The sequence below is a fragment of the Salinigranum sp. genome (assembly GCF_041641895.1).
Lineage (GTDB): Archaea > Halobacteriota > Halobacteria > Halobacteriales > Haloferacaceae > Salinigranum.
In genome coordinates, this window is record NZ_JBEPXO010000025.1 from 1 (window position 1) to 42,516 (window position 42,516).

General features: G+C 69.5%; 40 protein-coding genes and 1 pseudogene. 17 read left to right on the forward strand and 24 right to left on the reverse strand.

The features are described 5' to 3' along the window. A pseudogene (locus ACESK5_RS07280) lies at nt 1-207 on the forward strand (NAD/FAD-dependent oxidoreductase); the annotation flags it as partial. 25 nt (nt 208-232) lie between these two features. On the opposite strand, the gene ACESK5_RS07285 reads toward ACESK5_RS07280, so the two are convergent. Beyond that, the gene (locus ACESK5_RS07285; protein WP_372910891.1) at nt 233-1,984 is read right to left on the reverse strand and encodes a Rieske 2Fe-2S domain-containing protein; all 1,752 of its coding nucleotides are present in this window, start codon (nt 1,982-1,984) and stop codon (nt 233-235) included. Between the two features lie 112 nt (nt 1,985-2,096). Between ACESK5_RS07285 and ACESK5_RS07290 the strand changes: the two genes are divergently transcribed. Next, a complete protein-coding gene (locus ACESK5_RS07290; RefSeq protein WP_372910892.1) occupies nt 2,097-2,870 on the forward strand; it encodes a CehA/McbA family metallohydrolase in 774 nt (257 codons plus the stop codon). Nucleotides 2,871-3,093: 223 nt separating this feature from the next. On the opposite strand, the gene ACESK5_RS07295 is transcribed toward ACESK5_RS07290, so the two are convergent. After that, a complete protein-coding gene (locus tag ACESK5_RS07295) occupies nt 3,094-4,203 on the reverse strand; it encodes an Lrp/AsnC family transcriptional regulator (protein ID WP_372910893.1) in 1,110 nt (369 codons plus the stop codon). Between the two features lie 151 nt (nt 4,204-4,354). On the opposite strand from ACESK5_RS07295, the gene ACESK5_RS07300 reads away from it, so the two are divergent. From ACESK5_RS07300 to ACESK5_RS07315, 4 genes are all read left to right on the forward strand, one after another. Then, complete coding sequence (locus tag ACESK5_RS07300; RefSeq protein ID WP_372910894.1) at nt 4,355-5,386, forward strand: S49 family peptidase; 1,032 nt, start codon at nt 4,355-4,357, stop codon at nt 5,384-5,386. Next, nucleotides 5,383-6,549: a DUF4350 domain-containing protein gene (locus ACESK5_RS07305; protein ID WP_372910895.1), complete on the forward strand. Its 1,167-nt coding sequence runs from the start codon at nt 5,383-5,385 to the stop codon at nt 6,547-6,549. The genes ACESK5_RS07300 and ACESK5_RS07305 overlap by 4 nt, the downstream gene beginning before the upstream one ends. A 93-nt stretch (nt 6,550-6,642) precedes the next feature. Next, complete coding sequence (locus ACESK5_RS07310; RefSeq protein ID WP_372910896.1) at nt 6,643-7,719, forward strand: anthranilate phosphoribosyltransferase; 1,077 nt, start codon at nt 6,643-6,645, stop codon at nt 7,717-7,719. Between the two features lie 21 nt (nt 7,720-7,740). After that, nucleotides 7,741-8,718 (forward strand): DUF5995 family protein, encoded by a 978-nt coding sequence (locus tag ACESK5_RS07315; protein WP_372910897.1) that lies wholly within the window; start codon nt 7,741-7,743, stop codon nt 8,716-8,718. A 93-nt stretch (nt 8,719-8,811) separates the two neighbouring features. Here the strand turns inward: ACESK5_RS07315 and ACESK5_RS07320 are convergent, their stop codons facing one another. Both ACESK5_RS07320 and ACESK5_RS07325 read right to left on the reverse strand, forming a co-directional pair. Continuing rightward, nucleotides 8,812-9,813, reverse strand: coding sequence for a succinylglutamate desuccinylase/aspartoacylase family protein (locus tag ACESK5_RS07320; RefSeq protein ID WP_372910898.1), 1,002 nt, complete (start codon nt 9,811-9,813; stop codon nt 8,812-8,814). A gap of 49 nt (nt 9,814-9,862) precedes the next feature. Beyond that, the gene (locus ACESK5_RS07325; protein WP_372910899.1) at nt 9,863-10,123 is read right to left on the reverse strand and encodes a DUF2892 domain-containing protein; all 261 of its coding nucleotides are present in this window, start codon (nt 10,121-10,123) and stop codon (nt 9,863-9,865) included. A gap of 119 nt (nt 10,124-10,242) precedes the next feature. Between ACESK5_RS07325 and ACESK5_RS07330 the strand changes: the two genes are divergently transcribed. Together ACESK5_RS07330 and ACESK5_RS07335 are read left to right on the forward strand one after the other, a co-directional pair. Beyond that, entirely contained in the window at nt 10,243-11,220 is a 978-nt protein-coding gene (locus ACESK5_RS07330) for a zinc-binding dehydrogenase (RefSeq protein WP_372910900.1), read from the forward strand. A gap of 57 nt (nt 11,221-11,277) precedes the next feature. Next, on the forward strand, nt 11,278-12,300 hold the full coding sequence (locus ACESK5_RS07335; RefSeq protein ID WP_372910901.1) for an NOG1 family protein: 1,023 nt from the start codon (nt 11,278-11,280) through the stop codon (nt 12,298-12,300). Here ACESK5_RS07335 and ACESK5_RS07340 read toward each other — a convergent pair. The 5 genes from ACESK5_RS07340 to ACESK5_RS07360 form a co-directional block, all read right to left on the reverse strand. Continuing rightward, nucleotides 12,297-13,049, reverse strand: a complete 753-nt coding sequence (locus ACESK5_RS07340; protein WP_372910902.1) for an SIMPL domain-containing protein — start codon at nt 13,047-13,049, stop codon at nt 12,297-12,299. The two genes, ACESK5_RS07335 and ACESK5_RS07340, sit on opposite strands and share 4 nt — an antisense overlap. Before the next feature lie 235 nt (nt 13,050-13,284). Then, nucleotides 13,285-14,013, reverse strand: a complete 729-nt coding sequence (locus ACESK5_RS07345; protein ID WP_372910903.1) for an SIMPL domain-containing protein — start codon at nt 14,011-14,013, stop codon at nt 13,285-13,287. Nucleotides 14,014-14,035: 22 nt separating this feature from the next. After that, entirely contained in the window at nt 14,036-15,475 is a 1,440-nt protein-coding gene (locus ACESK5_RS07350; protein WP_372910904.1) for a TIGR00341 family protein, read from the reverse strand. Between the two features lie 142 nt (nt 15,476-15,617). After that, complete coding sequence (locus ACESK5_RS07355; RefSeq protein WP_372910905.1) at nt 15,618-16,334, reverse strand: 5-formyltetrahydrofolate cyclo-ligase; 717 nt, start codon at nt 16,332-16,334, stop codon at nt 15,618-15,620. A gap of 197 nt (nt 16,335-16,531) precedes the next feature. Beyond that, on the reverse strand, nt 16,532-17,419 hold the full coding sequence (locus ACESK5_RS07360; protein ID WP_372910926.1) for a universal stress protein: 888 nt from the start codon (nt 17,417-17,419) through the stop codon (nt 16,532-16,534). 93 nt (nt 17,420-17,512) lie between these two features. Here ACESK5_RS07360 and ACESK5_RS07365 point away from each other — a divergent pair, with 93 nt between their 5' ends. Continuing rightward, on the forward strand, nt 17,513-18,043 hold the full coding sequence (locus ACESK5_RS07365; RefSeq protein ID WP_372910906.1) for a Rieske (2Fe-2S) protein: 531 nt from the start codon (nt 17,513-17,515) through the stop codon (nt 18,041-18,043). Here the strand turns inward: ACESK5_RS07365 and ACESK5_RS07370 are convergent. Continuing rightward, a complete protein-coding gene (locus ACESK5_RS07370) occupies nt 18,026-18,808 on the reverse strand; it encodes a hypothetical protein (RefSeq protein WP_372910907.1) in 783 nt (260 codons plus the stop codon). The two genes, ACESK5_RS07365 and ACESK5_RS07370, sit on opposite strands and share 18 nt — an antisense overlap. A gap of 153 nt (nt 18,809-18,961) precedes the next feature. Here ACESK5_RS07370 and engB point away from each other — a divergent pair, with 153 nt between their 5' ends. Next, the gene (engB, locus tag ACESK5_RS07375) at nt 18,962-19,582 is read left to right on the forward strand and encodes a GTP-binding protein EngB (protein WP_372910908.1); all 621 of its coding nucleotides are present in this window, start codon (nt 18,962-18,964) and stop codon (nt 19,580-19,582) included. A gap of 35 nt (nt 19,583-19,617) precedes the next feature. On the opposite strand, the gene ddh is transcribed toward engB, so the two are convergent. The 3 genes from ddh to ACESK5_RS07390 all read right to left on the reverse strand — a co-directional run bounded on the left by ddh (nt 19,618) and on the right by ACESK5_RS07390 (nt 22,352). Beyond that, nucleotides 19,618-20,541, reverse strand: coding sequence for a D-2-hydroxyacid dehydrogenase (ddh, locus tag ACESK5_RS07380; protein WP_372910909.1), 924 nt, complete (start codon nt 20,539-20,541; stop codon nt 19,618-19,620). Between the two features lie 46 nt (nt 20,542-20,587). Beyond that, nucleotides 20,588-21,406 (reverse strand): halorhodopsin, encoded by an 819-nt coding sequence (hop, locus tag ACESK5_RS07385; protein WP_372910927.1) that lies wholly within the window; start codon nt 21,404-21,406, stop codon nt 20,588-20,590. Between the two features lie 79 nt (nt 21,407-21,485). Further along, the gene (locus ACESK5_RS07390) at nt 21,486-22,352 is read right to left on the reverse strand and encodes a DUF3179 domain-containing (seleno)protein (protein WP_372910910.1); all 867 of its coding nucleotides are present in this window, start codon (nt 22,350-22,352) and stop codon (nt 21,486-21,488) included. A gap of 287 nt (nt 22,353-22,639) precedes the next feature. Here ACESK5_RS07390 and ACESK5_RS07395 point away from each other — a divergent pair, with 287 nt between their 5' ends. Then, nucleotides 22,640-24,754, forward strand: a complete 2,115-nt coding sequence (locus ACESK5_RS07395) for an acetate--CoA ligase family protein (RefSeq protein ID WP_372910911.1) — start codon at nt 22,640-22,642, stop codon at nt 24,752-24,754. A gap of 33 nt (nt 24,755-24,787) precedes the next feature. Here ACESK5_RS07395 and ACESK5_RS07400 read toward each other — a convergent pair whose 3' ends face one another. From ACESK5_RS07400 to ACESK5_RS07420, 5 genes are read right to left on the reverse strand one after another with little or no spacing between them, the layout of a single operon-like run. Next, nucleotides 24,788-25,633: a CoA ester lyase gene (locus ACESK5_RS07400; RefSeq protein ID WP_372910912.1), complete on the reverse strand. Its 846-nt coding sequence runs from the start codon at nt 25,631-25,633 to the stop codon at nt 24,788-24,790. Beyond that, a complete protein-coding gene (locus tag ACESK5_RS07405) occupies nt 25,634-27,685 on the reverse strand; it encodes a dipeptide ABC transporter ATP-binding protein (RefSeq protein WP_372910913.1) in 2,052 nt (683 codons plus the stop codon). Nucleotide 27,686: 1 nt separating this feature from the next. Then, on the reverse strand, nt 27,687-28,607 hold the full coding sequence (locus tag ACESK5_RS07410; protein WP_372910928.1) for an ABC transporter permease: 921 nt from the start codon (nt 28,605-28,607) through the stop codon (nt 27,687-27,689). A gap of 8 nt (nt 28,608-28,615) precedes the next feature. Next, nucleotides 28,616-29,599, reverse strand: a complete 984-nt coding sequence (locus ACESK5_RS07415) for an ABC transporter permease (protein WP_372910914.1) — start codon at nt 29,597-29,599, stop codon at nt 28,616-28,618. Between the two features lie 29 nt (nt 29,600-29,628). Next, nucleotides 29,629-31,551 (reverse strand): ABC transporter substrate-binding protein, encoded by a 1,923-nt coding sequence (locus tag ACESK5_RS07420; RefSeq protein WP_372910929.1) that lies wholly within the window; start codon nt 31,549-31,551, stop codon nt 29,629-29,631. 275 nt (nt 31,552-31,826) lie between these two features. Between ACESK5_RS07420 and ACESK5_RS07425 the strand changes: the two genes are divergently transcribed. Continuing rightward, on the forward strand, nt 31,827-32,330 hold the full coding sequence (locus ACESK5_RS07425) for a metallophosphoesterase family protein (protein WP_372910915.1): 504 nt from the start codon (nt 31,827-31,829) through the stop codon (nt 32,328-32,330). Between the two features lie 51 nt (nt 32,331-32,381). Beyond that, complete coding sequence (locus ACESK5_RS07430) at nt 32,382-33,137, forward strand: coenzyme F420-0:L-glutamate ligase (protein ID WP_372910916.1); 756 nt, start codon at nt 32,382-32,384, stop codon at nt 33,135-33,137. Nucleotides 33,138-33,237: 100 nt separating this feature from the next. Here the strand turns inward: ACESK5_RS07430 and ACESK5_RS07435 are convergent, their stop codons facing one another. After that, a complete protein-coding gene (locus tag ACESK5_RS07435; RefSeq protein WP_372910917.1) occupies nt 33,238-33,417 on the reverse strand; it encodes a hypothetical protein in 180 nt (59 codons plus the stop codon). A gap of 20 nt (nt 33,418-33,437) precedes the next feature. Further along, the gene (locus ACESK5_RS07440; RefSeq protein ID WP_372910930.1) at nt 33,438-33,881 is read right to left on the reverse strand and encodes a DUF2243 domain-containing protein; all 444 of its coding nucleotides are present in this window, start codon (nt 33,879-33,881) and stop codon (nt 33,438-33,440) included. Between the two features lie 404 nt (nt 33,882-34,285). Here ACESK5_RS07440 and ACESK5_RS07445 point away from each other — a divergent pair, with 404 nt between their 5' ends. After that, nucleotides 34,286-35,257 (forward strand): 5,10-methylenetetrahydromethanopterin reductase, encoded by a 972-nt coding sequence (locus tag ACESK5_RS07445; protein WP_372910918.1) that lies wholly within the window; start codon nt 34,286-34,288, stop codon nt 35,255-35,257. On the opposite strand, the gene ACESK5_RS07450 is transcribed toward ACESK5_RS07445, so the two are convergent. The 3 genes from ACESK5_RS07450 to ACESK5_RS07460 all read right to left on the reverse strand — a co-directional run bounded on the left by ACESK5_RS07450 (nt 35,226) and on the right by ACESK5_RS07460 (nt 37,482). Further along, a complete protein-coding gene (locus ACESK5_RS07450; protein WP_372910919.1) occupies nt 35,226-35,480 on the reverse strand; it encodes a hypothetical protein in 255 nt (84 codons plus the stop codon). The two genes, ACESK5_RS07445 and ACESK5_RS07450, sit on opposite strands and share 32 nt — an antisense overlap. 171 nt (nt 35,481-35,651) lie before the next feature. Beyond that, nucleotides 35,652-36,689, reverse strand: coding sequence for a phosphoribosylaminoimidazolesuccinocarboxamide synthase (locus ACESK5_RS07455; RefSeq protein ID WP_372910920.1), 1,038 nt, complete (start codon nt 36,687-36,689; stop codon nt 35,652-35,654). A gap of 34 nt (nt 36,690-36,723) precedes the next feature. Continuing rightward, nucleotides 36,724-37,482 carry a hypothetical protein gene (locus ACESK5_RS07460; protein WP_372910921.1) on the reverse strand — a complete coding sequence of 253 codons (759 nt, stop codon included), beginning with the start codon at nt 37,480-37,482 and terminating at the stop codon, nt 36,724-36,726. Nucleotides 37,483-37,572: 90 nt separating this feature from the next. Between ACESK5_RS07460 and ACESK5_RS07465 the strand changes: the two genes are divergently transcribed. Beyond that, the gene (locus ACESK5_RS07465) at nt 37,573-38,352 is read left to right on the forward strand and encodes a Sir2 family NAD-dependent protein deacetylase (protein WP_372910922.1); all 780 of its coding nucleotides are present in this window, start codon (nt 37,573-37,575) and stop codon (nt 38,350-38,352) included. A gap of 21 nt (nt 38,353-38,373) precedes the next feature. Here ACESK5_RS07465 and ACESK5_RS07470 read toward each other — a convergent pair whose 3' ends face one another. Continuing rightward, nucleotides 38,374-39,591: an alpha-hydroxy-acid oxidizing protein gene (locus tag ACESK5_RS07470; protein ID WP_372910923.1), complete on the reverse strand. Its 1,218-nt coding sequence runs from the start codon at nt 39,589-39,591 to the stop codon at nt 38,374-38,376. A gap of 96 nt (nt 39,592-39,687) precedes the next feature. Here ACESK5_RS07470 and cofH point away from each other — a divergent pair, with 96 nt between their 5' ends. After that, complete coding sequence (gene cofH / locus ACESK5_RS07475) at nt 39,688-41,076, forward strand: 7,8-didemethyl-8-hydroxy-5-deazariboflavin synthase subunit CofH (protein ID WP_372910924.1); 1,389 nt, start codon at nt 39,688-39,690, stop codon at nt 41,074-41,076. A 54-nt stretch (nt 41,077-41,130) separates the two neighbouring features. Continuing rightward, the coding region (locus ACESK5_RS07480; RefSeq protein WP_372910925.1) for a PAS domain-containing protein at nt 41,131-42,516 on the forward strand (1,386 nt) is incomplete at its 3' end.

Sequence of the window (42,516 nt, forward strand, 5' to 3'; positions counted from 1 at the left end):
GCGGAGCCGGACTGGTACGACGACCAGGGCTGGCGGTACGCCCTCACCGACGAGGGGGTCTCGGACGTCGTCCACGAAGCCGAGGACGAGGGGCTGTTCTTCGCGGGCGACTGGGTCGCCGGCGAGGCACGGGTCCACGCGGCGCTGTGGAACGGCATCGAGCAGGGAGAGCGAATCGGCGAGTATCTCGCCACCTCCCGGCTGTAGTCGCGTTCCGACGACCGGGGAGCGGTCACTCCTCGTGGATGGTCTCGCCGCGGTGGAGGCGCGCGGCGATGGTGAACGTCTGTTCGCGCTCGCGGCGGGTGGGCGCGTGCGCGGCGAGGTAGCGCGCGACGGCGACGAGACAGGTCCGGCGCGCCGGACCGGTCCGCCGGTCGGCCTGTGCGAACCCGGCTTCGAGCGCCTGGAACGTGTGGAAGCCCGCGTCCTCGCGGACGAGTGCGGCCCCGAGTCGGCGCTTCAGTCGCGCGGGGTCACCGTCCGCGGCGAGGACGCGAGCGGCGAGTCGGCCCGCCTCGTCGACGCTCCCCTCCCGGTGCATGGTCTCGTCCAACGCGTCGAGCAGGCCGTCGACGTCCTCGTCCGCCCCGACTGTGGGGTCCGGAGCCGCGGCCGGCGGACTGTTGAGGAACCGGTCGAGGTAGACGTTGACCGCGCCGTCGAAGACGGCTCTGTACCCCGCGTGGTCGGCGTCGGAGACACGTTCCGTGAGCGCATGGACCGCGTTCGAGTAGGTGAACGTGTGGTGGACCGTGTCCCAGTCGGAGAACTCGTTCGCCGTCGAGAACTGCGCGACGCGGGTCGCGGCGGCCATCGCCACCGCGTCGGCGAGGTCGGTCGGCGACGCGCCCGCGGCGATGGCGTCTTCCAGTCCGCCGACGACCTGTTCGTGGTCGTCGGCCAGCAGTGTCTCGACGAACCCGTCGGGCTCGGACCACTCCCGTCCGTCGCCCCGTTCGATTAGCGCGTCGAGACGGTCGAACGTCTCGGTCAGTCGCGTCGCGAGGTCGACCGGCTGTCGCCACGAGGAGAGTTCCTCGCTCCGCGTCGCCTCGGTCAGACTCGTCACCAGCGCGGGGAGCACCTCGTCGGCGTCGTCCCAGCCGACGTGGTCGAGGGCTTCGCACGCTTTGTTGACGAAGTCCATCGTGTGGCCCCCGTCGAGGTAGCGGTGGTCGGTGGCGGCGGTGAGCAGGAGACCGGCGAGCGCGTCGTCGTCGTACCCGGCCGCGATGGCCGTCCGGAGACAGCGCTCGGCGCCGTCGCTGTCGCGGACCTCGACGGTGTCTCGGAGCCAGGTGGTGAGTCGGTCCCGGGAGAGGTCACGGTCGGCGAAGGCGTCCTGGTCGAACCGTGGTGGTTCGCCGGCACAGTCCCCGGCGACTTCGACGAGACCCTGGTAGAGCGCGCGCTTGCGGTCCTCGGACGAGAGGGCGGGCAGGACGTTCGCCATGGCGGTGAGAATCGTGAGACCGGGGCCCCAGCCGTCGGCGCGGTACCGCGTGCCGAAGCGGACGCCGCTGGTCACAGGGTCGGTGGGGGCGACGCCGGCGTCGAGGAGCCCGATGACCGCCTTCGCGACGACGAGACGGAGGTTCCGTTCGAGGCCGTCGTCGAGTCGCTCCCCCCACCGCTCGGCCGGCGGTCGCTCCGCCGCCGGGTGAGGGTCGACGTAGACGACGCCGTCCTCGACGGTCACCGGGTAGGAGGGGACGTCGTCCGCCCACGGGTCGAAGGTGTCGCCACAGGACAGTGCGAAGCGGGCGTGGTGCCAGTGGCAGGTGAGGACGCCGTCGTCGACCGTCCCGCGGGCTAACGGGAAGCCCATGTGCGGACAGCGGTTGTCGACCGCGAACACCTCGCCGTCGTGGTGGACGACGAGGATGGCGCGACCGTCGGCGCGAACGACGGTGTGGCCAGCCTCGCGGAGTTCGTCGAGCGTGCCGACTTCGTGTCTGTGGGCTGGAGGACTCGCACTCATGGAAATCGATAGCACGCCACACGACCAAAGCGTTCTGGTGGCGTCGAAGGCTGTTCGCGAGAGAAAGACACACAGACAGGAGGCTTATGCCGGAGGACGCCAACTGTAGGACGTGTCACTCACCGTCCGCATCGACCCGCACGTCCACTCCGAGGCCTCCTACGACGGGCACGACCCCGTCGACCTCATCCTCGAGCACGCGGCGGACATCGGGCTGGACGCGGTCGTCATCACCGACCACGACGTCATTCACGCGTCGCTGGAGGCCGCAGAACGCGCGGCGGAGTACGGCCTCGTGGGGATTCCGGGCGTCGAGGTGTCGACGAAGCACGGACACCTGCTCGCGCTCGGCGTCACCGAACTCCCACCCCGACGACGACCGCTCGACGAGACGGTCGAGTGGGTTCGCGCTCACGGGGGTGTCGCGGTCGTCCCCCACCCCTTCCAGCGCTCCAGACACGGCGTCCGCAAGCGGAACTTCACCGACGCGGACGCCGTCGAGGTGTACAACTCCTGGCTGTTTACGGGCTACAAGAACCGTCGGGCACGACGGTTCGCCAACAAGCAGGGGTACCCCCGTGTCGCCGGGAGCGACGCCCACCACGTCGGGTTCGTCGGCCGCGCGTACACCGAAATCGGCCTCGACGGTCTGACGCGGGAGGAACTCACCGCCGACCACGTCCTCGACGCCATCAGGGACGGCGCGACACGCGTCGAGGGACGGCGGACCCCCGTCCGGGTGAGTACCAAGCATTACACCATCGCCGCCGGCCGGAAGAGCGGCTACTACGCGAAACGCGGCGCTGTCGCCGGCGGTCGGACCGCCGCCCGCGGCGCGCTCGCGGGGGCGAGACTCCTCTACCGACTGTCGCCGCTGTCGCGGTGAGCGGTCCGGGGTCCGGGGACCAGGGCCCGCCGTCCGTCGTCGGAGACGACCCGACGCGAACGTCTGAGCGGAGGTTTTCCAGAACCCGAGTGTTCATATACGGGGACGCGGCCACCGTCCTCGTGGCCTGAGGTGGGCGTGGCGCGGTGAGCGGAGTGCGACACGACGCGTCACGAACGGGAGTGTCGCCGGTTCGCCCAGACTCGTCGAGTCGAGAGCGCGTTCAGTCGTCAGCCTCGGCGGACGCCACCAGTTCGTCGTAGCGCGCGCCCGTCTGCTTCAGCGTCTCGGTGGAGTAGAGCCGTTCGTGCGTGAACGGGAGGTGGTCGGCCGCGAGTTCGTCTATCTTCTCGTCCACGGCGGCGGGGTCGCGTCCGTGGATCATCGTGAAGAGGTTGTACGGCCACTCCTGTTCGGGGCGGCGCGGACGGTGGTAACAGAGGGTGACGTACGGGAGGCTCCCGACTGCGGTTCCGCACCCGTCGAGTTCCTCGTCCGGGACGTCCCAGACGACCATGCAGTTGGCGTCGAAGCCGGTGACGATGTGGTTGACGACACAGCCGATGCGCTTGATACAGCCGTCGGCGAGGAGACGGTCGACGGCGCCGATGACCTCGTCGACGGGCGCGTCGATGGCGTCTGCGACGTCGCGGTAGGGGGTCAGAGAGAGCGGGAACCCGTCCTGGATTTCGACGAGAAGCGCCGCCTCGAGCGGGGTGAGGTCGCCGGTTGCGTCCTCGGAGATTCGCGTCGCGGACACCTCGGTCTCGGCGAGCGACTCCCGCGCTCGCGGCTCCGCCGCTCGCTCCTCCGGAGACGCGCCAGCCGGTTGCGTCTCCCGCGCGAAGCGGTCGTCGTTCACCACCGGGAACTCCAGGTCGATGTAGTAGTCGGTGAGCATCGGGAGCACGAGCACCTCACACCCCGTCCGGGCTTCGATGTCGGCGAGGATGTCGTCGCGTTTCTCGCGCGAACCGGCGGTGACGACGAACCACATGTTCCACGGGTGGTCCCGCCGGTAGTTGTGGTTCACCTGGCGGTAGCCGTTGATCACGTCGGCCACCTCGTCGAACCGGTCTTCGGGTGCCTGAACCGCGGCGAGCGTCGACGACCCGATGACCGGCGGGTTGAGCACGGCCCCGAACCGGCGGAAGACGCCGCGCTCGCGGAGGGCGCTGACGCGCTCGAGCGCCTCGTCCTCGCTCACACCGAGGGCGTCGGCGACGGCTCGGAACGGCCGTTCTTCGACTGGGAAGTCGCTCTGGTACTCGTCGATGAGCGTCGCGTCGACACCGTCGAGACCGGCACGCCAGTCGTCGTCCAGCGTACTCATTGTCTCGGCTTAGGAGGCGGGTATCCTATCCCTTTCGCTCCGGTGGTGCCGCGCGCTCGCCCCCGTCACGTCACTGGAATGGATGGGCAACGCCGACACCCCACAACCCATTGACTTTAGTACCGTGGAACACAGTCACACACGAGAATCGATGCTCGACTCGATATGGTCCGCCCTCCGTCGAATCGCGACGTCCTACGTACTGTTCGTCGTGATCGGTGTGGTGGTCGGACTCACGGTAGCGCCGCTGGCATACAACGCCGCGACAGCGTCCGACGGTACCGTCGCAATCGTCCCCATCGACGGGGGAATCGACGGGAACACCGCGAGCGCGTACACCGACATGATGCAACAGGCACGGCAGAACCCCGACATCGAGGCCGTCGTAGTGGTCTCCAACAGCGGTGGGGGGTCGGCGTCGGCCTCCGAGACGATGTACCTCCAGACGAAGCGGACGGCACAGCGGATGCCAGTCGTCGCCAGCGTCGACGGGGCTGCCGCCTCGGGTGCGTACTACACCATCGCGCCGGCCCGGGTCATCTACGCGAAGCCGGCCTCTGTCGTCGGGAGCGTCGGCGTACTCGGGACGCTCCCACAGGACCTCGAACCGAACGACATCGTCGGGACGACCGGCCCGAACAAGCTCTCCGGCGGTGACAACCGCGAGTTCTTCTCCGTGCTGGAGTCGCTCAGGCGCGCGTTCGTCGGGGCCGTCTACGAGAGTCGCGGCGACCGCATCCAGTTGACGCGTGCGGAACTGTCGCAGGCACAGATATACTCCGGCTCGCAGGGCGTCGAGAACGGCCTCGTCGACGAAATCGGTGACCGGCAGGCGGCAATCGAGCGAGCGGCCGACGAGGCGAACCTCGAGTCGTACGAGGTTCGCACCCTCCGACCGGACGGCCAGACGTTCCGCTTCGTCTCGCGGAACAACTACCTCGCGTCGGACGCCCCGAACAAGGAGATGGTCGACTTCGAGTACTTCGCCGGTGAGCCCGGGACCGGTCCGACGTTCCTCATGATGCCCGGGTCGTATGTGAGTTCGTCGTGGGACCTCACCACCTCGGGGACCGTCGACACCGACGCGACGGCCGAAGAGTCGGTCGACGCCAGTGCCGGCACGCTCCGCGAGGCCACCACCGGACCGCCGGTACGGGCCGCACGGGCTGGAGGGCGACCATGACGTCGGACAGCCTGGCCGCCGCGCTGGCGAAGCGTCTGGCGGTCGCAGCTCTCGTCGTCGTCCTCATCGTCGCGGTGGCCTTCGCGATTCCCGCCGCGACGGACCAGCCAGCCGAACGGGAACCGCTCGACACGCCGGAGTACGACACGTCGGAACTGGCGACCACGCCGGTGCCCGCGGAGGGTGAAATCGAGGCCGACGGGAGCCTCGGCAACCGGAACGGGGTCGTCGTCATCGACGACGCGCACTCGAACCGCTTCGACCGGTCCGACATCGAACCGCTCGTCCGGGAGCTGACCTCGCTCGGATACGGCGTCCGGTTCCACGAGGGCGACCAGACGCTCGACCAGGTCCTCTCGAACGCCAACGCCTACGTCGTCATCGACCCCGGCGAGGAGTACGAGTCCAACGAGGTTTCCTCGGTCCGCACCTACACGCGCGAGGGAGGGCACCTCCTCCTCGTCGGCGAGCCGAGTCGGAAGCGCGTCTCGGCGAGCCTCTTCGGGACGTCCATCTCGAACCAGGAGAGCGCGCTCACCAGCCTCGCAGGCCGCTACGACATGAGCCTCGGGACGTCGTACCTCTACAACCTCGAGACGAACGGCGGGAACTACAAACACGTCGTCGCGTCACCGACGCCCGAGTCGGGTCTCGAACTCGACACCGTCACCATGTACACCGCCGCGCCCGTCCACTCGCGCGGCGGGACGGTCCTCCTGCGGTCGGCCAGCAACACCCACGAGGCGGGAATCGACGGCACGGACCGTCACGCGGTGGCCGTCCACAAGGAGAACGACAACGTCATCCTCCTCGGCGACAAGTCGTTCCTCCGCTCGGACCGGTTCAACGTCGGTGACAACGAGGAGTTCGCCGCCTACCTCGTCGAGTTCCTCATCACCGGCGAACGGGTTCCCGACTCGGCCGACGACGAGGAGACAGAGACCGACGAGGAGACCGACGACGAGGGGGCCGACGACGAGACTGACGACGAGGAGACGGTCGAACTCAACAACACGACGACGCCCGACCCCACGACGCCGGCAGCGTCGCTCCGCGTCCCCGTCACCGCAGCGGAGTCGACCGTCCCGGTCGAAGGAGCGTCACCCGCACCCGTACTGGCCCGCGTCGGCGAGCGAGTCGACCGGGTCGGAGCGGTCGGCTGAAGCCGGGGCGGCGGCCGTCTCGGCCGGTGGCGATTCCCCCGACTCGTCGACGAAGACGAACTCCTTTTGCCGAACGCGCCCGAACGCGCGCACATGGCACAAGCCCCGGAACACGAGCGCGAGTTCGGTGCGTGGCCCCTCAAGCGTCTGATGACCGAAGTCGTCGGGACGGGCGTCAAATCCGCCGAGGACATGAGCCGCGGGCAGGCGACAGAGGCGATGCAGCGCATCCTCGCGGGTGAACCGGACCCCACCACGCTGGGGGCGTTCTGGCTGGCGAACCGCTGGAAGCACAACAACGCGGAGGAACTCGCGGCGTACACCGACGTCATGTGCGAGGGCGTCGAGTACGCCGCGCCGACGGCGGACCCGGTCGACTGCGGCGCCAACTACGACGGCAAGGGTGAGACGGCGATTCTCGGCGTGGCCGCGGGCCTCGTCGCCGCGGCGGCCGGGACGCCCGTCGTGGTCCACTCCGGGGACCGCGTCCCCACGCAGAAACAGGACGCGTACAAGCACGTCCTCGACGCCCTCGACGTCCGGACCGAACTCTCGCCGGCGGAGTCGGCGGAGATGGTCGACGAGACAGGCTTCGGCTTCTACTACCAGCCGGCGTTCAACCCCGGCGTTCACGACCTGTTCGCCCGGCGCGACCAGATGGGAGTCCGGACCTTCGTGAACACCATCGAGACGCTCGCGAACCCCGCCGAGGCCGACGTCCACCTCGGGTCGTTCTACCACCTCGCGTTCGCGAAGAAAATCGTCGAGACGTTCGAGCGGTCCGAACACCACGACGTCTCGCGCGTCATCATGTTCCAGGGGATGGAGGGGTACGACGACATCCGTCCCGGCTACACCAAGGTGGCCGAGTGGCGGGACGGGGAGTTCACCGACTACGAGATCGAGACCGCCGAGTACGGGATGGACTTCGAGTACGACGACCTGGGGGTCGACCCCGACGACGTCGCCGGGGGCTCCGCGGCGATTACCCGCGAAGTCGTCGCCGGGGAACGCGACGGCGACTTCGCCGACGCAGTCGCACTGAACGCCGCGTTCCGCATCTACGCCCGCGACGACGTCGACTCCCTGGACGCGGGGCTCGAACGCGCCCGTGACGTCATCGAGGCCGGCGACGCAGTCGGTGTCCTCGAGGACCTGCAGGCGTTCTGAGCGGAGTCGAACGGAGAGAACATGGGGAACACGACGCCGACCGAACGCGAGTCGAACGGAGAGAACATGGGGACCACGACGCCGACCGAACGCGAGTCGGGACCGAGTCTCGCCGACGAACTCCGCGCGGTCTTCGACCGGTACCGGGGGTGGCTGAGCGTCGACATCGCCGCCTCGCCGACCCGCCCGGACCCCGACCTGTCGGCGCTCATCGCGGAGCCGTTCACCGACGTCGACGACGTATACGACCGCCTCGTGGCCGCGGAGACACACCTCAGAGGGCGCGACGACAGGCGGGCCGTCTTCCTCACGGTGTACGCCGCGATGACCGCGCGCGTCCGGGCCGGCCTCGAGGGCGATAGCTTCGACGACCCCGCGTGGGTGCGGCGGTACCTCGTCACGTTCGCCGAGTACTACCGCGAGGTGCTCGTCGCCTTCGAGCGGGGCGAACGGGTCCCGCCGGCGTGGCGCGTCGCGTTCGGGGCCTCGCTGGGGGGCGAGACGCTCGTCGTCCAGGACGCACTCCTCGGCATCAACGCCCACATCGTCAACGACCTGACGTTCGCGCTGGACCACGTCGGCGTCGGCACCGGCGAGGAACGCGAGCGACGGCACCGCGACCACCTCACCATCAACGCGGTGTTGAAATCGCTCGCGGACGTGATCCAGACGACGCTGGCCGAGGTGTACGCCGCGGCGGGACTCGAAGCGGCGGACGAACTCCTGGGGCGGTTCGACGAACGGGCGACGCTCGTCGGCCTCCGGGCGGCGCGCGCGTTCGCGTGGGAGAACGCCGTCTCCCTGACGGACTGGCCGCGCCTCGCTCCCCTCGTACGCTGGCGCGTTCGCACCGTCTCGGCGGGCGCAGCGTACGCCCTCCTGGCGCCGGGGCTGGACCGGACCGTGCAGGCGGAACTCGCCGACATCGAGCGCGGCGAACCGGTGCTGGCGGCACTATCGGACGCGCTCCACCACGACGACACCCGCCCCCCCGCGTGAGACGCACGCGTGCTCCGTCCGGAACGCAGCCGCTGCGGCCGGAAAGAGTGCGACGCCGACCAGTCGTGGTGAGCGTGACGCCGGCCCGTGGCGTCAGCGGTGGCCGTCGTCCGTGCCGTCCGTCTCCGTCTCGCCGTCGTCGAGTGGGAGTGCGACGCCGGCGAGCGTCGCCCCGGCCGTCACCGTCGCCTCGCGCGTGACGGAGTAGAGCAGTCCCTCGTGACCGGCCTCGACCCGCTGGAGCGTCTCGTACGTCGTCGGGTGGGTGACGTGGCCGAGTAGCGTCCCCTCCTCGACCCACTGACCGACCCGCACCGCCGGGGCGGGACGGAACATCCCCGAGGCCGTCGCCTTCACCCGTCCGAGGTGGTTGCGGGCGAGTCGCTGGTCGGCCGGGGTGTCGGGCGCACCGGACCTGAGTCCGAGGTGTCGGAGGACGTTGAAGACGCCGCGGACGCCCGTCTCGATGGCGGGTTCGACCAGTTCCCGGTTGTGCGCGAGTTCGGGGGTGATGGAGGGGATGCCCTCGCCGGAGGCGGCGACGCGGAGCTTGCCGTCGAAGTCCTGTTCGGCCCACTCGTCGTCGGCGTCCTCGTCGGCCGCCTCGGCCAGACAGACCTCCGTCCCGAACGCGAGCGCGAGCGCCTTCGACGCCGGGTCGCCGCGGCGGTAGACCGTGTGGGTGAACGTCTCCCGACTCCCCGTGTGGAGGTCGACGATGGCGTCGGCCTCCCGGACGAACTCCCACAGTCGCGCCGCCATCCGCTGGTGGACGGTGCCCTCTGCGTCGCCCGGCCACACCCGGTTCATGTTCGCGTTCGAGGCGTCGAGCGACGGCGGCGTCGTGTACGAGACGCGGTCGAAGGTCAGCGGGTCCGCGACGGGAACTGCCACGAGAGTCCCGTCGAGTTCCTCCTCGGCGGCCAGGAGTTCCTCGTGGACCCGGCGGAGTACCTCCACGCCGTTCACCTCACGGCCGTGCTGGGCGGCCTGGACGTAGACGGTCGGGTCACCGGAGCCGTAGGTGTGGAGCGTCGTCTCGACGGCCATCCCTGAGGGGAGGCGCGCGAGCGTGACGCGTTCGGCAGCGTGCATACCGGGGGGATGGTCGCGGGCGTCTTGGGAGTTCGGGCTGTCGGGAGCGTCACCCGGCCCGTCCAGAGACGAAGTGGCTGTCGAGTCCAGCGAGGCGGTAGAGCGGACACGTCCGGACGGCTCCCGTGGCGGCCAGGAGAACCCCGGACGCCAGCGCGCCGGCGACGGTGACGGCCGGGAGCGTGACGATCCCCAGCAGGCTGGCGAGGGCCACGACGAGGAGCGCCGGGCCGACGAAGAGTCGGACCGTCCGGTCGAGCGTCCCGACGTTTCCCCCTCCGGTCGGTCGGTCAGTGTCGTTCGGATTCATCGGCGTTCGTGGTTGGACTGACGGGCCGCGGTGGGATAACTCGCGAACCTGGTCGTCAGCACGCGAGAACGACCGGGTCGTACGCGAACGCTTTTCGGGTCGTCCGGCGTGCGGACGCCATGCGTGCTATCAGATACCACGAGTTCGGCGGGCCGGAGGTACTCGCCGTCGAGTCCATCCCGACGCTCGACCCCGACCCCGACGAGGTTCGCGTCCGGGTCGTCGCCGCCGGCGTCAACCCCTGCGACGCGCTCCGCCGCGAGGGGCTGTGGGACGACCCGCTCCCGCTGATTCCGGGGTCCGACGTCGCGGGAGAGGTCACGGCCGTCGGTGCGCACGCGGCGTACGAGGTCGGTGACCGCGTCTTCGGGACCGTCCCGATGCTGAACGTGAGTGGGAGTCGCGGCGACCGACAGGGAACCTACGCGGAGGAGGTGGTGGTCCGGACTGACCGTCTCGCGCCGCTCGACGACGACGTCTCGTTCGCGGAGGGAGCCGCCGTCGGCCTCGTCGGCTGTACCGCCTGGCGCGGTCTCGTCGAGTTCGGCCGCCTCCGACCGGGCGGCACGTGTCTGATTCACGGCGGGACCGGCGGCGTGGGACACGTCGCCGTCCAGTTGGCGGCGGCGATGGGTGCGACAGTCGTCTCGACGGCGCATCCGGACCGGCTCGGCGTCCTCTCCGAACTGGGTGCTGACCACGCCGTCGACTACACGGACGACGACGTGCTCGTCGCCGCCGTCGACGCGCTCGACCACCCGCCGGATGTCGTGTTCGACCACATGTTCGGGGCGCACGCGGGGCTCGACGTCGACGTGGTCGCGCCGGGCGGGAGCGTCGTCGTCATCGGCGGCAACCACGACCAGCCGCGACTCCCGGACCTCACGGCCGCCATCGGGAAGGACGTCACCATCCAGCCGTTCGACGTGTTCAACCTCGCGGACATCGACCGCGTGCTCGGCCACCTCGCCGTCCTCATGCGGGACGGGGGCCTGTCGGTGCGGGTGGCGCGGCGCTACGACCTCGACGAGGCCGCGGCGGCACACCGAGCGGTCGCGGCGGGGGGGTACGTCGGGAAAGTCGTCGTCGAACCCTGACGGGCCGACAGCCGCGAACGGACGGGCTTTTGCGTGCGGGCGGTCAAGAGTCGTGAAATGATATTCGAGAGCCTCCCGACGACCCCGCGCGCGGAGGAACTCCTCGACAAGGCGTTCTCGCGCGCGGCCCGTTCCGGGCGGTCGAAATCCGGACACGAGGCACAGGAGTCGATGCTCGTCACGGCGTCGAACATCGTCTCCGACAACCTCGAGAACGTCGTGACTGCCTGGCCCGACTTCGACACCGTCGACCCGTTCTATCGCGAACTCGCCGACGCCGTCCTCCGGCAGTCGACGTTCTCCCGAGAGACGCCCGACGGCGACACCGCGGGAATCGACGCGCTCCGCGGGAGCCTGTCGGAAGTGACGTGGGCCTCCCGGCAGATCCGTGAGATTCGCTCGGAGTACCAGACCAAACTCCGCAACGCAGACCCCGAGACGGCCCGCAAACATCGCAAGCAGGCGTTCGCCCGCATCGCGGACATCCTCGACGAAATCGAAGACGACCTCCTGCGGGTCGGCGCGGCCCGCGACGCGCTGAAAGACCTCCCCGATGTCCGCCCGGACGAACCGGCCATCGTCGTCGCTGGCTACCCGAACGTCGGCAAGTCGTCGTTCGTCAACCGCGTCACTCGGGCGTCGAACGAAATCGCCTCCTACCCGTTCACGACGAAGGGCGTCCAGCTCGGCCACTTCGAGCGCGACCGACTCCGGTACCAGATCATCGACACGCCCGGCCTGCTGGACCGCCCCGAGTCGGAGCGGAACGACATCGAACAGCAGGCCATCTCGGCGCTGGAGCATCTCGCGGACGCCGTCGTCTTCCTCGTCGACCCGAGCGGCGACTGCGGCTACCCCCTCGACTCCCAGCTGGAACTCCGCGACGCCGTGCGGGACCGCTTCGCCACGCGCGGCGTCCCCGTCCTCACGGTCTGCAACAAGAGCGACCGCTCCCGCGACGTCGACGCCGACGCGTACATGAGCGTCACCGAGGGGGAGGGCGTCGAGGAGGTGCTCGACCTCGCGGTCGGTGCTGTCGACTACGACCCGGACATCCCCCCGTCGCGCCTCGACTCCTAGCGGCTGGCGTTGTACGCCACGACGACCCGCACCTGTACGGCTCGCGGACCACCGGCGATGTCGGTCGGAGCGCGCCCACCGCCGCCGCCAGTGGTGAACGAGCGAGTCTCGAACGTCTCGGGCGCGGACGCGCCGCCGGTCCGCACCTGGTGGACACCGGTCAGTCGGAGCCCCTCGGACGCCGCCGTCGCCGACGCCTGGTCGCGGGCCGCGTCCATCGCGTCCTCCAACGCTCGCTCCTTCAGCGTGCGGTACCGTTCCCGGGAGAAGCCGAACCTGACGCCGTCTATCTGTGCGTCGCCGCGGATGGCCGCGGCGTCGATGACGCGTCCGGCCCGGTCGCTGTTCGGCGTCGTGACGAGGAACTCGTGGACGGCGCGGTAGGGGCCGTCGGCACCCACCTCGGGGTCACGGTCGTACCGGATGTCGTAGCGCACCGTCGTGACGTTCTCCTCGGGGACGTCGACGCTGTCGAGCGCCTCGCGGAGGTGCGAGCTGTTCTCGGCGAGTTGCCGCCGCGCGCGGGCGGCCGTCTCCGCCGTCTCCGTGACCGTCACGCGGATCATGACGCGGTTCGGCTCGGCCTCGGCGGACCCCGTGGCGGCCACCTCGACGGTGCGGGTCCCGCCCGCGTCGACGCCGCTCACACCGTCGTCCATGACGGCGCTCGCGCTCGCGAAGCCGGCGAGGCAGCCGGCGACCAGCAGCAGGAGGGCGACGAGGACCGTCCCTCGTTCGGAAACCTTCATGTCCCGAACTACAGGTCGGACGACAAAACCCTGGGGGACGGTCCGCTGCCGTGGGCGGGTCGTGTGGCGGAGGCAGGAGAGGGACGGGAGGGGAGAGGAAGGAAGGGAGGAGAGAGGAAGCAAGCAGCACGAGGCGGGGAAGGGAACGGGGAGAAGGAGAGTGGGGGCGAGGGAAGAGGACGGGAGGGTGAGTCGGAAGGAGAGTGGGGGCGAGGGAAGGGAACGACAGAGCGTGTCAGGCGGCGCGGTAGGTCACCTGGACGGTCACCGAGACGCTGACGGGACCGGGTTCGAACGTCGTGCGAGCGCCGTCGGCGGCCGACTCCGCGACGTCGAACCGCTCGACGGGGACGAACCCGCCGGTGGTCGACATCGTCTCGACCCCCGTGACGGAGAGGCCGGACGCCGACGCCATCGCGTCCGCGTCGGCTCTGGCGGCGGTCACGGCGCGCTCGATGGCCTGCGTCCGGAGGTTCGCGCGGGTCTCGTCGGAGAGGGTGAAGCTCACGCCCTGCACCTCGCTCGCGCCGTTACCGACGGCGACGTCGACCACGTCGCCAGCGCGGGCCGGGTCGGTCTCGATACGGTACGCGTGGACCGCGCGGAAGCCGCGCTCGGTGCGCTCCCCGTCACGGTAGTCGTACTCGGGGGAGACCGCGAACGACGCCGTCGTGACCGCGTCGTCGGGGACGCCGGCCTCGCGGAGCGCCGTCCGCATCCGTTCGGCGTCCGCCGCGACCTGTCCGCGGGCGGCGTCGGCCGAGTCGGCCGTCGCGACGACGGCGACGGCGACGACGGCGAGGTCCGCCTCGGCGTCGAGCGACCCGGTGCCGGTCGTCGAGAGGGTGGTGCCCTCGGCGTCGGTCGCCGTGGCCGATGGAGTCGTCTGGAGCGGGCCGAGACAGCCGGCCAGCACCACGAGCAGGCCGAGCGCGAGGGTGACTGTGAGTCGCGAGTGTCGCATACCAGTCAGTACGGCGGCTCGACTATTCAACTCGCGCTAGAGACAAGTGCGCGTTTGACTCACCCCCCGTCCCGACCCTCGTCCCGACGACCGGCGGGTCGCGGCTCTCCGCCTCGTCCACCGGCTCTGCCCCCTGCGGCGAGTCGTCGGACGCGACGTACCGCACGGTGACGGTGACCTCCGAGTTCGCCTGGAACGGCGGGCTCCAGACGAGCGGCTGGTCCACGGTCCGGAGCACCCGCTCTCGGAGCCGGGTGGCGAGCGGCGGCGGGTCCTCCGCCAGGGGGTGACCGACGGTGACGGTGATGCGCGTCGGCTCCCGAGCGGGGAGCGGTTCGTTCTCGACCTCCATCGAGAGCAACTCCAGGGACGGGTCGGCCCGTTCGAGTTCGGCCGTTATCGCCTGCCGTGCGTCGGACTCGAACGCCGTGGTCTGGTACGTCGAGTAGGTGACCCCGACGAGGAACACGGAGAGAACGAGGAGTGCGACCCCGAAGAGGGCGATTCGTTTCACCGTCGCCGACCGGGCGTCGTCGTACTCGAACCACCGCTGCGGCCGGTAGCCCTGCTGCCAGAGGACGGCCAGCGCGGCGAAGTTCACCGCGATGAAGTTCACCAGCACGAGGACGAACGAGCCGACGATTTCGGCCGGCGCCCCCCAGGCGATGCCGATACCCACGACGGCAATCGGCGGGACGAGCGCCGCCGCGATCATGACGCCGACGAGCGCCGCCGAGACACCGCTCGAGACGGACAGCGCCCCCGCGACGCCCGCGCCGAGCGCCACGGCGAGCGAGAGGATGTCCGGCGCCAGCCGTTCGCGTATCTCACCGATTTCGAACACGCTCGTCGCGCTGAGCGGGACAGCACCCGTCCATCGCAACGAGAAGGCGAAGACGGCCGCGCTGGCGATTGCGAGGACGGCACCGAAGAACTGGAGTCGGACGCTCCGGACGAACAGTTCGTCGTCGTCGACGACGGTGCCGACGTTGGCCGCCATCAGGGGACCGATGAGCGGGGCGATGACCATCGACCCCACGACGACTGCGGGCGAGTCGAGGAGGAGCCCCGCCGTCCCGACGATGGCGCTCATCGCCGTCATCACGGCGTAGACGTACGTCGAGGGAGTCATGTCCCGCGCCCGCGCGACGAGTTCGTCCCGTGAGATACGGTTCCCGTTGTCGGTGTTCTCCTCGTACTCCTCCTGGAGTTCGCTGAACCGCTGGGAGATCACCGTCTCGGCGTCGACCACGACGGTGAACGCGTCCCGTTCGAGCCCCGCCTCGCGGAGGTCGTCGAGGACTGGTTCGACCGCCGTCGCCGGGAGGGGGAACGAGACGATAGCGGTGTACTCTCTCCCGCTCGTCTCGTCGGTGACGACGTAGTCGACACCGTTGTCGTCGAGGGCCGACGTCACCGTGTCGCGCTTGCCCGCGGGGACCGTGACCTGAACGAGTCGCACGCTTCCCCTCTCGGGCGTCCGGGGCTTATATCCTCACCTGGCAGGAGGCGGTGCGTTCGGGGCGGTGAGTGCACCGGCCGTGAGGGGGCCAATAGGTCTCACGACCCGGGGCCGTACGCCGAACCCCGCCTCCGACGACGACTCACTCCTCGGGAGCCAGCCGTTCCAAGAGCGGAATCTCCTCGACTCGTTCGCTCGCGAGCGTCCAATCGAGGCCCGTCGGCTTCCCCCGCGCGCCCGTCTCGACGACTCGCTCGGGCGTCACGACGTGGTCCATCGGTACGTCGTGGGCCTCGGGGGCCGGCGCCTCCGCCTCGCTCACGACCTGCCGTTCGTGGACCGTCGTCACGACCGGCGTCGACGCGTCGACGCGCCCGAGTTCGGAGAGGACGGCCCACTCGAGGTCGGAGTACCCCTCGCCCTTCCCGACGCGCCACCCCGACTCGGTGACGGCGACGCTGCCGCTCACGACGAGGTCCACGTCGGGAAGTGGGTCGGGGCCGACCTGCACGGCGTAGTCGTCGACGTGTGAGAGCGTCGCGGCAGCGTCTCTGTCCGCCGGCGCGATACGCTCGGGGTCGAGTTCGAGGAATGGCTTCGCGTCTCGCAGGCGGGGGACGGCTATGTACACCCGCTTGCCAGCGTGGAGCGCGGCGCGTCGGACCGGAAGCTGTGGGGCGTCGGGGTTCGCCTTCACCACCTCGGCGTCCCGCCACACTTCTCGTTCGGCGAGTCGGTCGGCCGCCGCCGACGCCCCGGCGAAGTTCGGAATCCGGCCGTGGGGCGGGAACGGGAAGCGCGCCTCCCCGCTCGCTTCGAGGTCGTCCCAGACGCGCTCGCGGAGTGTCTGTTTGTCCATGGGCATGGACACAGTACTGCAGTCCCGTACTATAGTAGACTTTGAAACGCTTCGCAGCCGATTGCGTCGTTCTGGCCGTTCCAGCGGGTTCGCGAGAAGCCGGGATGTCGAGTGAGTGGGCTCTCTCAGGCTACGACAAGAATCCCGTTCGGTCACACGCGCGCCGGCGTCGCGCTCGACGCCGCCCGCACGCCCGGCTACGCGTCGACGTCCGACGGTACCGTCAGCACCGGCACCGTCGAGTTCCGCACCACGCGCTCTGCGACGCTCCCGAGGAGGTAGTGAGCGAGTCCGGTCCGGCCGTGGCTGGCGATGACGACGAGGTCAGCACCCGACTCCTCGGCGTGTGCACAGATGCTGCGGGAGGGGATACCGTCGACGACAGTCGTCGTCACCTCGACGTCGGCCGCGTGTGCCCGGGCCTCGACGCGGTCGGTCGCCGTCTGGGCCATCGTCTCCAGCCCACCGACCATCTCCTCCAGCGCCGTCTCGACGGTGTAGACGCTCGACTTGGTCCGCTCGTCGACGATGGAGAGCCCCTCGACGACGGCGTCGAACCGTTCTGCGAGGTCGAACGCGTACGGGAGTGCCTGGAAGGAGGCGTCGCTCCCGTCGGTCGGGACCAGGATGCGTTCGACCCGCTCCGCCGGGGGGGCCGCGTCGGAGTGACGGACCGTCAGGACGGGCACCGTGGCGTGTCTGACCACCCGCTCAGCGACGCTCCCGATGAGGAACCGTTCGACCCCGGTTCGTCCGTGGGTCCCCATCACGACGAGGTCGACGTCCGCCTCGGAGACGTACGCGAGAATCGCTTCCGAGGGGACGCCGACGGTCACCCGGGTCACGACGTCGTCGGTGTCGAACAGGGCGGCGGCGGCGTCGACGGCCTCGTGGGCGGTCTGTTCCGCGGCGGTCCGCCCGGCGTCGGGCTCTTCGTCACCGGCGACGCCGTCGAAGTCACGTTCGTCGACGACGCTCAGGAGGTGTACCGTTGCTCCGTACGCCGCCGTGAGTACTCGGCCGTATCGGGCCGCCCGCTCGGCCGACTCGCTCCCGTCCGTCGGAACCAGAACCTCGTCGAACATCGTCACTGGGCTGACAGTACGACGGTCCGGGAGATAACCGTTGGGTCGGTCGGCCGCGGCAGGCTTACCCCGTCGGCGCTCGACGGCGTCCCTGTGACACGAACGCGACTCACGACGGTGGAGGAGGTGCCCGAGAACGGGTCGTTCCTGTTCACCGTCCGAGAGCGGGACGGTCCCGAAGAGGAGGTCATCCTCGTGCGGTGTTCGCCCGCGGCCGGCGACGACGCCGACTGCGCTACGGGTGACGACGCCGAGGCGGACGACGACGCCGAACCGCACGCCGACGCGAGCGGCGGTACGGACGACGGCAGGGAGTGGACGGTCCGCGCGTGGCGGAACTTCTGCCAGCACGAGACCGACCAGCGCCTCGACAGGGGGTCCGGCGCCGCGGTCAGAGACGGCGAGGTGGTCTGTCCGAAACACGGCTCGATGTTCGACACCTGCACGGGCTACTGCGACAGCGGCGAGGCGGCCGACTCGTACCTCTCCGACGTCGAGGTCACAGTCGACGACGGCGTCGTCTACCTCACCGACGCGGCGGTGGAGTTCTCCCACACGGGCGGCGTCGAGGAGGGAGACGACGACGACGGCGGGCCGAGTTCGACCTCACACCTGACGTTCTGAGCCGTCTTCGACCGCCAGCACCTCGCTCACGACGCGCGTCGACCCCCGGTCGGGGACGAGTGCCGCGACATCGTCGGCGAGGCCGTCGCCCGCGTCGAGTTCGATGGCGACGAACGCCGGGGCGGGGCGCCGACCCAGGCGAACCACGCCCGCGTCGAGCGTGCCGAACCAGCCGTGGTACGAGAAGCGCTCGCCGGGGTCGTCGACCCGACAGGCCACGTAGACCGCACCGCCGTTCAGTGGACGCCACGGCTGGACGGCCACCGTGACCGGCCGGGTCCACGACGAGAGGGTGAACGCACGGGGGTCGGCCCACTCGGCCGCGTCGCCCGGTTTCGGGTGGCGCGTGGGCGTGTCGAGCGACGTGGCCTCTGCCCGGGGGACAGAGGGTCGGAGGTCGGGCGTCGCCCTCGCGAGGAACTCGGTCGCGGGACCGACCTCGACGACCGGTCGCCACCGCCGGCCGGCGGGGGTGCCCTCCCCGAGGAGTACCCGTTCTCGTTCCCGGTCGAAGACGCCGAAGTGGCCGCCGCAGTCGTCGACTCTCCAGGCGACGTACGTCGCGGCGGCACCACGGGGGGTCCACGGCTGGAGCGTGAGGACGGGCGGCGTGTCGCCCGCCCGCCGGTGGTCACACTCGCGCCGGTGGAGTCGACAGACCACCGTCGGGCCGACCACGTCGGCGTCGGGCGGGGCGGGCGACTCGGGGTCGGCCACGGGTGGGGCGTCGGCGAGCGAGCGCGAGCCACCGTCGGGACGCTCCATACCCGACCTTCATCGGGTGACGTGAAAAGCTCCCGGCTCTCCGTCTCGATGCCGGCGTCGGGGACGCCGGACCAGAGAGTGGGAGAGACGGTTCCGCAGGAGTCGGAGCAGCCGACTCGTGGGTGTTATCCCTCTCTCCCGTCTACCGACGGTATGTTCGAGAACCGACCCGACCGCGACGAGGTGGTCCTCGTGGGACGGTCGAACGTGGGGAAGTCGACGCTGATGCGGGAACTGACGGGACACGCCGTGCAGACGGGGAAGAAGCCGGGCGTCACCCGCCAGCCGAACTACTTCGACTGGGCCTCCGAGAAGTTCATGTTCACCGACCTGCCCGGCTTCGGGTTCATGTCCGGCGTGAGCGAAGCGCGAAGAGAGCAGATCAAGACCGACGTCGTCCGCTACGTCGAAGACCACGCCGACCGCATCCTCGTCGGCGTCGTCGTCGTCGACGGCAAGGCCGTCGTCGACATCATCGACCGCCACGCCGAGGCGGGCGAGATACCGCACGACGTCGAACTGTTCCACTTCCTCCAGGAGCTGGAGATTCCGACCGTCGTCGCCGTCAACAAGATGGACAAGGTCGACGACCGTGACGAGCGCCTGGACGACCTCTGTGACCGACTCGGCCTCTACCCGCCGTGGCAGCAGTGGCGCGAGACGATCGCCCCCATCAGCGCCAAGCGCGGGAGCGTCGAACCGCTCCTCGAAGCGCTCCGCACCCACTTCCACGACCAGAAGCGCGACGACCTGCTGAAGTTCGTCACCGCCTGACCGGACCGACACGCCCCACACGACCCGGCGGTCACCTACACGACGCGGTTGGTCAGGTCATCGCCCGCGCGAATCCGGCGGACGTTCGTCCGGACGAGTGTCGCGACGTCCTCGTGGTACCGGCGGCTGAGACCGCTCGTGTGTGGCGTCACGACCACGTCGTCGTCGGCCCATAGCGGCGACTCCTCGGGGAGCGGTTCCCGCTCGAAGACGTCGAGCGCCGCACCCGCGATGGCCCCGTCGTCGAGGGCTGCCACGAGCGCCGCTTGGTCGACGACGCCCCCACGGGCGACGTTGACCAGGTAGCTCTCGTCGTCCATCGCCTCGAACGTCGCGTGCGAGACGAGCCCCTCGGTCTCCGCGGTCAGCGGGAGGGCGAGGACGACGAACCGCGCGCCCGAGACGGCCGCCGACAGCGCGTCGGGCGTGTAGACGCGTCGAGCGTGCTCGTGCGACGCACCCGACTGTCGGACGCCGACGACGTCCATCCCGAGCGCCGCAGCCCGTTCGGCCACGCCGCTCCCGAGCGTCCCGAGGCCGACGACACAGACCCGTTCACCGTCGAGCGTGAACAGCGTCCCGTACGGTTCTCGCTCCCACTCGCGCGCCCGCTGGCGGTCACGGTAGGTGTGCAGTCCCCGCGCGAACGACAGCATGTAGCCGAGGACAGTCTCGCCGATGGCCGTGCCGTGGATGCCCGTGCTGTTCGTGAGCACGACGCCCGCATCGGCGTACTCGTCGATGGGGAACTCGTCGTAGCCGGCCCGGATGCAGTGGACCCACGAGGCGTCGAGGAACGAGGGACGCGGGCCGAACGCGACGACTGCGTCGCCGGGGCCGAGCGTGGGGTTCTCGGGCGACTCGACGGGAACGGGGAGGTCGGAGAGCGCCTCGACGAGGACGCCTGGGTCGAAGACGATGTCGACTGAGTCGTGGACGACGACGCGTTCGAGTTCCATGGTCGGGTCTCACACTCGGCGTACAAGTTCGTACGGATTCCGGGAGTCAGTCATCGGCCGACGTCGCGGCCCCGACGCCCGCACCGGTCGTGACCGTCTCGACGACCCGCTCGTTCGCCGCGACCCACCGCAGCAGGAGGAACGCGAAGACGTACTTCGCGCCGATGTCGAGCAGCGAGTAGCCCCACGAGGTGGTCGCGACGCCGAGCAGGGCGAACCCCTCACTCCCGAGCGCCCACAGGATGGGGTAACCGAGCCACAGCACGACCGTCAGCAGTTTCAGCGTCCCGAATATCTCGCTCGTTCCGGCAGCCGCCGCGTCCTGTGGCCACTCGACGAGGAGGACGTACAACACCGCGAGGAAGAACGCGCAGCTGATTCCGTAAAAGACCCACCGGAGCAGGTACGACGAGGTGATGAGCGCCGCGGCGAGCCCCGTCACACACATGCCGATGTCCATCGTGATGGCCGTGAACAGCTTCGACCGGTCGGTACCGGCCAGGAGGCCGAGCGCGAGGATGATCATCGGCGTCGAGAGAGTCCAGGTGAGGTACCGACCCCACGGCGAGAGCACCTCCTGTCCGGCGAGAGCGTGACCCGCGGGCATCGTCAACAGACCGACGGTCAGTCCCGACGCGAGTCCGGCGTAACTCGAGATGGAGACGAGCGGGACGAGCAGCGTCGCCACCCAGATGAGGCGTGCCCGCGTCGACTCGACCCGGCGACCCATCCAGACGAACAGGAGGATAGAGAGCCCCGCGAGGGCGATGTTGACCCACAGCGAGGCGTTGAGCGAGGCGTTCTCCTGAATCATCCGGAGCACCTCCGTCTGTGTCGCCTGGAGCGGGACGGTCGGTGCTGTCATCAGCTGACTGGTAGGTGTCATCGGAGCCGCTTAGGACCGGGGGTAAATAACCTATCCGGCCGTCAGAGACGCGAGAAATTCACATAACGGTCGAGTGCGGCGGGGGAAGGAGAACGTCCGTCTCAGGGTGGTCGGCGCGCCACGCCCCCCAGGTCGCCACCGTCGAAGGGACGATGGTGAGACGGTCTCCCTCGCGTTCGCCGCAGATGGCCTGTGCGAGTATCTGGCTCCAGAAGCTCTCGGTGGGTTCGTCGAACAGGACGAGGTTGCCCGAGTTGCGCACCTCCGCCGCGCCGTCTGTCGCGCTCGCGCCGAACACACGACCGTCTGTCTCTGCCGTTTCGGCGTAGATACGCGGCGCTTGCCAGAGCTGTCCCGACACGCCGAACGTCGCTGCCTCGCCCGCGACCAGCCGCTCTGCGACCATCCCCGACTGGCAGATGGGACAGAACGTGACCAAGAGCGGGCGGTCGAGGACGTCGTTGACGATTTCGTGCCACCACACCACCGGGAGGGGGTACGCGCGGGCCCGCGTGCCGTCCGCGCTCGTGACGCCGATGACGAACGTCTCGTCGGAGAGCCCGTCGCCGGCGAACCCCGTCTCGTACTTCTCGTCGACGCTGAGTCCGGACCAGTCGTCGTCGTACACGGGCTCGACGATGGCTCGGATGTCGGTGTCCTCGATGATATCGGCCTCGCAGATGGTCGTCGGCAGCCCCCACTCGCCGAGCTGGTCACGTTCTTCGACGGGAATCGGCGTCCCGTCGTCGACGCCGGCGAACTCGCTGCGCTGCCGGTCGGGGGTCCGTGTCGGGGCCTCGGTCGGTCGAGGCGTCGACGTGCGTCCATCCGTCCCGCCACCCGAGCAGCCGGCGAGTGCACCGAGTCCGCCGGTCGTGAGCGCCGCGAGCAGGGCACGGCGGCTCGTCGGCACCGGACGTCTCATACCGTCTCGTCGACGGGCAGACGGTTAACGGACGCGGGGCTGTGTACCTCCGGCACACGGCTCTCGCTCCACACGCACCCGTACGGTCAGTCGCAGAACGGTGGCTCGGGAGAAGGCCTCGTCACACGGGGCTCGGAGGGGGTAACTGTCGTCACTGCCACCACCCGACGGTAGTCGCTCGCGCGTGAAAACTCGCTCGTTCCGACGGTCGACGGACACGACACGCGAGTGACCGGAACCATCATCATCTATCAAATGTTTTCACGGCCGACCGAGCAGTTCACACGATGTCCGTCGACGCCCCAGAACTCACACCGCTGTTCGACCCCGACTCCGTCGCCGTCGTCGGTGCGAGCCCAGACTCGTTCTACGCCGGCAACCTCATCGACAACCTCCTCGACTACGGCTTCGAGGGATCGCTCTACCCGGTCAACCCGAAGCGCGACGAGGTGTGGGGACGGACCTGCTACGACGACGTCGACGACGTGCCCGAGACCGTCGACCTCGTCGTCGTCAGCGTCCCCCGCGAGTACGTCGTCGGCGTGGTTCGCGCGGCCGGCGAACGCGGCGTCGCCGTCGCGCTCGTCGTCGCCGCCGGCTTCTCCGAGGCGGACGACGAGGGCGCGGCGCTGGAGGCCGACCTCGCCGCCGCCGCACGGGAGGCCGGCATCCGCGTGGTCGGGCCGAACTGCATCGGCGTCATGTCGGCGCGCGGCGCGACGCTGACCGCGACGTGCTCGCGCGAGCCACAGCCGGGCGCGATCGGCCTCGTCAGCCAGTCCGGCGCGCTCGCGTTCACCACGTTCTTCGAGCGGGCCGCCGACGCCGACGTCCACTTCAGCCACATCGTCTCGACCGGTAACGAGGCTGACCTCACCACGAGCGACTACGTCGCGTATCTGGCCGCCGAGGAGACAGTCGACGTCATCTGCGCGTACGTCGAGGGGCTGACCGACCCCGAGCGGTTCATGCGCGTCGCCGAGGCCGCGACGCGTGCCGGGACGCCGGTCCTCACCGTCAAGATCGGACAGAGCGACGTCGCCGAGGCCGCGACGCTGTCGCACACGGGCTCGCTCACCGGTGACGACGACGCCTGGGCGGCCGCGTTCAGGCAGACCGGCGTCCAGCGAGTCGCGGACATCCCCGACCTGCTCTCGCAGGCGAGCGGTCACGCGGCGTACGACGCGCCCGACGGCAACCGCGTCGCGATCGCCTCCACGAGCGGCGGACTCGCGAGCCTCCTCGCGGACCTGGCCGACGAGCGCGGCCTCTCGCTCCCGGACATCGACGGCGAGACGGAACGGACCCTGCTCGACATGGACGAACTGCTGACGTTCGGCGCCTTCCACAACCCGGCGGACATCCGCGGCTACGGGGCGGAGGTCCTCCCCGAAATCGCAGACACGCTTTTCGCGGACGACGCCTTCGACGCGTACGTCTTCGCCATCGGTCTCTCTGCGGTCGACGACCGCGCCGCGCGCGTCGCCGCCGACCTCGAGGCCATCGTCGAGCGGGCCGACGACCCGGTGTTCGTCCTCTGGACCGGACGGAAGGTCCCCGACGACCCGACCGAGACTCCGCCGTATCAACGACTCAGAGGCTCGGTCCCGGTGTACGAGGACCCCGGCCGGTGTCTAGACGCCGTCGCCTCGCTCGTCGACGCGGTGGCCGACCGCGACCGACTCGCCGCACGACCCGGGCGCGCCGAATTCGCCGAGGGACTCACCGCCCCGCCGGTCGACATCCCGCGCGGCCGCGTCCTCACGTGGGCGGAGAGCGAGCGGTTGCTCTCGGCGTTCGACGTTCCCGTCGTCGAGACGCGGCTGGTGACGACGCCCGAGGAGGCCGCGGCCGCCGCGGTGGACCTCGGTTTCCCGGTCGTCCTCAAGGTCGACTCGCCGGCGCTCCCCCACCGGACCGACGTCGGGGCCGTTCACGTCGGCGTCGACTCCGCCGACGCGGCCCGCGAGTCGTTCGACGCGATTATGCAGGCCGCACGGGCGAACGCCCCCGACGAGGACGTTGAGGGCGTCCTCGTCCAGCCGATGGTCGACGACGGCGTCGAGGCCATCGTCGGCGTCTCGCCGGACAAAGTGTTCGGGTCGCTCGTCACCGTCGGGGCCGGCGGGGTGCTCGTCGAAGCCGTCGACGACGCCACGGTGCTGGTGCCGCCGTTCTCGCGGGCCGACGCGCGCGAGGCGGTCGAGGCCACGGCGCTCGCCGACCTCCTCGAGAACCGCCGTGGCGGCGATGCGCTCTCCGTCGACGGACTCGTCGACGTCGTCGTGTCGGTCGGGAACCTGGCCGCGTCGACCGACGTCGCGGAACTCGACCTCAACCCGGTGCTCGTCACCGAAGAGGGGCCGGTCGCCGTCGACGCGCTCGTCCGGACGCGCGAATAAGACGGAGCGGGTCGGAGAAGGAGACGACGGGCTCTACTCGGGCGCGCGTTCGAGCAACCGACGGTAGCGGTCGACGGTCGCCGTGTCGAGGAAGACGCCCTCGACTTCGAGGGAGTCCCGGTCGGAGGCGTCGAACGCCTCGACCAGCCGTCTCGCCTGTGCCACCTCGTCCTCGGGCGGCGTGAACGCCTCGTTGATGACGCCGACCTGTGCCGGGTGGATGGCGGTCATCCCGACGAACCCCGTGGCGCGGGCCCGCTCGGCGACCCGACGGAGCCCGTCCTCGTCGCCGATGTCGAGGTGGACGGACGCGACGGGGTCGACGCCGGCCATCGCGGCGTACTCGACGGTGAGCAGTTCGAGCCGTTTTCTGACCCGGTCCGGCGTCCCGGGCGACCCGATGGCCTTGCAGTAGTCCGCGAAGCCGAACGCGAGGCTCTCGACGCCCGTCTCGCGACAGGCCGCGGCGATCTCCGAACCGGCGTGCATCCCCGTCGGCGTCTCCACGGTCACACGGAGCGGCGGCGGGTCGTCGGTGAGTGCCGCGAGCGCCGCCCACGCCTCGCGGACGTCGCGGCCGGATTCGACCATCGGGAGCGCCACCGCGTCGGCTCCGGCCTCGACGGCCGTCGCGAGGTCGTCCGGGAAGTCGTCGGTGCCCCGACCGTTGACCCGGACGGCGACTTCGCGGTCCACGTCGAGGTCGGGGAGGAACGCCCGCAGGTTCTCGCGGGCCGCCTCCCGACGCGAGGGGTGGACGGCGTCCTCGAGGTCGAAGATGAACGCGTCGGCGTCGGTCCCGACCGCCTTCCGAAGCATCTCGACGTCGTCGGCGGGGGTGAACAGCGCGGACCGGCGCGGGCGAGTGGTGTCCGCCATCTACTCGTACTCCGCGAGCAGTTCGCGCTCGATGCGTTCGACGGGGTGGTAACAGGCGGCCTCGTGGTCGCCGTCCTGGTAGGTCGTTCGCTCGGGCTCGGCGCTCCGACACTCGTCGGTGGCCTTCGGACAGCGCGGCGCGAAGTTACACCCTGTCGGGAGGTTCACCGGGTTCGGCGGCTCGCCCGGGAGCAACACCCGCTGTCGCTTCTCGGTCGGGTCGGCGTTCGGCGACGCCGACAGGAGCGACGCGGCGTACGGATGCTTCGGGTTCTGGACGATCTCTTCGGTCCGCCCGAGTTCGACGATGCGCCCGAGATACATCACGGCGAGTCGGTCGCTGATCTGTGAGAGGCTCGCCAGGTCGTGGGAGATGTAGACGATGCCGATGTCGCGCTCGTCGGCCATCTGGCGCAGGATGTTGAGGATGCTGGCCTTCAGCGAGACGTCGAGCATCGACGCCGGTTCGTCGCAGATGAGCAGTTCGGGGTCGAGGACGAGCGCGCGCGCGATGGCGACGCGCTGTCGCTCCCCGCCCGACAGCTGGTGTGGGTAGTCGTCGAGGTACTTCTCCGGCGGGTTGAGCCCGACGTCGGAGACCGTCTTTCGGACCGTCTCCTCGATGTTGTCGCGCTCGCGCCCCTGAATCTTCAGCGGTTCCGCCACCGCGGCACGGACGGTCTGTCTGGGGTTCAGCGAGTCGAACGGGTCCTGGAAGATGAACTGCACCTTCGAGCGGAACTCCTTCGTCCCGCCGTCGAGGTACTCGTCGACGCTGGTCCCGCGGAAGCTGATGCTCCCGGCCGTCCGGGGCTGGAGGACGGAGATGACCTCCCCGAGCGTCGACTTGCCGCAGCCGGACTCGCCGGCGACCCCGACCACCTCGTTCTCGCGGACGTCCATGTCCACCTCGTTGACCGCCTTGACGTAGTTGGGGTCCCGCCCCCGGAGCTGGTCGATGATTCCCTGTGTCTGTGTGAACCACTTCGAGAGGTCGTCGGTCTCGAGGACGGTGTCGCCGGCGTGGCGACCCTCGCCGCGTTCGACGAACTCGAGTCCCCACGTCTCGGGTTCGGTCGCCTCGGCGCGGAACCGTTCGACGCGGTCGGTGTGGTAGCAGGCCGACCGCTGGTCCTCGACGGGCTCGATGGGCGGGTGTCCGTTCTCGCACTCGTCGGTCGCGAAGGGACACCGGTTCCGGAACACGCAGCCGGTCGGCTCCTCCGTGAGGTCGGGGAGCGACCCCGGGATGGAGATGGCCTGGTGGTCGAAGTCGTCGATGTCCGGGAACGAGTTCTTCAGCCCCATCGTGTAGGGGTTGGTCGGGTGCTTCAGGACGTGTCGGGTCGCCCCCTGCTCCATCACCTTCCCGCCGTACAGGACGGAGACGTCGTCACAGGTCTCGGCCACGACGCCGATGTCGTGGGTGATCAACAGCAACGAACTGTCGATTTCCTCTTGGATCTCCATCAGTTTGTGGATGATCTTGTCCTGGACGATGACGTCCAATCCCGTGGTGGGTTCGTCGGCGATGATGAGGTCCGGGTCGAGGACGAGCGCCATGGCGATGGTGACGCGCTGGCGCATCCCGCCGGAGAACTGGTGGGGGTAGTCCGTCGTCCGCTCGGGGTCGAGGCCGACGATTTCGAACACCTCGGCCACGCGCTCGCGGGCCTCGGCCTTCGAGACGTCACGATGGGTCGTGATGGCCTGTCTGATCTGCTTCCCCACAGTCATGACGGGGTCGAGCGAGTCCATCGCGCTCTGCGGGATGTACGAGATTCGTTGCCAGCGGACGTCTCGCCACTCCTTCTCGGAGAGGTCGAGGAGGTCCTGGCCGTCGAACCGCACGGTGCCGGAGTCGATGCGGGCGTTGTCGTCGAGCAGCCCGAGGATCGAGTGAGCGATGGTCGACTTGCCACACCCGGACTCGCCGACGAGTCCGTAGTTGTCGCCGCCGTCGACCGAGAAGGAGACGCCGTTGACCGCGTGGACGTCGTCCTCGGACGTCTTGTACCTGATTCGTAGGTCTTCGACTTCGAGTAGACTCATACTAGTCTTCACTCCGTAGTTCGGGGTTGACGACCTCCTCGAACGCGCGGCCGACGAGGAACACCGACGTCGTCACCGCCGCGATACCGATGGCCGGTGGGAGCACCCACCACCACGCCTCGCGCATCCCGCCCGACTCGAACACCTGCTGGAGCATCCGGCCCCAGGAGGTGGCCGTCGGGTCGCCGAAGCCGAGGAAGGCGAGCGACGCCTGGCCCGCGATGGCCCAGGAGACGGCGTAGGCGGTGTAGAGGAAGCCGACGCCGATGACGTTCGGCGCGACGTGTAAGAACATCGTTCGACCGTGCCCCGCACCGGCGGCACGGGCGGACTTCACGAACGTCCGCTCGCGGACGGTCATCACCTCCGACCGGATGACCCGCGCGGGCATCTTCCAGAAGAACGCGACGATGACCGCCGTGATGAGGACGATATTCGGCTGGACGAACGTCAGGACCAGAAGCGCCATCGGCAGGAACGGCAGCGCGAACGTCAGGTCGGTCAGGCGCATCAGCACCTCGTCGACCCGCCCGCCGAAGTAGCCGCTCGTCAGTCCCACGAGGAAGCCGACGACCCCCGTGCCGACGCCGCCGAAGAAGCCGACGATGAACGTCGGGCGCGCGCCGGCGAGGAACTGGCTCAACACGTCCTTGCCGAACGTCGTCGTGCCGAGCGGTGCCGCGCTGTTGGGCGGGACCATCCGCATCATCTGTCCGTCCTCGTTCTCCATCGTGTGCTCGATGGGCTCGTGTGGGGCCAGCGCCGGCCCGAACAGCCCGAGGAACAGGAAGGCGGCGAGGACGACGATGCCGACCTTCGCGGCGTCGTCCTCGAGCACGACGGCCATGACGTTCTTCGCCCGCGTGAGGTTCTCCGAGGCCCGCTCTTTCAGTTCGCTCCGGTCGACCGAGACGACCGACAGCAGCGACATCAGACGTCACCTCCCTCGACCGTCGGGTCGACTTTCGCGTACAGCACGTCCGCGAGGAGGTTCATCACGATGACCGCGAACGCCATGATGAAGATGGCGGCCTGGACCGTCGGGTAGTCCTTCTGGTTGATGGCCAGCACGAGCGCGCGGCCGATGCCCGGCCACGCGAACACCACCTCGAGCGTGATGACGCCCTGGAACATCATGCCCAGCCGGAGCGCGAAGTAGGTCAACAGCGGGAGCATCGAGTTCCGGCCGGCCCGGGCGAGCTGTCCCATCTCCGAGAGCCCCTTCGCGCGGTGGAGCGTGAGGAACGCCGACCCCTTCCGCTCGACGACCGAGTTGCGTGCGAGCATCAGGAAGTCACCGCTGTAGTAGAGAACGGTCGCGAGGAACGGCAGGAAGTAGTGCATCGCGAAGTCCGGGTGGAGATACGTCTCGACGAACCCCTCGGGGTTCGCGACCGGACTCCGCATCCCGAACGCGGGGAGGAGGTCGAGCTGGTACGAGAAGATGATGAGGAAGAAGATGCCCGTGACGAACACCGGCGTCGACCGGAAAAAGGTCGTGACGACGATGCTCAGCTGCTCGAACGACGACCCGCGGTTCCAGCCCGCGTACGAGCCGAGCGCCGAACTGACGATGGCCGTCACGATGAGCGCCGGCACCAGGAGGATCATCGTGTTGAGCAGTCGCGGGAAGATGATCTCGCTCACCGGGCGACTCTGTGCGATAGAGAACCCGAAGTTGAGCGTCAGGAGGCTCTGGACGTACTTGATGTACTGGACGTAGATGGGTTCGTCGAGGCCGTACTGGACGCGCAACGCCTGGACCTGCTCCTGGGTGAGCCCTCCGGAGGCGATGAGCGAACTGAACGGGTCCCCCGGGAGCAGCCGGAGCGTGAGGAAGATGATGGAGACGGAGACCAGCGTCAGGGCTATCGAGATGGCGACCCGTTTGACGAGGAAGCGTCTGAAACTCATGTGGTACTGAAAGTCGGTTCTCTACTCGTTCAGGAGAAGTCGGGCTGGTCCAGGTCGGACCGGTCCGCGTGCCCGTCCTCGACCCGGGCGGCGAACGCGTCCCAGGCGTCACCCGACGGCGCCACGAGCGTGTCGCCGTCGAAGGTGTATCCGGCCTGCTGGAGCCGCTGTTTGCCCTGCTCGGGGTTGTACTCGTACGTCGGGATGTCGCCGGTGTAGAACGGGCTCATCATCGGTGAGATGAGGTTCTGTCCCTCGATGACCGTCGCGCGGCCGCCGAGGACGCCCTGGACGAACCCTTCCTTGTCGACCGAGTGGCTCAGCGCCTTGCGGAACTCCTTGTCCCGGATGAGCGGATTGATGTGGTTGATGTGGACGTCCAGCGGCGCGTAGTTCTTCGACACCTGCTTCTCGACGCCGCTCGTCGACGCGGCGCGGTCGGCCTGGTCGTTCGAGAGCGTCGTCCCGATGGCGTCGATGTCGCCGCTCTGCATCGCCCCGATGAGCGCGTCGACGTTGCCGACGTTGGCCCAGACGATGCCGTCGATGCCGTCCCCCGACGTGAAGTACTCGCCCAGCAGCTCCTCGCGGACGGACTCGTCCCACATCCAGTGGTCCGGGTTCTTCTCGACGGCGAAGCGGGTCCCCTGCTCCCAGCTGGAGAACTGGAACGGCCCCGTGCCGACGGGGTTCTCCGGGTTGTGCTGGGCCGGGTTGTCGACGTTCTCCCACTTGTGCTTCGGGAGGATGACGCTGCGGACCATCCGCTGGGTCAGGAAGGCGGCGTCGGGCCGCTTCAGGTTGAACCGGACCGCACCGCCACCGCTCTCGGAGATGACCTCCACGCTCTCGATGGGCTCGTAGAACGGCCCCATCTCGGGGGAGTTGTACTCTTTGAACAGTTCGACGCTGAACTTGACGTCGTCGGGCCCGAACGCCTCGCCGTCGTGCCACTGGACGCCCTCGCGGAGCTGAACCTCGACGGTCGTCTCGTCGGCGACGGTGGCGTCCGTCGCCAGCGCCGGGACGATTTCCAGCTGCGGCGAGGCGTCGAACAGCCCGTCGTAGAGGTTCGTGAGGCGCTTCGCCTCGGGGCCACCGCCGGCCCACGCGATGTTCAGGCCGCCCATCGACGCCAGGACGCCTTTGACCCACGTGCTCGAGTCGCCGGTGGGCTGGAGGTTCACCTGCGTCCAGATGAACGAGTCGCGGTTGGTCCCGTTGCCGGGCATTGGGACGTACCCCTCCCAGTTGGCGGTGTTGCCCGCCATGATGACGTCGGTGAACGCGATGGAGAGGATGTAGGCGTCCTCGCTCGCCTTCCGCTGAATCTCGTGACACAGCTCGACGCGACGCTCCTGGTCCTGAATCTCGGTCGCCTGCTGCTCGAGCAGTTCCGTGATTTCGGGGTTGTTGTAGTTGTAGTAGTTCCCTCCCGTCCGCGGATGCATCCGCATCAGGAACGGGTTGGGGTCGAGTCCACGCTGGGGGTCCGGCCCGTGGGTGTTCATCGACACCGAGACGGTGTGCCCCGTGTCGGCCGCCCAGTACTCGTCGTACATGACGTTCGTCGGGACGTCGTCGAGCGCCACCGGGACGCCGACGTCGGTGAACGCGCGCTGGATCATCAGCGCGTGTTCGCGCATCCACGGCTCCTCGTCCGACGCGAAGTTGACCGTAATCTCGGGGACTGCCGCGCCCTCGGTCACCGTGTACTCGAACGGGATGTTGTCGTTGTTCTTCGTCTCGATAGGCCACTCCCCGCGGAACATCGTCTGGACGTTCCGGCCGTCGCCGCCGCCACCGCTGCTTCCGCTTCCACCGCCACCGTTACCACTGCCGCCACCGTCGCCGCTCCCGCCGTCGCCGCCACTGCCGCCACCGCCGCCACCGTTTTGCCCACCGCAGCCAGCGAGACCAGCCGCGCCCAGTGCTGCCGTCGTCACCAACATCCGTCGGCGCGAGAGCCCCGACCCATGCCTGTTATTATCATTCTGCATCGTACGTAACCCCCCGAACCACTAGGCACATATAAACGTTTTTAAAAATAGTGAACAATAACCGGAGTAAACATTCATTTATCTCGCCCACTCGCGGAGCGGAATCTACCTGACGAGCGCCGAAACCCCCACGAAACGACCGATTCGTGCTCGTCAATCGAAGAGACGTTCGCGTTGACGGCCCTGCGGGACCACCACTTTTGCGACACGCGCACCACGCCCGGCCCATGGCCACCGACATCGCCGTCGTCAGCGACACCCACGTCCCGGGTCGGGAAGCCGAGGTACCCGCGTGGGTCCGCGAGCGCGTCCGCAGCGCCGACCACACCATCCACGCCGGAGACTTCGACGCCCCCGAGACTGCCAGCCTCGTCGAGGACCTCGCACGGGACCTGACCGCCGTCGCGGGCAACGTCGACCCGCCGTCGGTCGACCGTCCGGACGTCACCACCTGCCGGATAGAGGCGGTGACGTTCGTCGTCGCCCACGGCACCGGACCGCACGCCTCGTGGCCCGAACGGGTTCGGGGGGTCGTCGGGGAGACGGTCGACTCGGTCGAGAACGTCGTCGGCGTCGCCGGCCACACCCACACGCCCACCGACGTCGTGGTCGACGGCGTGCGACTGCTCAACCCGGGGAGCGCGACGGGCGCACGCCCGGCGACGCGGACGACGATGCTCACCGTCACCGTCGACGGCGACACCGTCGACGTCACGGTGCACGAGGAGTGACGCCGCACGCATCACGCGCCGCTTTTTAGCCCCGCCCCGAATCGAACCAGTATGGAACTGTTCGCCGTCCCCGACCTCCCCGAGGTGACGCCGGGCGACGACCTCGCCGACCTCGTGGGTGCGCGGATCGACCTCGCACCCGACGACGTCGTCTGTGTCGCCTCGACGGTCGTCTCGAAGGCCGAGGGTCGCGTCCGGTCGCTCGACGACTTCCCCGCGGGGCCGCGAGCGCGAGAGGTCGCCGCCCGCCTCGAGTCGGCCACGGGCGAGGAGAAGGACCCGCGGTTCGCTCAGGCGGTCTTGGAGGAGTCGACGGACCTCCTGATAGAGGCGCCGTTCCTCCTCACCGAGACGCGGTTCGGCCACGTCAGCGTCAACGCCGGCATCGACCGCTCGAACGTCCCCGGCGGGGACCTCCTCCTCCTGCCGAAGCGGCCCACGGCGTCGGCCGAGCGCCTCCGGGCGGGCCTCGCCGCCGACCGCGTCGTCGTCACCGACACCTGCGGGCGACCGTTCCGGCACGGACAGCGCGGCGTCGCCGTCGGCTGGGCCGGCCTCCCCGCCTCCCGGGACTGGCGCGGCGAGCGTGACCGCGAGGGCCGCGAACTCACCGCGACGGTCGAGAGCGTCGTCGACGAACTCGCCGCCGCGTCGAACCTCGTCGCCGGGGAGGGAGCGGGCGGGACGCCTGTGGTCGTGGTCCGCGACTTCGACTTCGGCGACCACGCGGGGAGCGACGAACTCTTCCGCGACGTCGACGGCGACTACGTGCGACAGGCGCTCCGCGAGTGGCGCTACGAGGGGTAGCCCAACCTGGCTCGTCGTGACCGCCGACGCGCGAGACGAGCCTCGTGCCGGGGGGGTGTGCGCGGCGAGGACCCAGCGGAGAGGCGGGCTCGGCAGGTGGTCAGTCCGACTCGAGCAGCCGGTCGACGACGAGCACCGTCCCGCCGACGAGGAGCCAGAGGGACGGGACGGCGACCAGCAGGACGACCCAGTGGGGAACCGGCGTCGACGGGACGGTACCGTGCAGTAAGACCGGTCGGAGGAGCAGTCCGACGAACGGTGGGACGGACGGGGTCAGCATGGAGCGTTCGGGCGTCGGACTCAGGTGTGCTCCGCCGTCCCCGCGTTCCCGTCCGCGAGTCCCGTGCGGTAGACGTAGTACCCTGCGGCGACGAGCAGCAGGCTGACCACCAGCCAGTGCGGGTTGTACTGGCCACCGGCACTCAGAGGCTGGTGGAGGCCCAGGAGCATGTGGTCGACGACGACGTCGTACACGTCGAAGGCGCCGAGGCCGATGAGGGCCGCGCCGGCCAGTGGACGTATCGACAGCGGAGCGGCGGTCCGCCGTTCCGACTGCCAGAGGAGTCCCGCACCGACGCACGTGACGACGAGCATGCCGAGCGAGAAGAGCCCGTCCGCGAGGACGTTCGTTTGGAGTCCGGCGAGCGTGTCCATCGGGTACAACCCGGAGACGAGGTGGTGCCACTGGAGGACCTGGTGCAGGACGAGGACGTCGACCAGTCCGCTGAACCCGAACCCGAACACGCCCGCTGCCAGGAGGGCTCGTCGAGTCACCGTTGTCGACCCGGAGGACGGCTGTTCGTTCATTGTCACGACGTACGGGCCGAAACCGGTGGTGCTGCTGCTTGCGCTCGCAAGAGTTCGTGGAGAGCGCCCGTCTCGGTCGCGTCGGGCGGGACGCGTCTCCGGTCGCTGTCGGTCCGCCCCCTCGCCGTCGTCGGTGTGGACGTGCACAGCCGGCGGCCGGTTCGGCGCGGGAGCCGTCTTCCGGGGGGACGTCACCCGGGGCGGCGTGGCGGGGAATCGACGGGCCGGTTTCGAGAGCGGGCACCCTTGCCGGTATGTCGAGCGTTCAAACCCGGCGCGTCCTGAGGACCGCGTATGCAACGAGACACGCGACGGGCGGCGGCCGACGGAGGCGACGTGTGATGTTCGGCATCGAACTCACCCCCGAACACCCCGTGGACGACGTCGTCGACCTCGGCGTACAGGCCGAATCGGAGGGGTACGACACCGTCTTCGTCTCCGCTCACTACAACAACCGCGACCCGTTCGCCGTCCTGGCGCGGCTGGCGAACGAGACGGACACAGTGCGCCTGGGACCGGGCGTCGTGAACCCGTACGAGCGTCACCCGGTGACGCTCGCCTCGCAGGCGGCGACGGTCGACGAGGCGTCCGGAGGGCGGGCCGTCTTCGGCATCGGACCGGGCGACCCCTCGACGCTGACGAACCTCGGACTCGCCGAGGAACGCGGCCTGCGCTCGGTCCTGGAGGCGTTCAAGGTCGCCCAGCGGCTCTGGGACGGCGAGCGCGTCTCCCACGACGGGACGTTCACCTGCGAGGACGCCGGACTGAACTTCGACGTCTCCGGCGAGATTCCCGTCTACGTCGGCGGTGAGGGACCACACATGTGCCGGATGGCGGGGAAACACGCCGACGGACTGCTGTTCAACGGCTCACATCCCGACGACCTCGCGTGGGCACGGGAACAGGTCGAGCGGGGGATGGCGGACCGCCCCGCCGAGCGCGGCGAGTTCGACCTCGCGGCGTACGCCAGCGTCTCCGTCGCGGAGGACCGCGACGCCGCACGGGAGGCCGCACGTCCACCCGTGGCGTTCATCGCTGCCGGCGCAGCCCCACCGGTGCTGGACAGACACGGCGTCGACCACGACGTCGCAGAAGCCATCGGTGAGCGGATCAGCGCCGGCGAGTTCTCCGCGGCGTTCGACCGCGTCACGCCGGCGATGGTCGACGCGTTCTGTATGGCCGGAACGGTCGACGAGGTAGCGGACCGGATGGCTCGGGTGAGAGAACACGCGGACAGTCTGGTGGTCGGGTCGCCGCTCGGGCCGCAGGTCGAAGAAGCGATTACTCTCGCCGCTGCGGCGCACGACCGATAGCGCCGCTGTCACCGCCGCCTCCGAGCCCACCGCCGACGGCGTCGACGAGCGCCCCGAGCGCGAGGTAGCCGAGGGCGGCGATGGCGAACGTCGTCAGCGCGCCGCCGATGAGGAAGGAGACGAACGCCAGCGGGTCCGACAGCGCGACCCGCGTGATGAAGATGACGACGAGTTCGAAGACGCTCCCGATGAGTCGGGCGAGGAAGTCCACGAGTGTGACCATAGTCGGGCGTTGGCACGGGGGGTACTTGTGTGTTCAGGTCCCGCACTCGGCGACGGAGAGTCGCGTGAGGGGCGGCCGTGAGACTCGGGTAGGCGGCGGCCGCGAGGGGGACTGAGTTCGCGAGCAGTGACACGGTCGACCGCCGGTCGACGGGCAGGCTGGAACCGGGACTCAGAGGGCCTGCACGGCCGTGACGACGTCGTCGAGCGAGGGAGCGTCGAACCAGTCGAAGTCGGTGTAGCCGTTCGTCCCGGCGGTGTAGACGTCCGAGACGGTCTCGACCACCGCGGCCGGGAGCGGGTCCGGCGACTCCTCACACAGGCCCCGCCAGTCGGCGACGCCCTGCTCCCGTGCCTCGGCCTTGGCCGCGCTCACGGCGTCGACCCAGTCGGGGTCCGTCCGCCTGTAGTACTGTCTGACGACCTCCTTCGAGAGTTCCTGGCCGCCGTAGGAGAAGCGGTTCTCGTCGAACGTGCCGACCACGTCGGCGACTTTCAGGGTACCGTCGTCGTACACCACCTCGATCTTGCCGTCCTCGTGGGTGAAGCCGGTCTGTTCGGCGCGCATCGTCACGACGGCGTTCACGCTCAGCGCCAGTTCTTCGAGGCGGTCGAGGTCCGCCTGCCCCGCGACGGCGTCCGCCTCCGCCCACGAGAGGTAGCGGTCCTGCTCCTCGTACTTCGTCGAGAACTCGACGATGGGGTCGGGGAGGTCCACCGTCTCGTCGGGCCACTCCTCGACGTCGAGACCGAACTCGCTCGGCGAGCGCCGACGCCGGAGCGACGACCCCTCGGGCACGGTGTTGCGGAAGACGATCTCGAGCGGGACGACGTAGCCGTCGCCTGCCGCGGCGTGGTACGCCTCGTAGTCGTAGGCCTCACCGTCGCGGGGCAGGTCCGGCACCCGGGCGAGGTCGATGGCCATCGTCCGCGGCGGCGTCCGACACTCGCCGAGGTCCCTCGGCTCCGTCTCGGCCGGGTCGTCGCCCGCCTCGTACACGCCCCGGTAGTGGGTCGGGACGTGGTTCACGTCGAGGAGTTCGAAGTTGGCCGCACCCATCGTACAGAGCGCCGCACCCTTCTCGGGGATCTGGTCGGGCATCCGCCCCCAGTCGAAGACCGAGTAGTCGTCGGTGAAGTAGAAGCGCCCCCGGCCGAGTTCGCCGTCGTGCGGTTCCCTGTCGACGTGTATCTCCTTGACGCTGGTCATACCCGTGTGCGGGCGGGCCGCCGGGAAGTATCTTTCAATTTCGCGCGTCTCGACTGTGTTCCGTCGCCGTCAGCGTCTCCACCTCGACTCGTTCGACGTGGAGGGTGTCGGCGAAGAGGTCGCCGTAGACGACCGTGATTCGGTAGGTCCCGTTCGGGGCGCGGACGTACTCGAACCGGTCGAACTCCTGGGGGAGCGAGGACCACTTCCCGGCCGGGACGCCGTACGAACCGTTCTCGATGGCCCACTCGACTGGGTTTCTGACCTCCGTCGAGAGGTCCTTCAGCGCCACGACGGACGCGTCGTCCGGTGGCTCTCCCTCTGTCGCCCGAATCCCGTACGTCGCCAGCCCGTATCCACCACTCTCCTCGTACGAGACGCGGTAGTAGGTGTCGTTCTTCCGAACGTAGTCGTGTGTGCGGAACGGGTCGGCCGCGTCCCGGTCGACGTACTCGTCGCCGACGTACGGCGACTCCAGAGCGGAGTCGTCGACGAACTGAACCGTCCCGTCGAGTGCGCGGTCGAACGCGCGCTTTTGCGTCGACGACAGCGCTGTGTAGTCGACAGTGTCGTTCGCGGTCGGAGCGCCCGAGCGGGCCGTCGTGGTCGTCTCGGGTGAGGTCGGCGATGACGTCGACGTCGCGGTGGGAGTCGGAGACGGCGACGGCTGTCCGGCCGTCGTGGGCGCGGGGGGAGTCGTCGGAGCGGGCGAGCTGCCGCCGGGGGCGCCGCTGCACCCGGCGGCCACGACGGAGGTGACCACGAGGAGGGCGAGGAACGGGCGGCGGGCCATGTCGACCCGTCCCGAGCAGGGCGGCATATGTCTTCTGTGGTCGTCAGGGGAGACGGACGGCTTTTGGCCGGCGCGCGTCTGTGTCACAGTATGGACGGCGCGCGCGACGAGAACCGGACGGAGACCGACGCCGCACTCGCCGACGTCGCCGACGCCCTCGTCGAAGGCCGCGGCGCGGTGGCGCTCACGGGCGCCGGGGTGTCGACGGCGTCGGGCGTCCCCAGTTTCCGGGGCGAGGGCGGCATCTGGGAGACGGCGTTCGACCCGAACGACTTCCACTACTCCCGGTTCCTCCGCGATCCCGCGGGGTTCTGGGAGGAGCGACTCAGGCTGCAGGAGACGATGTTCCCCGGCGAGATCGAACCGAACCCCGCTCACCACGCGCTGGTCGCGCTGGAGGAACGCGGCGTCCTCGACGGCGTCGTGACGCAGAACACCGACGGCCTCCACCGCGTGGCGGGCCAGCAAACCCTCGCCGAGATTCACGGCAACGCCGCACGCGTCGAGTGTCAGTCCTGTGGGGCGACCGACGATGCAGACCCCGCCTTCGACCGGGTGCGCGACGGCGACACTCCCCCGCGGTGTGACTGTGGCGGCGTCTACAAGCCGGACGTGGTCCTCTTCGGCGAGAACCTCGACCCCGAGACGCTCGGCCGCGCGGAGGACCTCGCGATGGGAGCCGAGACGATTCTCGCCGTCGGCACCTCCCTGCAGGTGAACCCGGCCGCGTCGCTCGCCGGCCTGGGCGACCGACTCGTCGTCGTCAACTTCGACGAGACGGCCTACTCCGCCCGTGCGGACTACGACCTCCGCGCGGACGTGACGGACGTCCTTCCCCGACTCGTCGGCCTCGTCGACGAGCGGCTCTGAGCCGACCGGCCGTCCCGCGTCTCAGCCGTCGACGCGGACGACCGCCCCGCCGTCGAGGCCGTCGGCCGCCGCGTAGCCCGAGAGTTCGAGCGTCAGGTCGAACGCCGCCCGAAGGTTCTGGAGCACGTCCGCGACGCCCGTCTCACCGGCGAGCGTGAGCCCGTAACAGTACGGCCGTCCGACGAGGACGGCGTCGGCCCCGAGCGCGAGGGCCCGGAAGACGTCCGCGCCGGTTCGGACCCCGCTGTCGAACAGGACGGGCACCCGCTCGTCGACCGCCTCGGCGACGGAGGGGAGCGCGTCCAGCGCCGCGAGTGCACCGTCGACCTGCCGTCCGCCGTGGTTCGAGACGACAACGCCGTCGGCCGCTTCGGCCGCGCGTGCCGCGTCGTCGGGGTGGAGGACGCCCTTGAGGTAGACCGGGAGCGATGTCTGTCCGCGGAGCCACGCGACGTCGTCCCACTCGAGGCTCGCGTCGCCGAGGCAGTCGGTCACCGCGGCCGCGAGTTCGGCGTCCGTCGGGTCCTCCCCGACTCGCTCGCGGACGACCGGGTCCGACGCGTAGTTCGCGAGGCCGTGACCGTGGTCGAACGGGACGTACCCCGCGGCGAGTTCGCGGGTCCGCCACCCCGTCACGGGCGTGTCGACCGTGAGGACGAGCGCCGAGTAGCCCGCGGCCGCCGCGCGGCGCACCATGCTCGCCGTCACCTCCCGGCCGGACCAGTACACCTGGAACCACCGCACCGGGTCCGCGACCGGTCCGTCCATCCCCGCGGACCCGTCCGACCCGTCCACCCCGTCGGGCCCGTCCGAGACAGCCGAAGCGGCCGCGTCCTGTGCCCGTGCGGCGGCCTCGAGCGACACCGACGAGACGGTGCTGAGACACAGCGCCGTCCCCGTCTTCCCGGCCGCGCGAGCGGTCGCTTCCTCCGCGGCGTCGTCGTACAGCGACTGCATCCCGATGGGGGCACAGACGAGCGGGTGGGTCAGTCGCTCGGCACCGACGGTCACCCGGTGGTCGCGGGTCGAGGTGTCCCGGAGGACGCGCGGTCGAATCCGCCACCGGTCGAACGCGCGGCGGTTCGCCCGCAGGCCCTCTTCGGTCTCCGCGCCGCCGACGAGGTACGCCCGCGGGCCCGGATCGAGTGCCGCCGTCGCTCGCTCTGCGAGCCGCTCGGGGTCGAGCGGAACCGACGACCCCGCGTCGAGGACGTCCTGCTTGCGGCTGGTGCCGTCCATGCGTGGGCCACCGCGTCGGGGGGCATAAGTGGTTGGCGTCCGCCCGCGGCGTCCCCGACCGTCCCACTTTTCACTCCGTAGCGACTCCCACAGAGCATGCCAGCAGGGCACGACACATCCGGTCCCGACCCGTCGGACGTGCGGTTCGAACACGTCCCGGAGACGGACCAGTCGTTCGAGAACGCCCTGACGAAGGCGCGGGCGGGCGAGCGCCTCGACGTCGACGACGGCGTCGAACTCCTCACGACGGGGACCGACAGCGACGGCATCGACCCCGTCCGGAAGGAACTGGTCCTCGAGGCGGCCGACCGGCGTCGGGCCGACGTCGTCGGCGAGGATGTCACCTTCGTCGCCAACCTCAACAACAACGTCACGACCGCCTGCAACACCGGCTGTCTGTTCTGCAACTTCAAGGACACCGCCCACCAGTTCGAGACCGGTAGCGGGGACCACGCGGGCTTCACCAAGACGCCCGCGGAGTCCCGCCGCATCGTCGAGGAGACGCTCGGCCTCGGCATCTCAGAGGTGTGTTCGGTGTCGGGGCTACACCCCGCGTTCGCGCTCGACGACGAACACCACGAGATACTCGCGTCGTACGACCGACCCGCCCAGACGGTCAACTACAAGCCGCCCGAGCGGTACGAGGTCGACCCCGGCACCTACCTCGAACAGATGCGAGCGATGAGCGTCGGCGACGTCCACCTCCACTCGATGACGCCCGAAGAGGCCTACCACGCGAAACGGGGGACCGACTGGTCGTACGAGTCCGTCTACCGGAGACTGCGGGAGGCCGGACTCGACTCCGCCCCCGGTACCGCGGCCGAGATTCTCGTCGACGAGGTGCGCGACGTCATCTGTCCCGGGAAGATCGACTCACAGGGCTGGGTCGACGCGATGGAGGGAGCGATGCGGGCGGGGCTGGACGTCACGGCGACCATCATGTACGGCCACGTCGAGAACGAGATGCACCGGGTGATGCACCTCGACGCGGTCCGCGACCTGCAGGACTCGATGGGGGGCATCAGGGAGTTCGTGCCCCTGTCGTTCGTCCACCAGAACACGCCGCTGTACCGGCGGGGCGTCGTCGACGGCGGCGCGAGCGACGCCGAGGACGAACTCATAATCGCCGTCTCGCGTCTCTACCTCGACAACGTCGACAACGTCCAGTCGTCGTGGGTGAAGTACGGCAACGCGAAGGCGCTCAAACTGCTCAACTGCGGCGCGAACGATCTCATGGGGACCATCCTCTCCGAGGAGATTACGAAACGCGCCGGCGGCGAATACGGCGAGTTCCGCTCGGTCGCCGACTACGTCGACATGACGTCGGCCATCGGCCGGCCGCTGGTCGAACGGTCGACCGACTACCGACGGCGCCACCGGGTCGACCCCGACGACCCGCCGTTCGGTCCCCACCTCGGTCCCCGCGCGGACGGGACGCCGCTTTTGAACCGTCCGTCGCGGGGCGCGACGGCGGCCGACGACTGACGTCGCAGACGCCGGAGCAACAGCTATCTGGAATCCCCACGTGGTGCACGACGGATGAGCGAACCGGGCCGTCGCCCACCGCAGGTGCTCTGTGTCGTCCCGCCGGAACGTGCAGGGGCGGTCACCACTGTGACCGCCGAGACGGCTCTCAGCCCCGCGGTCAGCACCGTCGAAGCCGTCGCCGGACTCGAGGAGACGCTCGACTCGCCGGCCGTGGTCGACTGCGTCGTGACGGCGTACGACCTCCCGGACGGCACGGCGACGGACGTCCGTGACGCCCTCGCCGGACGTCGCCTCGACGTCCCGGTGGTGTTGCTCGTCGAACCGACCGAGGGGCGCGTGCCGGTCGAAGCCCTCTCCGGGGCGTTCTCGGCGTCCGTCCCGACCAGTGACGGCGTTCCGCCACGGGAGACCCTGAGCGACGCGCTCGAAGCAGCCGTCGCCGGCGCCGGGCAGTTGTCCCGGGGAGACCTGGACGACTGGCAGACGGACGCGTCGAAGGCGAACGTCCTGACGCAACTGTTCGAGAAGCTTCCCCTCCACGTCTTCGTCAAGGACCACACGGGGCGCATCGTCTTCGTCACGGAGGGACCCGTCGACGAGCGTCTCCACCCGCTCGCGAAGGAGTTCCGTGGGAAACGAGACATCGACGGCGTCGTGCCGCTCGAGGAGGCCATCGACTCGTACGTCGACGACCTCTGGGTCGTCGAGACGGGCGAGTCACTCGTCGACAAGGAGGAGTTCTTCGCCTCGTCGGGCCGGTGGTTCCTGACGTCGAAGGTCCCACTGCACGACGAGGACGACGAGGTGGTCGGCCTGCTCGGCGTCGCGCGCGAGGTCACCGACCGCAAGGAGCGTGAACGACAACTCGCGGCGCTCAGTCACCTCGTGAGGCACAACCTCAGGACCGACGTGAACATCGTCAAGGGCTGGGCCGAACGACTCCTCGACGAGGTCGACCCACCGCTCACAGCGCAGACCGAGCGTATCGTCCACGCGGCGGAGCGGCTCCACTCGACCATCGACAATCAGCAGGACCTCGTCGACGTGGTGACCGAGCGGTCCCCACCGGCGACAGTCGACGCCGTGGAGGTCGTCCGGAGCGTGCTCGCGGAGGCGGCCGACCAGTACCCCGGCGTCCGCTTCGAACACACCGCCCCCGACACCGCGCCCGTCCGCGCCAGCGAGCGGCTCGGTCGGGCCCTCGGCGAACTCGTGGAGAACAGCGTGGTCCACAACCCACGCGAGGACCCCCTCGTCGCCGTGTCGATCGACGAAGAGGAGGACGTCGTCCGTATCAGCGTCGCGGACAACGCACCTCCCATCTCCGCGACCGAGGTCGCAATCCTGACCGGCGACCGACAGATAGACTCCCTCTACCACAGCACGGGTCTCGGCCTCTGGCTTGTCAACTGGGTCGTCAGGCGCTCCGGCGGGGAG

What these genes read in the sequence shown, in the direction of transcription:
- ddh (WP_372910909.1), bottom strand. Translation starts at nt 20,541, where the DNA reads ATGGAACTCGAACGCGTCGTCGTCCACGACTCAGTCGACATCGTCTTC.
- ACESK5_RS07405 (WP_372910913.1), bottom strand. Translation starts at nt 27,685, where the DNA reads ATGAGTCTACTCGAAGTCGAAGACCTACGAATCAGGTACAAGACGTCC.
- ACESK5_RS07390 (WP_372910910.1), bottom strand. Translation starts at nt 22,352, where the DNA reads ATGAGACGTCCGGTGCCGACGAGCCGCCGTGCCCTGCTCGCGGCGCTC.
- ACESK5_RS07395 (WP_372910911.1), top strand. Translation starts at nt 22,640, where the DNA reads ATGTCCGTCGACGCCCCAGAACTCACACCGCTGTTCGACCCCGACTCC.
- ACESK5_RS07460 (WP_372910921.1), bottom strand. Translation starts at nt 37,482, where the DNA reads ATGGCCCGCCGCCCGTTCCTCGCCCTCCTCGTGGTCACCTCCGTCGTG.
- hop (WP_372910927.1), bottom strand. Translation starts at nt 21,406, where the DNA reads ATGACAGCACCGACCGTCCCGCTCCAGGCGACACAGACGGAGGTGCTC.
- ACESK5_RS07340 (WP_372910902.1), bottom strand. Translation starts at nt 13,049, where the DNA reads ATGAAGGTTTCCGAACGAGGGACGGTCCTCGTCGCCCTCCTGCTGCTG.
- ACESK5_RS07355 (WP_372910905.1), bottom strand. Translation starts at nt 16,334, where the DNA reads ATGGACAAACAGACACTCCGCGAGCGCGTCTGGGACGACCTCGAAGCG.
- ACESK5_RS07420 (WP_372910929.1), bottom strand. Translation starts at nt 31,551, where the DNA reads ATGTTGGTGACGACGGCAGCACTGGGCGCGGCTGGTCTCGCTGGCTGC.
- ACESK5_RS07315 (WP_372910897.1), top strand. Translation starts at nt 7,741, where the DNA reads ATGGGGAACACGACGCCGACCGAACGCGAGTCGAACGGAGAGAACATG.
- ACESK5_RS07415 (WP_372910914.1), bottom strand. Translation starts at nt 29,599, where the DNA reads ATGAGTTTCAGACGCTTCCTCGTCAAACGGGTCGCCATCTCGATAGCC.
- ACESK5_RS07335 (WP_372910901.1), top strand. Translation starts at nt 11,278, where the DNA reads ATGATATTCGAGAGCCTCCCGACGACCCCGCGCGCGGAGGAACTCCTC.
- ACESK5_RS07345 (WP_372910903.1), bottom strand. Translation starts at nt 14,013, where the DNA reads ATGCGACACTCGCGACTCACAGTCACCCTCGCGCTCGGCCTGCTCGTG.
- ACESK5_RS07425 (WP_372910915.1), top strand. Translation starts at nt 31,827, where the DNA reads ATGGCCACCGACATCGCCGTCGTCAGCGACACCCACGTCCCGGGTCGG.
- ACESK5_RS07325 (WP_372910899.1), bottom strand. Translation starts at nt 10,123, where the DNA reads ATGAATCCGAACGACACTGACCGACCGACCGGAGGGGGAAACGTCGGG.
- ACESK5_RS07300 (WP_372910894.1), top strand. Translation starts at nt 4,355, where the DNA reads ATGCTCGACTCGATATGGTCCGCCCTCCGTCGAATCGCGACGTCCTAC.
- ACESK5_RS07465 (WP_372910922.1), top strand. Translation starts at nt 37,573, where the DNA reads ATGGACGGCGCGCGCGACGAGAACCGGACGGAGACCGACGCCGCACTC.
- ACESK5_RS07430 (WP_372910916.1), top strand. Translation starts at nt 32,382, where the DNA reads ATGGAACTGTTCGCCGTCCCCGACCTCCCCGAGGTGACGCCGGGCGAC.
- ACESK5_RS07295 (WP_372910893.1), bottom strand. Translation starts at nt 4,203, where the DNA reads ATGAGTACGCTGGACGACGACTGGCGTGCCGGTCTCGACGGTGTCGAC.
- cofH (WP_372910924.1), top strand. Translation starts at nt 39,688, where the DNA reads ATGCCAGCAGGGCACGACACATCCGGTCCCGACCCGTCGGACGTGCGG.
- ACESK5_RS07450 (WP_372910919.1), bottom strand. Translation starts at nt 35,480, where the DNA reads ATGGTCACACTCGTGGACTTCCTCGCCCGACTCATCGGGAGCGTCTTC.
- ACESK5_RS07305 (WP_372910895.1), top strand. Translation starts at nt 5,383, where the DNA reads ATGACGTCGGACAGCCTGGCCGCCGCGCTGGCGAAGCGTCTGGCGGTC.
- ACESK5_RS07330 (WP_372910900.1), top strand. Translation starts at nt 10,243, where the DNA reads ATGCGTGCTATCAGATACCACGAGTTCGGCGGGCCGGAGGTACTCGCC.
- ACESK5_RS07400 (WP_372910912.1), bottom strand. Translation starts at nt 25,633, where the DNA reads ATGGCGGACACCACTCGCCCGCGCCGGTCCGCGCTGTTCACCCCCGCC.
- ACESK5_RS07435 (WP_372910917.1), bottom strand. Translation starts at nt 33,417, where the DNA reads ATGCTGACCCCGTCCGTCCCACCGTTCGTCGGACTGCTCCTCCGACCG.
- ACESK5_RS07455 (WP_372910920.1), bottom strand. Translation starts at nt 36,689, where the DNA reads ATGACCAGCGTCAAGGAGATACACGTCGACAGGGAACCGCACGACGGC.
- ACESK5_RS07320 (WP_372910898.1), bottom strand. Translation starts at nt 9,813, where the DNA reads ATGCACGCTGCCGAACGCGTCACGCTCGCGCGCCTCCCCTCAGGGATG.
- ACESK5_RS07445 (WP_372910918.1), top strand. Translation starts at nt 34,286, where the DNA reads ATGTTCGGCATCGAACTCACCCCCGAACACCCCGTGGACGACGTCGTC.
- ACESK5_RS07370 (WP_372910907.1), bottom strand. Translation starts at nt 18,808, where the DNA reads ATGGAGCGTCCCGACGGTGGCTCGCGCTCGCTCGCCGACGCCCCACCC.
- ACESK5_RS07360 (WP_372910926.1), bottom strand. Translation starts at nt 17,419, where the DNA reads ATGTTCGACGAGGTTCTGGTTCCGACGGACGGGAGCGAGTCGGCCGAG.
- ACESK5_RS07285 (WP_372910891.1), bottom strand. Translation starts at nt 1,984, where the DNA reads ATGAGTGCGAGTCCTCCAGCCCACAGACACGAAGTCGGCACGCTCGAC.
- engB (WP_372910908.1), top strand. Translation starts at nt 18,962, where the DNA reads ATGTTCGAGAACCGACCCGACCGCGACGAGGTGGTCCTCGTGGGACGG.
- ACESK5_RS07470 (WP_372910923.1), bottom strand. Translation starts at nt 39,591, where the DNA reads ATGGACGGCACCAGCCGCAAGCAGGACGTCCTCGACGCGGGGTCGTCG.
- ACESK5_RS07310 (WP_372910896.1), top strand. Translation starts at nt 6,643, where the DNA reads ATGGCACAAGCCCCGGAACACGAGCGCGAGTTCGGTGCGTGGCCCCTC.